Consider the following 57671-nt stretch of genomic DNA (forward strand, 5'->3'; position numbering starts at 1 on the left):
TCATCCGTTACCCGAAGGAAATTCCTGCCGGGACGCGTAACGCCGATATCATCCTCAACACTGACTTTGCCGCCACGTTGGCTGACTATGCCGGAGTGAACGCCCCTTCGTGCAGTGAAGGTCGCAGCTTCCGTGACAACCTGAGAGGCGAGACTCCGCGCGACTGGCGACAGTCCATGTATTATCGCTACTGGACACATCACAAAATACGTCCGGCCCATATGGGGATCCGAAACCATCGTTATAAACTGATGTTCCTCTATGGCGATCCGCTGAATGCTACGGGTTCGGAAAAGACACCGGTCACGCCGTCGTGGGAGTTTTATGACCTGCTCGCCGATCCGCACGAAGACCATAATGTCTATGGTTCCCCAGCCTATGCCGGTGAAATCGAGAAGATGAAACGCGAACTGTTGAAACTCCGCCGCGAGGTTGGTGATACAGATACTGCAACACCTCGGATGAAGGAGATTATGGATAAATATTACTGGTAAGAGACAGGAATGCTGGTAAAATCGGAAGATCATCCATATTTATAGGCATTTTATCTATTTTCTTTTTAGATGAAAAGGCTTTCCTTTGCCCCATATATTGATTCGTAATGATCATGAAGGTGAAAATAATGACACATTTTTGCAATTGCGCCGTTGTTGCGTTATTGTCTCTTGCCGCCTGCGCGGAGGTCCCCGATGGTAAGACCGGAGTTGAATGGAAAGAACCTGCTTCCGGAGTGTGGCAAATATCTGTCGGTAAACCTGAAAAGTTGAATCTGCTGAGTGAACTCGACCTGCATCCGAAGTGGAATGCTATCAATGCGATGCCGAAAGCCGAGCTGCCCGTCAACCGTAATGAGATCCGTTTCGAGGAGGTGGACGGCAAGACCTATATCCGTTTCCCGCTTGACAAGGGGGAAAAGATTTTCGGTCTCGGCCTGAACTTCAAAACGGTCGAACAGCGCGGGCGGATCCTTGAACTGCATGTCGACCATTATGGAGGCAAGGATAACGGACGAACCCATGCGCCGGTTCCTTTCTTCGTCTCCAGCAAAGGCTATGGGGCTTTCATCAACTCTGCCCGTTATATCAAAGCGTATGTCGGAACCGGTGTCCGTAAGGATAGCCAGAATCCGCCAGCGGTGCAGGACCGCAATACCGATCCCGGCTGGAGTGCGCAGCCCTATTCCGATAACCTTGAATTTTTGGTTCCTGCCGAAGGTGTCGAGGTGGTTTTGTTTGCCGGACAGGATATGCAGGATGTTGTACGCCGTTTCAATCTCTTCAACGGAGGAGGTGTGCTACCTCCGAAATGGGGACTGGGTTTCTGGCATCGTGTCCCGACCCTTTTCACCGACCGGCAGGTGCAGGACGAGATAGCCGAGTTCCGGAAACGGGGTTTCCCGCTTACCGTGATCGGCTTGGAACCGGGGTGGATGAGCCGTGCCTATCCTTGTACCTATGAATGGGATGCCACCCGCTTCCCCGAACCCGAAAAGTTTGTGAACGACCTTTTGCAGAAACATATTCGTACAAACCTCTGGTTTAATCCCGGTGTCTCTCCGGAATGTGAAATACGGGATGCCATTGAACCTTACACGGCTTCCCATACGGAATGGAACGGTCTGGTTCCGGATTACCGGATGCCTGAGGCACGCCGGATCATGCTGGATCATTTCAAAAAACACCAGTTGGACTTGGGAATCAGCGGGTATAAGATGGATGAGAATGATGGCTATGACAACTGGCTGTGGCCAGATGTCGCAACTTTTCCTTCCGGTACGCCGGCTGAACAGATGCGACAGCTCTACGGATCCTTGATGCAACGCATGACAACAGATCTGTATCGCGAGAAAAACCTGCGTACCTACGGGCTTGTTCGTGCCGGAAATGCCGGTACTTCCTCCTTCCCGTATGTTATCTATAACGATTATTATAATCATCGTGACTTTATCACGGCGTTGATCAACAGCTCGTTCATCGGTGTGTTGTGGACGCCTGAAGTTCGTGCCTCCAAAACTTCCGAAGAATGGTTGCGTCGCATGCAGACTGTTTGTTTCTCTCCGATCGCCATGCTGGATGCTTGGGCGGACGGGACGAAGCCGTGGTCTTTCCCTGATGTGGAGAAACAGGTAAACGAAATCTCCCTGCTTCGTATGCGGCTGATCCCGTATCTTTATACGGCATTTGCCGATTATGCTTTCGAGGGGACACCTCCCATGCGTGCCATGAACCTCGAACCGGGCTATACTGCCAATGAACAGATCGAGAAGGGCAGGCTCGACGGAACTGAAAATCCGTATGCTATGGCGGTCAAACGCGAAATGAAGGATCAGTTTATGGTCGGTGAAAATCTGCTGATCGCTCCTCTCTTTGCCGGCGAAACCGAACGGAAGGTCATCCTCCCGCAAGGCAGATGGTATGATTTTTATACCGGTAAATTGGCAGGGGAGGGCGAAGTCATTACCGTTTCTCCCGGTCTCGACCGTATTCCTGTTTATGTGAAGGACGGTGGGATCGTTCCGCTTTGTCCGCCTGTAACTGAGCTGGACGGTACGAAACTACCGCTCGAGATCCGCCATTACGGTTCCAAGCCCGGCACTTTCCGCCTGTACGACGATGACGGGGAAACCTATAATTACGAGAAGGGTGAATATACCTATCTTACCATTACGGTCGATGTTTCTCCTGACGGGGGCAAACAGGGAAAAGTCTCTGTCCCGGACGGCCGGCAAGTTTGGTCGTATAACGGAGAATATACGTTCCGCTATATGACGGAGTAGTTATCCTTTCTTCATCTTCCTATATTCCCGTGGCGGCATCCCCATGATCTTGCTGAAAAGGCGCGAAAAATAGTAGGTATCTTCGATGCCTATCTTATAGCAGACCTGATTCACTTTCATGTCTGTGAAGTCTAAGAGCTGGCAAGCCTGCTGTATTTTTAGCTGGTTGAAGTAAGTCAGCGGTGCATAGCCTGTCCGTTGGCTGAACAGGACAGAGAAGTGGGAGGAAGAATAACCCGTGTGGGTGGCGATTTCCTGCAATGTCAGTTTCTTTTCGATGTTTTCCTTCATGAAATGGATGGCGGCCGTTACGATATCGTTCTTTTCAGGTTCGTGGCGGGCGGCGTCCCGGTACTGTTGCAAATAGCGTAATGTTCCGAGGTAGTGGTAAAAGATGGAACAGGCATACAGCAAGTTCTCATGGCTGTAGCCCATTTCCAGTGTTCGAAGTATCTCTTCGAACATGTCAATCCGGTTACTGATGCGGGAGTGCATCCCCGGTTTGATCTCTATCGGGTGTGTACATTGCTTGGCGAAATGGGAGGCCAGCTTTCCTTTAAAATGAATCCAGTAGATTGTCCACGGGTCCTCCTCGTTGGCACCGTAAGCATGCGGTTTTCCTGCCGGCAGGATGAAATATTGGTTGGCAGTCACCTGAAATTCATGCCCTTCCGTTCGGTACCACCCCGATCCCTCTATGCAATAGATGAAAACAAACTGAGTGATCGGTTCCTGCCGCTCCCGAAAATGATGCCACGCTTTCGGGTAATATCCGATATCGGTAATGTGCAAAATGGAGGAAATAGGATCTTCTTCCATCTCATGGATGATTGGTTGTGGAAGGACAAGCGCCCGTTCTCCGCTGAAACCGTCTTTTCTTCTGATCATAATATGTTGATTTAGGAATGATACAAACTTACAATTAAAATCGGAAGATTGTCCATCTATATAAATTTTTTATCTATTTATTCTTCTCGCAAAAGGTATTTACTTTGTACCTGTATCTTAATCATTCATTTACGGCAGATAACTTAATTACTAATTATCATGAAGCAAACGACAACCTATTTACTACTGATTTGCCTCGTTTCGGCAATGGGCGGATTACTGTTCGGTTACGACTGGGTGGTGATCGGAGGAGCCAAGATATTTTATGAACCCTTTTTCAACCTGGAAGGTTCGGCGGCCCTTCGCGGTTGGGCAATGAGCAGTGCGCTTGTCGGGTGCCTCGTGGGAGCTTTGCTTTCGGGTGCTTGGAGCGATCGCTACGGGCGTAAGAAAATGCTGATCGCGGCCTCTTTCCTTTTTGTCGCTTCAGCTATCGGGACCGGAGTGGTCGACAGTTTTTTCTGGTTTGTCGTCTACCGCATTATCGGGGGATTCGGTATCGGTATTGCATCGAATGTCTCTCCGGTTTATATAGCAGAAGTTTCTCCTGCATCCGTCCGTGGCAAGTTTGTTTCACTCAACCAGCTGACGATCGTGTTAGGTATTTTGATGGCCCAGTTGGCGAACTGGCAGATCGGTGAATATTTTACAGCCGGCAGCGAGACGCTGAGTGTGGAAAGTATCGAATGGGCTTGGCGTTGGATGTTTTGGGCCGAGCTAGTTCCGGCAGGATTGTTCTTTGTCCTCTCCTTTGTGATTCCCGAAAGTCCCCGCTGGCTGGCTACGGCCGGACGATCTGACGAGGCCGGTAAGATCCTCGTACGTGTTGGCGGGGCGGAGTATGCCGGACAGACGCTCTCCGAATTGAAACAGTTGAACGAAGACAAGAAAGAAAAGGCCAATTGGGGCGCTCTGTTGCAGCCCGGCGTGAGGATGGTATTGGTGATCGGGATCGTACTGGCTGTTTTTCAGCAATGGTGCGGGATTAATGTGATCTTCAATTATGCGCAGGAAATCTTTTCGGCTGCCGGCTATGCCGTGTCCGATGTCCTGATGAATATCGTGGTGACGGGTGTGACGAACGTGATCTTTACGTTTGTCGCCATCTATACGGTAGATAAATGGGGGCGGCGCACGCTGATGTTTGTCGGTTCGGCCGGGCTGGCGGTGATCTACTTTATTTTAGGAACCTGCTATTTTTTAGGAGTAAACGGCTGGCCGATGTTGCTCTTGGTCGTTTTGGCGATTGCCTGTTATGCGATGTCTCTGGCGCCGGTGGTCTGGGTGGTACTTTCTGAAATCTTCCCCGTCCGTATACGTGGGATGGCAATGGCACTTTCCACCTTCTTCCTTTGGGTGGCTTGTTTCTTGCTTACTTATACCTTCCCGATCCTGAATGAAGCGGTCGGCGCTTCGGGTACGTTCTGGCTGTATGGCGGGATTTGTCTGGCCGGTTTCCTCTTTATACGGGCTAATCTCCCTGAAACCAAGGGTAAGACATTGGAAGAACTGGAAAAAGAATTAACGAAATAAATTAAGAATATGGCAGAAAGTGTAAAAGTTTGGGAGGAAGATATCCTTCTTCCTACATACGGCATCGGAAAACCAGAAAAGAATCCGATGTTCCTGGAAAAACGCGTATACCAGGGAAGCAGCGGGGTCGTGTACCCATATCCTGTAATTGAGAAGATCGAAGATACTTGTGAGGATAAGTCCTATCATGCCGTGTATCTGGAAAATGAATATATAAAGGTGATGATCCTGCCGGAATTGGGTGGACGGGTACAGATGGCGTACGACAAGATCAAGCAGCGTCATTTCATCTATTACAACCATGTGATCAAACCTGCTCTGGTCGGACTGACAGGCCCTTGGATTTCCGGTGGTATCGAGTTCAACTGGCCGCAGCACCACCGTCCGAGTACGTTCCTTCCGGTAGATTACTCGATCGAGAAAAAGCCGGACGGCAGTGTGGTTGTTTGGGTCAGCGAAAGAGAACGTATGTTCCACCAGAAAGGAATGGCTGGGTTCACGTTACGTCCGGGACGTGCTGTTTTGGAAATACAGGGTAAGGTGTACAATCCGACTCCTGTTCCGCAGACTTTTCTTTGGTGGGCGAATCCGGCGGTTGCCGTGAACGAGCAGTATCAGTCTGTCTTCCCCGGTGATGTGAACGCCGTGTTCGATCATGGAAAGCGGGATGTCTCGCGCTACCCGATCGCTACCGGAACCTATTACAAGATGGACTATTCGGCAGGAGTCGATATCTCCCGCTATAAGAATATTCCCGTGCCGACATCCTATATGGCAATCCGTTCCAAATATGATTTTGTCGGCGGCTATGAAAACGATACCCGTGCCGGTGTCCTGCACGTAGCCGACCACCATGTCTCTCCGGGCAAAAAGCAATGGACTTGGGGAAACGGCGATTTCGGGCAGGCTTGGGATCGTAACCTGACGGATGCGGACGGCCCTTATATCGAGTTGATGACGGGAGTCTACACCGATAACCAACCAGATTTCTCCTGGTTGCAACCGTATGAAGAAAAGACTTTCACCCAGTATTTTATGCCATACCGGGAATTGGGAGTGGTGAAGAATGCTTCTTCCGACCTGTTGATGAACATTGAACCGGAAGGCAATGCTTCCCGCTTGAAAATCTTCGCTACTTCGGCACAGAAGGATTTGCATATCATGGTAACGAAAGGGGAGGAACAAGTCCTGGATATCATTTGTGATATTACACCTGAAACAATCCTCGAAGAGTGGGTTCCGGTCGATACTCTGACCGATATCCGTGTTTCTATCTGTAATTCGAAGGGAAAACTCCTTCTATCTTGGGAACCTGAACCCAATGAGATAAAAGAAGTGCCTGAACCGGCAAAAGCCGCTCTTGATCCGAAGGATATCCGGACGACGGAACAGCTTTACCTAACCGGTTTGCATCTTGAACAATATCGTCATGCGACCTATTCCGCAACCGACTATTATGAAGAGGCGCTCAGCCGTGATCCGGATGATGTCCGCAACAATAACGCAATGGGATTGTGGCTGATCCGCAAGGGGCAGTTTGCAAAAGCCGAACCTTATTTGCGTCGTGCTGTCAAGACGTTGACGGAAAAGAACCCGAACCCGTATGACGGCGAGCCTTTGTATAATCTCGGGTTGTCGCTTAAATACCAGGGCAAGACCGATGAGGCCTACGACTGTTTCTATAAAGCCTGTTGGAATGCAGCCTGGCAGGATGCCGGATATTATTCACTGGCCCAGTTGTCCGCTTCGAAAGGTAATTGGGAGGATGCTTTGTATGAAATCGATAAATCCCTGCTCCGTAACTGGCATAATTTGCGCGGTCGCCATTTGAAGGCTATCGTTCTCCGCCATCTCGGACGTGTGGACGAGGCGTTGGCCTTGATCCGGGAATCTCTCGCGATCGACCGTTTCAACTTCGGCTGTAGTTTTGAAGAGTATCTGTTGACAGGCGAGAAGGCTGTCCTGGATGACCTGCTTGTACGGATGCGTTCGGAAGGGCATAACTACGAGGAATTATCGCTCGACTATGCCTCTGCCGGCTGCTTCGAAGAAGCCTTGAAAGTGGTTGAAGCCGCTTTCGAAGGGGTTGTTTCGGAACGCACATTGCTGCATTATTATAAAAGCTGGTTCCTGTTATCCTTAGGTCGTCTGAAAGAGGCTGAAATGGCTATCTGCGTTGCCGAGCATCAACCGGCTGACTGTTGTTTCCCGAATGCCCTCGAAGCGATCACGGCTTTACAGGCGGTAATCCGGTTTGCGGATGTCGCACCCAAAGCTCATTATTATTTAGGTAACCTGTGGTACGACAAGCGGCAGTACCCTGAAGCGATAGCTGAATGGGAGAAGTCGGTCGAACAGGACGATACGTTTCCGACGGTTCTCCGTAATTTGTCACTGGCCTATTTCAACAAACTGAATAAACAGCAGGAAGCAGTGGCTCTGCTCGAAAAGGCGTTTAAATTGGATATACAGGATGCCCGTATTCTGATGGAGCTTGACCAACTGTATAAGCGTCTGAACCGTTCCCATGCCGATCGTCTGGCTTTTTTGGAGAAATATCGGGAGGTTGCCTTTTCCCGAGATGACCTTTATCTGGAATATGTCACCTTATTGAACCAGTCAGGACGTTACGAAGAAGCGATCCGCATGATCGATGCCCGCCGTTTTCATCCCTGGGAAGGGGGAGAGGGGAAAGTCCCGGCACAGTATCAGTTGGCACGCGTCGAGTTGGTAAAAACCTACCTGAAAGCCGGAGAGAATGAAAAAGCATTGGACTTGATTGAAGAATGCTTCATCTATCCCCATAACTTAGGCGAAGGAAAACTCTATGGCGCCCAGGAGAACGATTTCAATTACTATAAAGCTTGCGCTTTACAAGCGTTGGAGCGTGAAACTGAAGCACGTGAACTGTTCCTGGCTGCCAGTATTGGGAATAGTCAACCAGCAGCCGCCATGTACTACAATGACCAGAAACCGGATAAGATCTTCTATCAGGGACTGGCTCTCCGTAAGTTGGGACGTGAAGATGAAGCCCGCGGGCGTTTTAACCGGCTGATCGACTTTGGAGAGAAACATTTGTTCGACACCTTCAAGATGGACTATTTCGCCGTTTCACTTCCCGATCTCCAGATTTGGGAAGACGACATGGACAAGAAGAACCGCATCCATTGCAACTACTTGATGGGATTGGGACATCTCGGACTCGGCAACCTCGACAAGGCAGAACGTTATTTCCATATTGCTGCCGGAATGGATAATAATCACCAGGGAGTACAGATACATTTGCAAATGGTCGGGAACCTAATATAACGAAACAAGTCGATGTACAGAAATATGAATTACTTAAACTGATAGGATTATGAAGCAGGTGAACTTCTTTTTATTTTGGGCTTTGATAAGCCTGGTATTCTTTCTTTCCTGTAAAGAGACTTCTTCCGAACTGTCTTTGGCTGGTGAGTGGCAATTTGCTTTGGATCCGGCAGATGCCGGAATAGGGCAGGAGTGGCAGAATAAAGACTTGAGAGACGTTGTCCGTTTGCCGGGTTCATTACAAGAACAAGGGAAAGGCGAAGATGTCAGCCTGGATACCCGGTGGACCGGACAGGTAGTTGATAGTTCCTGGTATAATGCTCCCGAATATGCCAAATATCGGCAACCGGGTAATATCAAAGTTCCTTTCTGGTTAAATCCGGACAAGCATTATGTAGGTGTAGCCTGGTATCGGAAGAAGGTGAATATCCCCTCCGGTTGGGAGAACCGACCGGTTATCCTCTATTTGGAGCGGACACATTGGGCGACGACACTCTATGTGGACGGTAAGAAAACCGGTGAACAGAATTCCCTTCAGACCCCTAACCGTTTTGTCCTGGATGGCCTGCAAGCTGGAGAGCATACAATTACATTGCGTGTGGATAACCGCCTTTATGTAGATGTCGGAATAAATGCACATAGTGTCTCCGACCATACGCAAAGTAACTGGAACGGCATTATCGGGGATATCAAGCTGTCGGCAAAACCTTCCCGGTATATCGAATCCGTCCAAATCTATCCGGATATAGAGAAAAGGCAGGCTAAATTAAAAATACGGCTGGCGGGAAATGCCGGAAAAGATAACTTGACTCTTTCCTTGCAGGCGGAAACTGCTTCAGGAGATCCGGTCGGTGAATCTGTCCAGGTGGAAATCGATGCAAAGGACTCGGATAGTTATATCGAAGCGACTATGGATATGGGACAAGACTTAAAAACCTGGTCAGAGCATACCCCAAATGTCTACAGGATGAATGTCTTGTTGCAGTCACCGGATGGAGTTGACAGAAAGACTTACGATTTCGGTTTCCGTGAGTTCAAGGCAAACGGTACACGTTTCGAGGTCAACGGGCAGCCCATTTTCCTACGTGGTACGCTCGAATGCTGTATATTTCCGCTGACAGGGTATCCCGCCATGCAAAATGATTATTGGGCGAAGATCTACCGTACTTGTAAAGAATATGGTTTGAATCATGTCCGTTTCCATTCCTGGTGTCCTCCGGAAGCCGCTTTTCATGTGGCCGATAGTATGGGAATTTACCTGCAAGTAGAATGCGGCGGATGGGCGGAAGTCGGTAGTGGCAAACCGCAGGATCAGTGGTTGAAGGAGGAGAGCGACCGCATCCTTGAAGAATACGGCAACCATCCTTCTTTCTGTATGATGGTCTACGGTAATGAACCCGGTGGGGCAGACCAGGTACGCTATCTTTCCGGTCTGGTCGATCATTGGAAGAGGGAAGATCCTCGCCGTGTTTATTCCAGCGCTGCCGGATGGCCGTATGTGGAAAATGCCGACTACTGGAACACCCCCAATCCACGTATACAGGCTTGGGGCGCCGGTATCAACAGTATTATCAACAGGGAAGCTCCCCGGACGGATTATGATTTTGTAGACAAGATCCGAACTAATATGCCGACTGTCAGTCACGAAATCGGGCAGTGGTGCGTCTATCCTAACTTCAAGGAAATAGAGAAATATACAGGTGTACTGAAGGCCAAAAACTTGGAAATATTCAAGGAGACTTTAGCCGAGAAAGGCATGGAAGATATGGGAGAGAAATTCCTCTATGCTTCCGGTCGTCTGCAGACCCTTTGCTATAAGGCTGATATCGAAGCAGCTCTCCGTACATTGGGTTTTGCCGGTTTTCAACTGCTTGACTTGCATGATTTCCCCGGACAGGGAACGGCTTTGGTCGGTGTGCTCGACCCCTTTTGGGACGATAAAGGATATGTAACGGGTGAAGAATACCGCACGTTCTGTAACAGCACTGTTCCGCTGGCCCGCTTTCCGAAAATGGTTTGGTTGAATAATGAAAAACTGGAAGTTCCGTTGGAAATAGCTCACTTCGGCGAGAAACCGCTTCCCGAAACAACGATTCGCTGGACTGTTTCGACTGCAGATAAACAGATATTGAAGGAAGGCTCTTTCACGCGTGAGATCCCCCTTGGTAATTGCATACCTGCCGGAACGGTCCTCTGTGATCTGTCTGGGATCAAGGAGCCTTCCCAACTTCTTGTCTCTGTTCGAGTCGAGAACACGGATATACGGAATCAGTGGAATATCTGGGTCTATCCGGCAGTGAAAAAAACGATCGATAATCTCCCGTATATTACGACACGTCTGGATCGGGCGGCGCAGGATAAACTGAATAAGGGTGAATCTGTCCTACTGTTGACCTATGGGACTGTCCCGCCTGAAAAGGGAGGTGACATAGCTGTCGGATTCTCCAGTATCTTCTGGAATACGGCTTGGACTCGCGGGCAGGCTCCGCATACGCTTGGTGTCTGCTGTGATGCCAAACATCCGGCATTGGCCGCTTTCCCGAATGAGGGAGTGAGTGACTACCAATGGTGGGATCTGATGAACCGTTGCAATGCCATGATTTTAGATGATTATCCGAAGGATTTCCGTCCGATTGTCCATATTGTCGACGACTGGTTTACGAACCGTAAACTCGGAATGCTTTACGAAGCCCATGTCGGAAAAGGCAAATTGTTGGTTTGTGGTGCCGATCTGCAAAACGATTTGGATAAACGTCCGGCGGCGGCCCAGTTTCGGCAAAGCCTTTTGGAATATATGACATCCGAATCGTTCAACCCATCGCAGGAGTTGAAAATAGAAGACGTATTATACACTAAATAAGAGCAAAGAATGAAAAGACTCTCTATGTTATTGATCGGCCTGTTTGCTTGCCTGATGGTTCAGGCGGCACAGACCGACCGGATGGATCTCTCCGGCCTGTGGCGTTTTCAACTGGATCCGATGGGATTCGGCAAGACTCCCGGATCTGAATTGTATTTGAGTAAACTGACGGAAACGATCGAGCTGCCCGGTTCTATGGATGAAGGGGGCAAAGGGATCCGGAATATCGTAGCCCATGTGGATCGTCTGAGCCGCAAGTTTGAATATTGCGGACAGGCATGGTATCAGCGTGAAGTTGTGATACCCAAAGAATGGGAAGAAAGAGAAATCATTCTCTCGTTGGAACGTTGCCATTGGGAAACTGCCGTTTTTGTGGATGGTGAACCGGTTGCGACCGATGAACGCCTTTCCACTCCGAACCGCTTTATCTTGACGAAGCAATTGACCCCCGGCCTGCATACCCTGACACTATGTGTCGATAACCGTCTGAAATACCCGATGGACCAGTGGAACCACGGAACAACCGAATACACGCAAACTAACTGGAACGGTGTTGTCGGCCGGATGGAACTTATTGCCAAACCGTCCAGCTATATCGGGAAGATGAAAATTTATCCCGATATCGAAGCGAAGAAGGTAAATGTACGCCTTGCCCTCCACGTTACAGGAAACAACCCAACAAAGGGAGAACTCACCCTCCGTATCCGGGAGAAGGATGGTAAAGAAGTTTGCCAGACAGTAATTCCCCTATCTCTTTCCGGCAAAGAGAACAAGATCGAACAAGAACTGGCTTTAGGCAAAGACATAAAACTGTGGAACGAGTTTTCCCCCGCTCTGTATGAACTGATTGCTACCCTTACGACGGAGGCTGGTGAGGACACATATACGTCCGTCTTCGGTATGCGTCATGTAGAACAAGGTCGGCATCATATCCGTGTGAACGGTCGCGATATCCATTTGCGTGGTGTCTTGGACTGTTGCGTCTTTCCGCTTACCGGCTATCCGGCTACGGATGTGAAGGAGTGGAAACGTATTATGGGTACGGTTAAAGACCATGGAATGAACCATGTCCGTTTCCACTCCTGGTGTCCACCGGAAGCCGCTTTCGATGCCGCTGACGAATTAGGATTGTATCTGCAAGTCGAACTTCCGATGTGGATCAAGGATGTAGGGCAATACCCGGCCCGTCGTGACTTTTTCGAGCGGGAAATGTATGCAATATTGGATGAATATGGTAATCATCCTTCCTTTATCCTCTATTGTAACGGTAATGAGAACGAAGGAGACTTTGCTGTTCTCGAAGACCTTGTGAAGAAAGGGCAAGCTTATGACAGCCGTCATCTTTATTCGGCTTCCACAGCTCGTACGCATGTGGCTGCCGATCAATATTATACTTCTCATGTGGCAGCCAGTGTCGGTGATACCAACCGGCGTTGGATCACCGTTTACGAAGGCAAACCTTCTACCGACTGGGATCGTTCCGAAGAATCGGCTATTGATGTTCCGGTCATTGCCCACGAAACAGGACAGCGTTGCATGTACCCTGATTTCGAGGAGATGAAGAAGTATACAGGTGTCCTCGAACCTCGTAACTTCAAAGTCTATCAAGACCGTCTCGCTAAGAACGGCATGTTGCATCAGGCGGGTGATTTTTTCCGGGCGACAGGCGCACATACCGTACTTCAGTATAAGGAGGTGAACGAAGCCTTATTGCGAACTTCCACTTCCGGAGGTTTCCAGTTGCTTGGCCTTTCGGATTTTCCCGGACAAGGAAGTGCTTTTGTCGGCATCTTGGATGCTTTTTGGGAAAGCAAAGGACTGGTGACACCGGAGAAATACCGCGAGTCATGTGCCCCGATCGTCCTGTTGGCACGTCTGCCGAAGCGAACCTATACGAATGCGGAGACTTTTACCGTGAAGATGGAAATTTATCATTTCGGCCCCGAAGCGATCCGTAAAGGCCAGCTGACTTGGCAACTTGAAGATGAAAGCGGAGATATTGCGGCAAGTGGTAAGTTGAGTCATAAGGAAATACCGTTCAGTACGGTCGATTCTTTAGGGGTTATCCATATCCCGTTGGACAAGATCACGACCGCCGGACGCTACACCCTGAAAGCGCGTATTGCCGGGAACATCCGTAACGAATGGGATATATGGGTCTATCCTGCTGTCAAGCAGCCTGCATCCGAAGGCTACAAATATGTTCGCCGGTGGAGCGAAGCGAAAGAACTTCTTCAAAAAGGTGAGAACGTCCTATTGATCCCAGATAGCTGTGCTGGACGAAAAACACATTTTGTCGGCCATTTCTGGAATCCGATCATGTTCAACTGGAAACCGATGATTGTCGGAACGTGCATCGAACATAGACATCCGGTTTTCCGTGACTTTCCGACCTCCTACTACGCAGACTGGCAGTGGTGGGATATCCTGAACTATGCGACAGCTGTCGACTTGACCGATATACGTGCATTGACTCCTGTCATCCAGAGTGTCGATAGCTATGAATTCAACCGCAAGCTCGGTGTCTCGTTTGAGGCCTGTGTCGGTAGCGGTAAGCTGTTTGTCCTTGCGGTCGATCCGGTTAAGGATATAGAGAAACGTCCGGCCATGCAACAACTGTTGATGTCGGTTCGCAATTATGTCGCTTCCGACCGTTTTGCCCCGACTGTCACTTTACAGCCCTACGAGCTCGATGCCCTGTTCGACTACGACAAAATCCGGAAGGCGGAAACTCGTTCGAGTGAAGCTGTCAAGCAATTATTAAATCAATAAATCGTATTTTTGTTGAACAAAAAGAATAATATCGATTTGATACAAATGAAAAGGGAATTTTGGATAACCTGCATAAGTGTATGCCTGTTGGCTGCCTGTTGTGAAAAGGAGTCACTGCCCGTCACCCCGACAGGCAGTGACTTGCAGTTTAATCATTTGGCTAAGACTTGGGATGAAGGTATCCCGTTAGGAAACGCCACAGTAGGGGCTTTGGTTTGGCAACGCGATTCGGCTTTGCGACTTTCGCTGGATCGGACGGATCTTTGGGATCTGCGGCCATCGGATAGTATTGCTGGTGAGAATAACCGCTTTGCCTGGGTATGCGAGCAGGTGAAAAAGAAAGATTACCTGCCGGTACAGAAGAAGTTCGACCATCCTTATGATGCTTTTCCCGCCCCCTCCAAGATACCGGGAGCAGCATTGGAATTCCCTTTGAAGATAGGGAAGGTCTCTTCTGTACATCTTTTCTTGAATAATGCTCTCTGTGAAGTGGTTTGGGAGAACGGAACGAAGTTGAAAACGTTTGTGCACGCTTCCGAACCGGTCGGATGGTTCGTCTTTGAGAATCTACCGGACACGGTCTCACCGGAAATTGTAGCACCTCGCTACAGTAACCCGCATGAGATTGCCGGTGACAACTCACATGCCGGTCCGGCTCTGGGGCGTCTCGGATATGAACAGGGAACGATGCAAAAGGAAAATGGCACGACTACGTTTCACCAAGAAGGTTGGGGAGGCTTTTCGTATGACGTGGTTGTCCGGTGGCAACAGAAAGATGGTACGCTCAGTGGCGTATGGAGCCTGACCTCTTCTTTGGTTACCGACCGTGCAGACCGGGAAACGGCAGAGGCAATGGAGCGTGGCGTGGAGGCAGACTATCGTTCGCATATGGACTTTTGGAAAGACTATTGGGCTCAATCGTCAGTCTCGCTACCGGATACGGTTCTGCAAAAACAGTACGACAATGAGATGTATAAGTTTGGTTCTGCCACACGAGAAGACTCTTATCCTATCTCTCTCCAGGCGGTTTGGACTGCGGATAACGGTCTGTTGCCTCCTTGGAAAGGAGATTATCATCACGATCTGAATACGCAATTGAGCTATTGGCCGGCTTATACCGGTAACCATTTGAAGGAGGGGATGGGGTACTTGAATACCCTTTGGAACCAGCGCGATGTGTATAAGAAATATACTCGCCAGTATTTTGAGACAGATGGCATGAATGTACCCGGTGTCTGTACCTTGACCGGCGAACCGATGGGCGGTTGGATACAGTATTCCATGTCACCGACGGTCGGCGCTTGGTTAGCCCAGCATTTCTACCTGCAATGGAAATATTCTGCAGACCGGACGTTCCTCGAAGAACGTGCATATCCATTCCTGAAAGACGTGGTAACCTATCTGGAGCAGATATCTGTCATTGATGCGAACGGAGTGCGCAAGTTACCGCTGAGTTCCAGTCCGGAGATATTCGACAATTCGATTGATGCCTGGTTCAAGGATATGACGAATTTTGACCTTTCGCTGATGCATTTCGCTTTTGATGCCGCTTCCGAGCTGGCTTCCGAATTGTCTCTGGCAGACGAGGCCGCTCATTGGAAGGCTGTCGGTGCCCAGTTGTCTGATCTGAGTCTGGATGAAGATGGAGCTCTCGCTCTTGCGAAAGGCTTTCCTTACGAACAGTCTCATCGCCATTTTTCGCACGCTATGTCCATTCATCCGCTTGGACTTGTTGATTGGAGCCAAGGCGAGAAATCGCAGAAGATCATAAAGGCGACCTTAAAAAAGCTGCAAGATTTCGGACCGGATTACTGGTGCGGCTATTCCTATAGCTGGTTCGGAAACATGAAAGCCCGTGCTTTTGATGGAGAAGGGGCTGCCGAAGCATTACGGACCTTTGCCGAATGTTTCTGCCTTCCGAATACGTTTCACGCGAATGGAGACCAGACAAAGAGCGGAAAATCAAAGTTTACCTATCGTCCGTTTACTCTTGAAGGCAATTTTGCCTTTGCTGCCGGCGTACAGGAGATGTTGTTGCAAAGTCATACCGGCGTTATCCGGATATTCCCGGCAATCCCAGCTGCTTGGCAAGATGTCGCCTTTGACAAGCTGCGTGCGATGGGGGCCTTTCTTGTCTCGGCCGAAAAGGTAGCAGGACAGGTACGGCAAGTCCGGATACTGCCTGAACAGGGTGGAACGTTACGTTTGGCTATCCCTGAAGGATGCAAAGTCGCTTCCGTAACAGGCAATAAAGGGAAGGAACGGGTAGAGGAAGGTATCCTGATTCTGGAAACACAGAAAGGCGAGACAGTAACCGTGGCATTGTTATAAATAAATTGTTATAAATAGCTACGCCGATAACATAGGGACAGATTATTAAGTCCGTGTTATCGGCGTACTGTGTTTTATGTTTATAAGTGCTTATTCGGATATATTGAAATTGTTTGTTTCTACGACTTCACCATTCTGAAGGAAGACTACTTGATAATTCGCCTTATCTGCCCATTTCCCTTTTTTAGGAGTAACGGTGAGGTTGATTTTTTCGTATGGTTGCAGAGGCTTGACCGTATGACAACCCATTAGTACTCCGTCCTGCTTGATCTCGACCCTCGTTTCTCCTGATGCCGATAATCCGAAGTTCTGGACTTCCAGTCCGATCTCGTTCTGACTTTTCCGGTAAACGGGGCGTCGGCAGGACAATAGAGCCGGCTTGTAATCGATATAAGGTAGGCTCGCATACCCGAACAACAGTTTCCCGTTTTTGTCTTTTCCGATCATTTTCGGAGCGAATTCATCCGGTGTGATACCGCTCCCCTTGCCTTCGAATGTCAGGATAAGGTCTTTTCCTGACACTTCGGTTTTGGTCACTTTACATCCTCTGCCGAAGTTCACCTCATTGTAGGAACCGAACCGCAAGGAGGCCAGATCGATGTCTTGAAGCGGATCGAACCCCTCTTCTGCCAAAATTTTGACTTGAATGGTCGGGGTAGATGCCGTTATTGGGGTTTGGTTCAATACCGATAATAGCATTCCCTTGTTCATCGGGATACAAATGTTTTTCGAACTATGGTTGTCATTGCCATGATCGTCCCATTTGACAGTGTCGATTACGGCAAAGTTCATTTGTTCGACACGCCCTTGTTTGTCTTGAAAGACTTTCGGCCGTTCGTATTTGAACCAATGTTCGACATATCCGTCCCGATGGAAAGAGATTCCTGGCATATAGGCTTCCCCTTGTTCCGTAATCCAGTGAATGCCGTCTTTGGAACGTTGGTAGAAGGCGACTCTTCCCAGCCAGTCATTCACAATCAAGTGGTACTGTAAAGAGTCCCGCCAAATGACCGGATCCTCGAACTCTCCTTTTACAGGAGGATAAACTCGTTTATCCGTTATCTGCTCGTAAGGAGCAATACCATCTTGGCTGATCCAGATGCCTCCTCCACGACAAACCATCAGATATGATCCGTCTTGTCTTTTGGCAAAGCTGAGGTTACTTAATCCCTCGATGATTTTCCGGTCGCGAGGATCGAATTTGAACTTCCCATATTGCCAAGGACCGTTGACATTATCTGCTATGTAATACCCATCGATAACATATACGACGATCCGTCCGTCGTTCAGGATGAAAGCCTCCGGATTGTGCCCTTTCCCAATTGTATCCTGAATGGCAAAAGGTCCGTGCAATCGGTCGCCGGTTGCATGATAGACCGTGGAGTTGGGCCATTCCATGTGTCCTTTGGGTGCGCTTTCGGGCCATCCGCACACAAATAGGTGATATTTCCGGTCAGGCGTCTGTATGATATTACCTCCCCAAAACGAGATGTCGGGACGCTCGATACCGTTGTCGATATAGCGGGGGCGTACACTGTCCGCTCCCCATGTGTCTTTGGATAGCGTACCTTCGGGCATTGCTTTGAAGCGATCCATATAGCGTCCACCTGTAATGAGGTGTTTCCATTCTGCCGGACGTTCCCTTTCCGTGATTTGGGCGGTCAGTGACAAGGGAGCCAGACAGGCTGCTGCAAGCAGCAATCGAATTGAATATATTCCTTTCATTATAGCAGGTCTATATTATCCAGTGTGAGTTTTCCTTCCTGTGCTATTACAGTAGGTTCTATACGTACATAACGGGCAGGAATTGTTTCCTTGAAATAGTGGAAACGTTTGGTCGGATCGTTCACTAAATTGCCAAACTCTACACTTTCCACCGTTTTCCACTGTTTCCCATCGTTGCTGGCTTTGACAACGATTTTGGTCACGCCTCCTTTGAAACTCTTGCCGGCCTGCGGAGCATAAGCCAACCCGTTCAGCCCTTTGTCCTTTCCTAAATCAATAATCAGATACAGCGGATTGCCATTTACTTCCGACAACTTCCAGTCTTTCTTAATCAAACCGAGCCGTTCGCTGGCTACAGTGCCTTTTTCGTCATGCAAAACAGCAATCGCTTTCAATTCACAACGATCCAAAACGATCGGTTCTTTATATTCGGTAGAAGTCTCGTTGGGTTCGGTACCATCTGTCGTATAATAAATCTTATATCCTACATTCAGATTTTCAGCAGCATTCTGTCCGTGAGACTTCCATTCGAAATCTTGCAATTTAGGTTTGATAGTCACTTTTCCATCCATGTCCCGACTAAAACTCAACTGGGGTGGACGAGATTTATAATGATGAGCGGAGATATGGCTGATAGCCGGAGTCAGACGGGATTCTAACAAGCGGAAACGAAGTTTATCGGTCGTCACTTCCGGAAAACGAAGAATACGTTTATAACCGATATTGGTCGAAACCGCAATTTCTTTCCATGCTCCGTCGATCCATGCGTCTATCGCATATTTTTCCACACGTTCGCTATGAGTGGCAATGGCTTCCTGGAGCATGATACGGTTAATTGTCACCGGAGAAGGCGTTGTCACTGTGAATTCCTTATCTTTCATCAACAAATAAGTATCTTCTTTTCCATCCAAGACTTCTTTCGGACCTTTGGCTCCTGCCAACAGGTCAGTACCGTATGTCTCATGAATCCGCTTGCCGGTTTCTTTCAACGATTCGACATCTGCGGGCGAAAATCTGCCGTCACGATTAGGAGGTATGTTCAACAGGAAAGTAGAGTTTCCTCCTACTGCTCGTTCGTAAATATCAAACACATCATCGGCGCTTCTTACTTTCTGGTGTGTATCATCGCGGTAGAACCAGCCTTCGCGGATAGAAGTGTTGGTTTCTGCCTGCTGGTAATGCAAATATTGGGCTTGATATAACTGCTCGCGGTCGCCCAACATAGGATCTGTCATGTCAGCAAACTGTGTCATTGTATCCGGATCTGCCTGGTAAGAGATTACGTTCCATTCCGTCGGACGAGTTCCTCCGGCTTCGTTGCCACACCAGCGTACATCTTCACGGCCGAATATCACGGCATCCGGTGCCAACTTATGGATCATTTCTTTCCAGGCCGGATAGTTGTAAGTCTGCCCTCCTTTGCGCTTCGGGTGTGCACCGTCAAACCACACTTCGTGAACCGGACCGTATTCAGTCAATACTTCAAACAGCTGGTTCAGGAAGTATTCATTATAATCGTCTACTTCAAATTCGAACTTTGTCTGATTGGCAAACGGTCTGCCCGGCACTTCTCGTGGAATGGTACGTTTTGTATATTTACTCAAATTTCCATACAAACCGTCAGGACTTTCTATCTGGAATAAATCGGCCGGTGAAAGATACACTCCTAACTTCAATCCGTATTTCTGACAAGAAGCAGACAGGTCTTTTAAAATGTCTCCTTTCCCATTCCGGAAGTTTGACGACATGATGCCATGCTTCGTATAACGACTTTGCCACAAGACAAACCCGTCATGATGTTTCGCTGTAAAAATGACCATTTTCATTCCGGCCGCTTTCATCGCTTCGCACCATTGGTCGGTATCCAACTCTTTCAGATCGAAGATTTTCGGATCTTCCATCCCGTTCCCCCATTCCATCCGGGTAAAAGTGTTCGGTCCGAAATGAATAAAGGCGATAAATTCATTTTGCAAAGCCGCCAACTGATTGGGAGTAGGCACTACATGAGCCGCTTTTTCAATAATGAGTTCTTTACTGTCACCCTCCTCGATTTTAATCGTATTTTGCAAAGGCATACTTGATTCTTGTGTTTGAGAACAGGCAGAAAGAAGCAATGTTCCTAATAAGAAAGAATAGATTTTTTTCATGTGTTTTAATCTGATAATATATTTAGAAACCAAATATACATTTTAATTCTCTAATTCAACCCATTAACCAGCAGAAAAATATGTAAAGGTCACATGGTATTCTCTATTGCTAATCTGCAAAATTAACATAAACATCCTCTATCGTTGATACAAGCGGATAAACGCCTATAGAATCGCCCAATCCGACTTCTTTCGGTGTCGGTGGTATGAAATTGGCCTTAGTTCCTTTTATATCAGCACCTTCTTCTGTCAACGTAACAATTGCATACAGCGGTTTATCATACATCATAGAGTATGCCATCAACGAATATTTCTTGTTGATCTCTTCCGGAAATCTCTTTTCCGTCATAGTCGGCTTCCCTATCCAAACATAGGAAGCACTATTGATTTGCATATAACTGATCCCATTGATCTTTTTCGTGTAATTACTATGATTATGCCCACTGAAAGCAAGCACTACTTTCTTAAACCCCGCACGTTTGTTCTCTTTTTCCAGGATACTCCGTACCTCAGCACCGTTTTTAAGTTCACTGTCAATACTTTGATGAGATAGCAAAACAGTCTTCAGATTTGTTGAGGCCAAATCCTTTTCCAGCCACTCCATTTGTTTTTTGTCCATATACGAATGGTTACTATATGGATACTTCCCGTAGTTCGCATGGTCGTAATGAATAATTTCTTTTCCATCAGAATAATTATTACCATCAAGTACCACAAAATGGAAATTACCCTTGTCAAATGAATAATAACGATTCGGCATACCCATTCCTTCCACATATTCGTCTACGCTATAACGGTCAAGATCGTGGTTCCCTATGGCATGATATTTTTCTCCCTTGAAATTGTTCCATATATCTCTGTACACTTGACTTGCACTGTCAAGCCGACAAAAATCCCCCAGGTCTATGATGAAATCCACATTCTCATCATTGGCAGCTTTGATAAAAGCTTCAACACGTTCCTGTCCACCTGGAACATCCGGCGCATGGAAATCCGATGCGATAGCAAACCTTACCGGAACTTCTTTTTTCTCGCAAGAAGCCATAACTAGCCCTATTGCAGCTACGGCTAAACATAAATACGCTGATTTTAAGTAGGTCATATAAGTATTAATTTGTAGAATATGGATTATTGGAATCTTTTATTTCATCCGGCCAAGGAGTTGGTTTGCCGGTCTCTTTGAATATCGGACGTTGTCCCCCGACCTCGCGCAGATAATTGCCCAACTCTTCAGAAAGTTTTTCTACCCGTTCCGGTTCTTCTGCCGACAAATCCCGTTCTTCGCTAATATCTGTTCGTATGTTAAACAACTCTTTACGACCTGTCTCGTAATAATAAACCAGTTTCCAATCATCTTTGCGGATGGAACAAGTCGCTCCGATTCCGGGACCGGTCGGTCCCCAGTTATTGGGGAAATTCCAATAAAGCGAACGTCCTTCAGATGGATTTTGACCTTTTCCGGTAAGCAATGGAACAAAACTTTTACCATCAATCACCTGAGGCGTTTTCGGCATATCTACATTTGCCATCTCCAACAACGTCGGATAAAAATCTTCTATCATCAAATAGTCATCACAAGAAGTTCCGGCTTTCGTCACTCCCGGCCATGAAACAATCATCGGTTCACGGATTCCGCCTTCATAAGCTGATCCTTTCCCGCTATTCAACGGCCAGTTATGTGTGTTAGGCTTTCCGCTTCTCACACTCGGTTCGACACTCAAACCTCCATTGTCCGACATAAAAATGATAATCGTGTTATCCGAAAGCTTGTTTTGTTGCAAATAATCCATCAAGTCTCCCAAGCTTTTATCCATTCCCTCAACCAAAGTGGCATAAGCGGCATCCCGTTTGTCCAAACCCCGGTCCAGATATTTCTGATAAAAACGCTTATCGGCTTTAACCGGAACATGTACAGCATAGTGTGACATATACAGAAAAAACGGTTTCTTCTTGTCGCGGTTATCCAGATGAGCAATAGCTTCGCGAGTCAAGGCCTCGGTCAGGAATACGTCTGTCCCATGATATTTCTCCAGCCCTGGAACAGCCCAAATATTTTTCTCTTTTCCTGGAAAGTCCCCATAATTATCTTCACCCAAATAAGAACCAGGACCACCGCAGGCATGTCCGGCAATATTTACATCGAATCCCAAATTCAACGGGTTTTCTCCGGGAGTACCGATAGCACCGAAATGAGCCTTTCCGCAATGTATGGTATAATACCCGCCATCTTTCAATGCCTGTGCCAAAGGCAAGGCATGGCAGGTCCGTTCAACACCTGTAGTCGGAGACAATCCGTTTACGTTCCATTGCGGGTAATCCAATACCTTATGTTTGCTGTCGACTTCCTGGTTGCGATGCAATGTCCAGTTTGTTACCCGATGCCGTGCAGCGTTCATTCCGGTAAACAAGCTAATCCGGGTAGGAGAACTTATACTACACGCATAGGCTGATGTAAACTTTACCCCTTGTTGGGCCAACCGCTCCATATTCGGTGTATGAAACATCCTGTTAAAAGGAGTCTCCTGATCCCAAAAGGGAACCGATGTATCTTGCCATCCCATATCATCCACCAAAAACAATACGATATTAGGGTGAGATACTTGCGCTGATAAAAGCCAAGGAAATGCTAATGATATTCCGAAAGCTAATTTTTTTCTTCTATTCACGATGTTGCTATTGTTATAATTGTGTTTCTTTCATACAATACCTTTTTAAGGTATCAAATATAGGAAAAAAGAAACACAGATGACACTGGTTAAGAAAGAGTGTAGAGTTTTTATTTTTCAAGGCATTCATCTATGTTCATTAGTGAGATTATGCGGAAATTGTTTGTATATGTCAAAAAATTGGATGAATTTTGTATATAATAGGCTGTATATGTAACGGGTTAAGATATATATATCATGAAAAAATATTTATTGATTTTAATGGGTGTTTTGAATGTTTACTCTTTTGTTTGTTTTGCTCAGAGCAAATACTACGAACATAGTAATGACTGGTTAAAAAAGAGTGAAGCCTGTAAACCTGCTTTTGTTTATAAAAAGCATTCTCCTTTGCGGATAGTGAAATCAGTAAAAGATGAAAAAGCATATCAAGGATGGAGAATGGAGGATGTTGGCAATGTCGATGTCTTATTTAATGAATCGTTGAAAAAACATTCCGGGATTATCTTAGACTTTGGAGAACATCTTACCGGCACGTTCAATTTTTCCTTGAAAATATTGGGAGAACACATCGCTTCGGATGCTCCTATCCGTTTAAAATTCACGTTTGCGGAAGTGCCAGGTGAATTGAATACACCGTTTGATCCCTATCCGGGGGGATTGTCTCGTGCTTGGTTGCAAGATGAAATCATTACTCTGATGACAGTTCCTATAGAAGCCAGTATTCCCCGAAGGCTCTCTTTCCGTTATCTTAAGATAGATGTGCTTGGAGCCTCTTCTTTTGATTTCGCTTTTGATAAGATGTCGTTTACTGCACAAAGTGCTGTAGAGAAGATTGAAATGGATTTGGCAACGACAACCGATCCCTTGATTAGAAAAATCAATGAAGTAGGATTATATACGCTAAAAGAATGTATGCAAACAGTGTATGAAGATGGGCCTAAAAGGGATCGTCGTCTATGGATCGGCGATCTTTATTTGGAAGCATTGGCCAATGCATATTCATATAAGAAGCATGATTTGACGAAACGTTGCCTATATCTGTTGGCCGCTCTATCTAATGATGAAGGGCTATTGCATGCAACCGTGTTTGAAGAGCCGCACCCTCATCCTCAATACGGTCAATATTGTTTGGATTATGCACTTATCTATAACGTTGCTTTATTGGAATATTTGAAAGTGACAGGTGATAAAGAGACAGCCGAAGATTTATGGCCTGTAGTAGTACGTCAGATTGAAATGGCACTTCGTCAATACTCTCCGGATTGGATTTATGATATGCAAAAACCGCCAATTTATTGGTTGGTATTTGACTGGAAGGATAATTATGACCGTCAGGCTTCTATGCAAGGATTGACTATATGGGCTCTTAATAAGAGCTATGAATTGGCTCGGCTGATAGGAAAAGACAAGGAGGTAAAAGAATGGCCGTTGTTAGCATCCAAAATGAAGAAAGCGGCTCGTCGGCAGTTTTATGATCAAAAACAGGGAGTAATTGTGAGTGGGCCATCAAGACAAGTCTCTTATCTTTCTCAGGCCTGGATGATTTTATCTGAAACATTGAATGCTAAAGAGGGAGCACGTGCAATGAAAAAAACAATGTCAATGTCTGAATCCTGTTATCCGGGGTGTCCTTATGCCTACCATTATATAATGGAAGCATTATTGAAATGTGGCATGAATGATGAAGCCAAAAGTTTGCTCGTGAATTATTGGGGAGGAATGGTGAAGAAAGGTGCGGATACTTTTTGGGAAGTATATGATCCCAATAATGATAAGTTGTCTCCTTATGGATTCTTCCCGATGAATAGTTATTGTCATGCCTGGAGTTGTACACCTGTTTATTTCATTAATAAGTATCCGGAGGTGTTTCAATTTTAATTTTACAGGTGTCCCGAACCGTAGCAGTTGAAGCATCGGCCCGTACCGTTGCAAGAGGTGCATTTCCGCCATATTTTGTCGGCCGAATATCCATAATAGTCCCAATATCCGCCGGCGCCTTTGCAACTGGTGCAGATTCCGGTTCCGTTGCACGACGGACAGTGTGATTTTCTGGTCGATGATTTGTTGCTTTCGGAGCCTGATGAGTTCCCATTCCCAGATGGGACGGTGTAGCCGCCCCTGCTCATTGCGTCTATCGAATGTGCAAAATTTTCGGCTTTTTTGGCTAATTCGGAGGTTTGCTCTTTCGAAATAGCCTGATTAAACTTTACACCATGGGAATTAATTATCGTTCCGTTTTGTTTGGAAATAAGTATTTGGTTACTACCCTTGAATTTTATATATGCAGTCTGGTCGGAGAAATTCAGTAAGCTGTAATAGTACTCTTGTAATACTTCGTAACCATCGCGTTCCTCTTCTTTGATATAGCCGAAGCCTTCCGCCCCTGCCTGTCCGACGGGGATTCCATTATATCCGTAAGTATAAATTGTCTTGCCGTTATCTGAGCAGGAACAACAAGCTGTAAGTGAGGCATAGCCCGGTATTCCATCGGTTCGGGCCATATAAATGGTGTTCCCGAGATCCGGCAGGAAGGATTGTCCTTGCGAGGAAGCGTATGAGTTTGATGTACCCGAAGAATAGTCGACACCGCCGCCGGCGTAAGCGATACGGAAATTTTTATCCCATTTTTCTTTGATGAAATTTCCGGGTATGGCATTGCCTGTTTGAAACGTCTGGATAGGCAAATGACCGTCTTGATATTTGGATCCTACGACAAGGTACTGCCCGTCACCGTATTGGACTATCTGTATAAAGTATTCATTGTCCCGTATCTCTTTGATTTTTGCATAGGCCTCGTCTTCGGAATCTATCAATGACCAAGTCTGGTCGGAGTAGGGAGCATCTTGGGAGGCCACAATGAACCACTTGTCTTTGTCGTAACAGCATGCGGTTGAAATGTATAAGTCGCGGTCCCAATATTTCTGTATCGTAGAGCTAAGTTCAGCTGTAGAACAAGATGACCACATCTGGTCGGTATATGGCGTGTTTTGCGACAGCACGATGAACCATTTACCGTTGCCATAGCAGGCTGATGTTATTTTGTAACCTTTTTCGATACGTTCTGTTATCCATTCGCTTGGCCAATTGGAGCAATAATTGTAAGTCTGCATGGTGAAGCCTGAATGGGTGGCCATAGTGACAAACCAGCCTGAAGCACCGTATGAAGTAGAAGTGATACGGAACCCTTTGTCCCAATATTCTTTAATGTAGTTATCCTGTAATTCTTTGCCATAACCACTGTAGAACCATGTCTGTTCGCCGAAGCCCGTTCCGGTTTCCATGATGATTATATCCTTATTATCGGCGACGGCAACCTGCATAGCCACAATGCAGAGTACGGCGATTACGACCGTTTTGATCAAGCGATTCATATTAGTAATTTTCTCTGTAAGTTGTGTGACCTTTAAAGAACTTATCGCTTACAAAAATACTCCGAATATCGAACATTATTACCTCTATCCCATATAAATTTCCAAAAACAACCATCATACTATCATTCTTGATTTAAAAACCTTGTTTTTCAGGGTCTCATAGCATGATGGTTGCTGTTTTTAACTATCATGTATCTATCATGCATCTATCATGTTTGGGGGATATATGCTTATTTATATTGCAGATGATGTATCATTTGCGTTTGTTGAGGTCAATACAATGCTTGCTGGTATGAAGTTGTTCTGAAACAAGGCAGATAAGCCTCTCTACATCCCCGTCTGGATCTTGTGGACATCCGGGTCTGCATGCCTTCTACACCCGGGTGTCCATGCTCTTTACATCCGGATCTCGAGAGGCTATTCATGTTCGATCTTTGATCTTTGATCTTTTCTTGCTATATTTTATTGGCAAACTTCTATCTGGGATGTTTGAGTAATGCCGTTCTCATTGTAAGTGTCTATGGTAAAATAGTAAGTAACCCCTTTATTAAGACTCCCAATCTCGAGGACTGTCTTTCCCATTACTTGGAAATTGTTATAAAGTTTGTCTTTTGCCACGCCATAACGAACGATATATCCCTGTGTATTAGGTACTTCACTCCAGCTTAAATGGGCTTTACAAGGATCGATGGGATCGCGTTCTATAGTAAAATCTTTGATCGCATGTGGTTTATTGCCTGAGCCGTAACCGAATATCCTTAAATCGCGGATGGACAGGTTGGGGGATACGGTATATTCTTTATTTTGAAATTTGATATACTGAGCTTTGAACGGAACTTCAAATTCGATATAATCATGCGGTGTATCAGTTTTTTTAGCACTGAAGTCCACTACTGGATACCAATCTTTACCATTTATCGATGCATAGATCAGATAACTTTGATAAACACCAGGAACAAAGCCTTGTTGATTGGCTCCGTATTCATCAAAATTTACCTGGATCGCATGGATAGAGGCCAACTGCTGCAAGTCAACCTGTAACCATTCGTCTTCTTTATTGGAGATCGCAACCCAAGCCGTACGGACATCTTCATCAACAGTGTTTCCAGCAGGATACTCTTCCAGTGCAGAAGATACTGTCACCGGTTTCTTATATGACAATAGCATCCAACCAGGTTGATAACTTCCGGTTGTTTGTTCTTTTCCTCCAGGCAGATACATTGGATAATCACCTAAATAGGTGTTTGTATGTAGATAACCATTTTTATCAAAGTCGGCAGGATAAAAAGAAATTCGCCGTTCAAACATGTGCCGGACGGAGATCGAATTGGTTGCAGCTTTCCAATAGTTTCCGTTACTTGTCGTAAACATGCAACCATGTCCGGCACCACCGATGAATCCTGTTGGTTTATAAGAGACCGGACTATTTTCCATATAAGTGAATGGGCCGGTAGGAGAGGTGCTGACATACACACCATCCGCATACGATTTCCATTCGGTTCCGGGAGCGGCATATTGTAAATAATACTTTCCCTGATGGGCCGTCATCCAGGCTCCTTCGATATAAGGGCAGTGGAGAAGTTCGTTCTGTTCACCTGTCCGTTCCCAACCATAATTTTCTTTATTGCTGTTAAAGCAAGCGACTACTTTTGTTTTTGCCTCTAATGTATTTAAATCCAAGACTTGCATATAGATTGGATCGACAGGTGAACAACCATAATACATATATAAATTATCCATTTCTACATAAAAAGCCGGATCCCAAAAAGACCAAATCTCTTTCACTGGCTCCCATTCTCCTTTTTCTGGAGCGGATGAACGGTATAACATGCTTTTCCCATGAGTGGAACCGACATAATACAGATAGTTGTTATGTATAAAAAGTCCTGGTGCATAGTCTTCGATCGGTAGAACCGAATCAGGTATAAAAACATGTTCCCAATTGGAGAAATCGTTAGAATACCAGTAGCCGGAAGACTTGGAAGCAAATAAATAATAGTTGTCTTTGAAAGAGACTACGACTGGATCGGCGGCTTCCCGAATACCTTGACCTCCATCTATTTTCATAAACCTGTAATTAAGATTGACAGGGTTACAGAACGTTTTCGGGAATTGGGCGATTTTTGCTTCGATCTGATGGGAATCCTGGCAACTTATCCCGAGGGGTATAATTAGTAAGATTAGTAATAACTTTTTCATTTTTTTAAATTAATATCCTTCTGCTCTTTGTAAAACAAACGATTCGACTTTATCATTATTGATAAGACGGTACAATGTCCAACTATGCCCGTCTTTATTGGCCTCCAGTCTCCAGTTGTAGGACGGATTTCTGAGAAGTTTCTTTATTTGCCTGGGAAAAGCATTTGCTCTACGAGCATCTTCCCAAATTCGGATGGCTTTGAATATCTCATCCTTCTGTGGACAGCTTTCAACATCTTCCTGATTGATTATTAGAAAATAGGTCGCACCATACCCGACAGAGATAGCCTGTATATGTTCATATTGTTCCACAGTTGAAGTATCTTTTATGGCAAAATTGCCTCCAAATGAAACTGGATAATAATTCGAATAGGTTACGTCACGCAAGTCTTTTCCTTGACTGGTCGTACTTCCCCACTCTCGGGTGTTGAGATCATACAGGTTACGTCCGCCCCCCACATTCCATACACTCTGATAGTGCCAGGAACCTTCCGATAGAGTAGCACCTGAGAAACGGATATAAGGAACATCTAGCTCTTCCGCCCTTTCAAACATTTTTCGGAAAAAACGTTTGGCTGAATAATAGCCATGGCCATTATTGAAAAGAAATTCTTGTCCATCGAAATCATAAAATGTCAAGCCGCTATAGGCTGCTACCTCGGCATAATACTGGGCTATTTTATCTTGAAGAGCCAGATTGGGAATCAATCCATCATAACCATAGTTGATGGTTACCTGCAATTTAGAAATTGTTTCATTTGCCTTATGGAAAGTAGGTTTTGTACCCCAGTATCCTCGGGTTACATTTTGCAGAGTATAAGGAGGTGCGTCAGATACCCCTAAATAATGAATCAGTTCTTTCCCTATTTTTATTATGTTCAAATTCTTGCAATGACCTTCCCAACTGGCGATTTCTTCCAGATATTTGGAGTCATCTACCACTATCACGGTATCTTTCGCCGTGATGCTTTTCTTTAGGGTACGTTTTTGTTGATAACATAAACTGTCGCTTGGAATGGGACTGGCATCTTTTGTGCCGGGTGCCAGTGAGTTGGTAATACAAACTCGTCCCAACATCAACCCCTGTTCTGCTGCTAAATCGGCAAATTCACGATGTGATTTATTGCCAGTGTTAAAACGGAAAGGTTTCTTTGTTTGATACATCCCATCCAGATATCCTGCATTTGCACGGTCAGGGCGTAAAAATCCTTGGTCATAGGCATGGATGGCAGGGAAACCTAGTCGGGTGGTATATGAAATAATGCTATCGTAACGATTCCCACTGGTCATTACATCTGGACTAAAGGCTGCTGGATCCTTGATCCATTTGTCTTTTACTGTCGGATAAGGTAATCCTTCCGAGAGAACGATGTTTTGGATAACATCCAATAATGCCGTACTGTCAGGACTCCCCCATAATGCAATAGAAGAACCTATAAAATCGACATCGGGTATAGGTTCTACATCGATATGGTTTGGAATGTTCGCCGGCATGTTTGGAATCAGGGAATAAAAGACTTGACGTGGTTTCGAACGGTCACGAGATTGATAATTAAGGTAAATACGTCCAAGGCTATCCACTAGTGCCGCATTTCCATACATGATCCGAAAATAGGGTTCTTTATTGGCATAGAAAGCGACATCGCTGATTCCATTTCCTCCTAAGGTAAATATTTGACCTTCATGTAGACTGTCCGGTAATGGGTACAGTTCTTTATCGGGAGTGTGAATGATATACTGGAAAGGGGCAGCGTCACCTTCGATATCAGGTGTACCTCCTAATGTATTGTCATCAAGAGCTAGCATACCGATACTGTAATTCACTGCATCACTAGTATCACGTGCCACTCCGATAATTTCACCTAACAGATTGGTTATATTTGTATAGTAAGTTCCCCATTGGATCGCATCGATACCATTTCTCGGTTCCAAGTTATTTAATGTCAGTTTGAAATATTTACCGCAGGGTTGCAATGTTACTTCTGCTACAGAGCCATTCAGATATTCCAAAGTAAAACAATTGGTCGTTTCATTGAAAGAAGCACTCTGAGGTGTGTAATAGGCTTTTTTTTCACTGTCATATAATGACATCAAAGGAGATGGTTTTTCGGTTGGACTGAACTCGCGGTTAGGCAGTACGGTTATATTCTTCATGCTTATTATATACCCTTTATCATTCACGACAATGCTGAAATAGTCGGTATTGAAATCCCAGCTCTTCCCGGTCGTACAACTGAAAAAAATGAGTATAGAAACGATACACAAAAAAAGAATCTTTTTATATCCTGTCATAAGAGTTTATTATTAATTTGTTTTTAATTTGTAGTTTACAGATTTACCCGCTTTTATTGTCACTTTATCTTTCCATTTTAGAAAAGCGTTCTCACCCAATTGACGGACTGATTCTTCTGCATTTTCCGCAAAGACCGTCACGGTAGCATCATATGCGGTTGGATTCGTGATTTGCAAAACCAGTTGTTTATTGTTTTGTTTTAGGATTTTAGCATCCACATGGTCAAAGACATAGAGAGAACTAATGTCTGTCCGTACGTAAATGCCAGGGATTTCCAATGCCATCATTGCTCCGTTTGTCTCATTCCATCCGGTTTTGCCACCATCACCGCGTGAACCACGGCTGTCGGCATCACAATAAGTCAAACGCTCCGTGATTTTACCATTGGGTTGTATACCTTCTGCATGAGCATGAATTACATCTCGAAGTAATTCGGCATAGGAGGTGTCTCTGGTATAACGGTATAACTTAAACAAGGCATCTCCTGATTGTGTACAAAAACCCGGAGCTCCGTGTTTATTCTGCGTGCTAGCCCAAACTGCACCGGTCAGATTCGCACCGAGTTTTGCTAATGGAGTCTCTTCTGGTAGACGGTAAGGGAAAGAAACAGTCCAAGTGGCACATAGGTTTGCTAAATTTCCGGCTTGTTTTAAATATTGCTCTTTCTCTGTTATTTCATAAAGAGTCATTAAAGAAGTGAGTAGGGCGACTGCTGTTTCTGAGTCTGCATTTTGTAGAATATCTCCACACCCCCCGGAAGTAAAGCCAACTAATGCAAAATTGTCGTAATAGTCTGCTGCAGCCTTGCAAGCTACTTCCAGATAGGTCGGATTATTATAATACCCGGAAGCTAAAGCCAGCCCGGCTATTGTTATAGCGCCACTTGTCGTATTATAGACAGCCACATTGCCGGTTTCCACATCCAGATAATTACCCCATGTCCCTTGTTTTTTCCAAGTATTGACAAAAGCATCTGCCAATAGACGCACATTTGTTTCCCATTCGACATCGATAATATTGGCTTTTCCCTGTTCTTTTAATAACATAAATTGTTTGATCATCCAATAAAGCACATCTCCGTTTTTTCGTGTCAGGCTAATTCCCGGATTGTTAACGGCTGCATCACGGTATAAGACTTTTCCATCCGATCCGAGAACATCATAATAATAACCACTTTTCCCTTTAGCACGTGGCAGCCCGAAATCAAATGTGTTTTTCACTTTTCGAAAATGTTCCTCATCACCTAAAGCTAACATCGGATAGGTATTCATCAGACCGCCAATCCAACCATAGGAAATCCAGTCTGCATTTTCCGGACAGTAATATTCCCACTGGTCACCTATATAATAACGTTCATCGATATTCCGAACCATTCGCGTCAGAACCTCACTCATCGGCATCAGATTACGAGGTGCTTCTCCTCTTATATGCAGCTTACGATCTTTCATAAAGCGAGCTAACAGTTCGGGAACATCTTTACAAGGGAAAGTAATTTCGGTAACTCGGATAATAATCCGGTCGCCTTTTTTTACCTGTATTCCCCGGTCGGGACTTTTGCTGAAACCGATAAATTCCGGCTTACGTTCCCGTACGCCTGGAGCACTGATGACGAAAGAGGCGATACTGCGATCCAGAGTTTCTTCTACGATCAAAGCATGATCCAACAATCGCTTATTCCATTCGATACCTTGGTCGGTTAATAAAATCGTTCCGGACTTCTTTCCTCGTTCAAACATAGTCATGGCCGGTGTTGCCACATTACTGACATTGACGTCCAACCGGGATGGGGCCCCGAACTCTGGAGAAAGCTGTGGAATCGGATTGGAAGTTAGTGCCAGATCTTTCCGGTTATAATCAGTTTTATCAAGGCCGGTTGCGTACGAACGATTTACAATCCGCTGCCTATTGCCGTTATAGACAGAAGAAGGAATCATCACATAGTTATCACTTGTCCAGTGATATCGGTCGAATGCCACAGCCACACCGGTATCACTCATGTCCCGCTTGGCAGTGAAAGAAAAAATATATGTTTTGCCTTCATAGGCATCTATTTGTTCAGTTCGGACTTCCCAGTCCGAACCGGGATTTATTTCTTTGCAATGCTTCAATTCTGCCTCTTTGTAGGAACACTCCAGCAAACGGATATTTTTACTTGTGTTCACCACGCTTGGTAACCAGGAAGCTTGTGCAGTTACTTTTGTACCCCCTTCTGTTAAGAGGCAGAGGACGCATAAGATAACAACACTTTTCATTTCTTTATTTGTCATGATTTAAATACTAAAACAGTAAGTAATTGTTTGTTTTTCGGATTATTCCTGTAGATTATCACTGTATAGTTCAAAAGAACAAACTTTCAGCCCATTCTCCATTTGGTAGAGAGTCCATCCGCGATTATCGGCCTTTGCTTCAAGACGCCAGTTAAGTGTCGGATTCTGTAACATTTTTCGGATATATGTTGGGAAAGCATTTGCTCGGCGAGCTTCCTCCCAAGTTCGAATCACATTGAAGATTGCATATTTTTGTGGACAACTCTCGACATCTTTTTGGCCGATCTTGAATGCATATGTACAACCATACCCGATAGCTGTGGCTTCGATATGCTCATAATCCTCCACTGTCGACTCTGCCGTGATTGGAAAGTTCCCTCCGAATGACGACGGGAAAAAGTTGGCGTAAGTAACATCACGAAGATCTTTACCCTGGCTTGTTGTACTTCCCCATACACGCTTTTTAACATCATAAATATTCAAACCGCCTCCTACATTCCAAATGCTTTGATAATGCCAGGAGCCTTCAGAAAGAGTTGCTCCCGTAAAACGAATGTTGGGTAAACCATATTTTTCCGTCTGAGTAAACATGTTACGGAAGAAACGTTTCACCGAATAGGCTCCGAATCCGGTATGGAAATAGAATTCCTGTCCATCATAATCGAACATCCTCAGTCCGCTGTTCTTGCATATGTCCGCATAATGACGTGCTAACTCATCCTGCAATTCCAAATTGGGAATCAATCCTGAGTACGCTCCTCCCACTGCAGGTTGAAGCTTATCTACGGCATCTCCTTTAACATGTGTGGCGGCCTTGGTTCCCCAGTAACCACGTGTCACTTTCATGAGTCGATACGGTTTCTCTTTTGTGACGCCGAGATAGTGAATCAATTCCTTTCCAATCTTAACCATATTCAATTCCGGGCTATGTCCTTCCCAACATGCTATTTCTTCCAGATGGGTAGGATCGTCGATATAGATCATCGTATCTGTTTCATTTAAATTCTCCATTAAGAAACGACGGTGTAAAATACAGATACTGTCTGAAGGGACCGGGCTGCAATCTTTGGTGCCGGGAGCCATAGAGTTGGAGATGGACGTCCGTCCGAGCATTAAACCATCCTTAGCTAAAAGATCGGCATATTCACGGGTTGACAAATCTTTATCCGTAAAATGATAACGTTTCTTTTCATGGTTCGGACCGTCGATGAAACCTCCATTTCCTCTATCGGCATGCAAGAAAGGCTGATCGTACGTATGAATTACTTTTAATCCCATCTGTTTGGCATATGAAGTTACGCTATCCATAAGTCCACCGTATGTGCATATATCTGGCATGAAGCTGGTAGGATCTTTAACCCACTTACCTTGAAAAGTTGGATAAGGCAATCCTTCATTCTGTACAATATCCTGGATGACCTCCAGCAAAGCCGTACTGTCAGGGCTACCCCATAAGGCGATGGATGAACCAATAAAATCCACTCCGGGAACATCCTGGCGCATCATGTGGTTAGGTTCGTTATTTTGGAAGATGGGATTGCCTTCCGGAGAATAGATCATCTTGCCTTTTCTGCGATCACGAGAGTGATACCGGATATTGATTCGTCCGTTACAATCGACAAAAGCCGTATTCCCATATAAAATGCGGAAATATGGTTCTTTCCGATTGTAGAAAGCCACGTCATTGATGCCATCACCTCCCATTGTAAACTGTTGTCCCTCATGTAGAGTGAGTGGTAGTGGATGATTTACCTGATCTGGGGAATGAACGATATAACCAGAAGGCCCTGTTTCAGAAGTAAAACGCGATTCTCCACCGATCGTGTTATCATCCAATGCCAATGCTCCAATGGCATAACCTACAGCTGCTGATGTGTCACGTGCCACTCCGATTATCTCGCCCAGTAAATTAGTTATATTCGTATAGTAATTACCCCATTGTATACCATCGATTCCATTACGAGGTTCCAATCTTTCCAATTTTAGTTTGAAATATTTGGTTTTCTCTTCTATACTGACTGTGGCCACAGAACCGTTCTCATATTCCAATTGATACTTGCCTTCGCTATACATTGCCTTTTGTGGATAATAATAACGCTTTAGGTCTTCATCATAAAGTGACAACAGAGGAGAAGGTTGGTCTGCCGGACTGAAGTTACGGCTATCACTTGTCAAGTTCCACATTCCGGTAATATACCCCCGGCTATCTATATCGATACCGAAACGATCTGTTTTGAATGAACGAGATCTTTCCACTCCACAAGCTGATAGCAATATGAGTATTACAGCCAGTGAGATAATTTTTTTTGTCATTATCATTTACTGTTTTTGCATTCTGTTAGTAATTTCTTCCTAAAACAATATTAATTGTGACTGAAATGTACCTTCCCTCAAAAGAAGTTGGACAAAAAATTGGGAGAGGGAAACTAAAACGAGTCTCCCTCTCTTGTATTTCTACAGATTTTCAATCAATTAATTATGATTGTTATTTCAATGGATCAAATGTACCGCCCCATTCTACATTTTGCTCAATCTTGGAGTTACGATCAATGACTTCTTTATGGATAGAATAGAACCAATGATCCAAATCAAGGTTGAACATGTATTGTTTATCCATATCAACACATTCTACATATTCGAAGCGGAACAATTTACGAATTTCCGGATCATACATATCCTTGGTCCAATCGAAACTTGCTATATTACTCTGATCTTTTATGACTGGGTATAAGCTGGCACGGTATTTAAGGTTATTCAGGATGTCATATCGTTTCCAACGGCGTAAATCTGCCCAACGTTTGCCTTCATAGGCAAATTCTATGAAACGTTCATTAATATAGGCTTCACGAATATCGCTTTGAGATGTTGCAGTAATCCCATAGTTTCCTGTCCCAGATTCAATACCGGCACGTTTACGAATATCATATAGTACTTGTAGGGCTTCATTGCTTTTGCCTAATTCATTCGCACACTCACCATAGTTCATTAAAACTTCTGCAAAACGAATTTCAATCCAGTCGATGTCTGCATCATATACGGTAGCTTGGGTCAAGTCAGGATCCAACCCCTTTTTCTGATAATAACCAGAAGAATTACCGCCAATGCCTTTATTTAACTGATCTTGTATCAAAGACACATATTTATAACCTGTTGACGCTCCTTCATCTGCCATTAGTTTCCATGCATTCCAATACTTCATATTGTCAGTTAATACATCGTTACATGGATAACTTGTTCCTGGACAGAATATTGTCGCATAGAAACGAGGATCACGATTCATATAGAAGTCAGTCATAAATTGCTCATTGTAAGCAGGATCATTTGCTAAACGATTTACATCCAATTCCAGTTTGGAGCCATCAGCTTTCGGAAATGCCATCAGAAGCGGAAATATTGCTTGGTTATCATTGGCTGCGTCTTTTGTCAACGGCTCAGGGCGAATGTTTTTTTGATCGAGTTTGTGATCAGGGTAAATATATTGATTCACCATAACGACCTCACGATTTTGTTCATCATACCAAATATCTGCAAAATTTCCTTCATATAAACCTTTGCCAGCATTTTGTAAAAAATCTACAGCCGTTTTATTGGCATTATAGGCAATCTCCCAACGGGACTGATCGTTGTTTGGATTAAACAGTGGACTGGCATATTGCAATAATATGCGGCCTTTGAATGCCATAGCACAACCTTTGTCAATACGCCCATAATCTTTTCCTTCCCACGTATCAGGGAGAGAGGCGATTGCTTCATCCAAATCTTTCATGATCTGTTCTACACATTCGGAGGTACTGTTTCGGGTGACAAACAAAGATGCAACATCAGTTACATCTTGAAAATGAAGAATTAACGGGACACCTCCCACAGAAAAGATTTTTCCCCAATAGTCCCATGCTCTCCAGAAAAGAGCCTGGCCTCTTAATGTTTTCTTTTCTTCATCAGTTAAAACCGTCACTGTTTCCAGTTGATCCAAAAAGAAGTTTATACGATCTATGTTCCCATAATCCAACTTTTGTCCACAATTGTCGATTGTGATTTGCCCTCTAACATATTCACTCATATTAGTAGGGCCATTCATACCCTCATCCGTATTGTTGGCATTAACAGGCCATCCCGGTAACATTCTGCCGTAAATATCGGTCAGGAATGAACTGATCATTGTTTTATCTTTCCAGACATTGTCTGGAGTGATCGCGCCTGAATTTTCATAGTCCAAGCTGCAACTGCATAAGATAATGAGTGCTAAACTGTATATAATATTTTTTCGTTTCATACTTAACAAAGCTTTTTAGTTAGAATTTCACATCAACCCCAAAGTTCCAAGACCGTAAAATCGGGAAAGCATTTCCATTTCCTATTTCCGGATCATAATAGTTCTTATTAAAGCTACTTAATACGAATAAATTTGTTCCAGTAATAAATAAACGGACATTATCAAAGACCTTATTATAGAACTGTCTTTGAGGTAAATCATAGCTTACCGTCAGATATTTCAGACGCATAAAACTTGCATCTTTCAGCCAATAGCTGGAATTTGTCTGATACGTTTTCGAGTTGTTGTTGCTGATACGTTTGGGTAATGTCGCATTGGGTGTTTCCGGTGTCCAACTATCGTAATACCATTGGTTCCACATGCGGTTCCATTCTACACCACCGGCCAGATCAGACATCCATTTCTTTTCACCTAATCTTCCAGAGAACATCATGTCAATATTTAGACCTTTCCAGCCACCACCAAGATTCAAACCATAAATGACAGGGAAATTTTTATTTTTTAATATTACACGGTCCCAATCGTTTATTACACCATCGGGAATACCATCAGGTCCACTTATATCTTTAAATACCATCATACCCAATTCAGGAGACAATCCGTTGTGTTTGTAATTAGGGTTGGCTGCATTAAAAGCGTCCAGCTCTTCTTGGGTACGGATGATTTTATCAAATTCCCAACCAGTAATATAAGAAGTCGATTTACCTTCTGCGATATCGATCCATTGTGCGTTTTCTGCATGATCTTTTTTTATCACTTTGTTCCATCCATACGACATCGTCAGGTTTGCAAAATAAGAGAAATCTCGAGTTTGCCCGCGATAACCTAATTGGAAATCGATACCTTGTGCATGGACTTCTCCATAGTTTTCTGCCGGCATGGATAAACTAAATGTCGATGGCAATGTATTAGTACGGCTACCCAAAATGTCATAAGAATTGCGGAACCAGTAGTCAGTTGAGAGATTCCAATGGTTCAAGAAATTCATGTCTACGCCAATATTGTAACTCAATGATTTTTCCCAAGTCAGATTCGGGTTGACCACACTTCCATAAGTTATACCAACCGATTTTACAGGATTTTTACCAAAATAGGCAGAACTGCCTGAGTTATAAGATTCTTGCCACTGCCATCCGCCAACGGAGTCATTACCGGTCAAACCGACAGAACCACGTATTTTTAAAAACTGAATAGTACTTCTATTAAAGAAATCTTCTTCTGAAATAATCCAACCAAGAGATCCAGCCGGGAAGAATCCCCAACGTTGTTCTGGTGCAAAGTTCATCGAACCGTCTTCACGAAAAGAGAAAGTTGCCAAATACTTATCTGCATATGAATAACTGAACTGTCCGATATAAGACAGACGGCCATTTATCCAGTCGGTGTCACCATTCCCCCATGTGTCTGTACGGGAGCTGCTTGCTGCCCAAAACTGATCTGTTGTATATACAGGAAAAGTTTCACGTCCACCTGTGACACCTGCACCACCACCTTCATACCATTCTGTTACGAATACTGCCGATACACGATGTTTTCCTTTGAATACATTTTCGTAATTCAACTGGAAGTTTAATTGTTTGTCATCGCTCCAACTTGATTTACGCTCAATATAATCCTTACCAACCCATGTCGATTTTCTTGTACTGATGATATCATTATCATTTGTAGATATAATACGATTATTCGTGCCACTTTTTTTCATGGTCATCAAATCATAATTGATATAAAACTTCTTATTGACATCATTCGTCCAACTTTTGCTATAGGAAACTTTTGCGCTTAGACCTTTCAAGAATGGCATTTTGTAAGTCGCACTGATAACTGCTTGAGGTTTCAACATCTGTGATTTGTTATAACCTCCTTTTCCATCAACAGCTGCTCCCATATTGGCTATCCAGCCATAATCAATATACTGTCCGTTATCCGTATAAACCGGTTGATCCGGTTGCCAGACTCTCAGTTTGCTGTAATTAGAAGCTGCATTTTCAAAAACCGCATTTCCTGTGAAGTTGTTGTAAATAGCCAAACCTGCAAAGACCTCTAAGTCTTTTGTGATATCGGCAGTAACATTCATACGAATGTTATATTTATCATACGTCAACGGTTTTAAGAAACCCTTTTGTTTCACATAAGAAGCAGCTCCGAAATAACGAACCCGATCACTACCGCCATTTACACTCAAGTTATGTGTTTGGGTTGTCGGATTTCTCCATACTGTTTCCAGCTGGTCATATCCCCAACCTCCATTTATCGTTTTGAAATGGTCAATTTCCTCTTGTGACCAAGCCCAACCCGCAGGATCAGCAGAACCATTGATGCGTGTGTACATTTCACCTGCCTGAACAGCACTTGTCAATTCTGAATTTTTAGTACGGGAATCCGTGCTAAAGCCATATGAATAATTGAATGTCGGTTTTCCCCGATTACCTTTTTTTGTGGTAACAACTATTACACCTCCAGCAGAACGCGAGCCATAAATAGCAGCAGAGGCAGCATCCTTTAATACGGAAACATCCTCGATTTCATTCGGGCTCAAATTATTAAAATCTCCACTGCCACGAACAACCCCATCAATCACATAAGTGACATTCTCTGCGTTCCAAGATGCACCTGTACGAATAGAAATATTAGGTGCTGTTCCAGGAAGAGCACTCGGTGTACTCACATTTACTCCAGCTAATTTACCAACCAAAATGTTTCCGGCGGATGTTGTGGGAAGTGCTTTTACATTTTCTTCCACTTTCATGGATGATACGGCTCCTGTAACCAGCCCCTTTTTTTGTGTCATATAACCGACAACAACTACTTCATCCAGCAATTCTGAATCATTTGCTAATGTAATATTGAATGTTTTTCCCCTTATTACCGGGACTTCTAGATTTTTAAAACCCACATATGATATCAATAATGTCGCATTATCATCTACACTTAAAGAAAAATTGCCGTTGATATCTGAAATTGTACCATTATCCTTGGTACCTTTTTCTAAAATGTTAGCACCAATCACTGGTTCACCATTCGGATCATGGATAGAACCGGTGACGATTTTTTTATTTTGATCGACTGCTGTTGTGATATGAGAGGTCTCTTTCGGTTTATAAATAGAGATTGTTTTATTTTCAATATCATATTTCACTTCCATACCTTCAAAAACGGAAGCCAAGACCTGGTTAAGAGTTTTGTCTGTCGCGTTGACCGTAACAGTTTGTTTGATATTTATATCATTATTACGGACTAAGATCGAATATCCGGTTTGTCGTTCTATATCATCCAGTACTTTACTGATAGGTACATTTTGGTGATGTACTGTAATTTTTATACTTTGTAATACAGTATTTGCATACATGGATGCAGAGATTACACTCATCGCCAAAAATAAGCTCAATTGTTTGATTGAAAAATACTTTATTTTCATACTTTTGTAACGATTTTGTTAGTTAGTAACTAATTAATTCAAAAAATCATCTAATGAATCGGAGAGAAGTGCCAACCATCTCCGATTCTTTTTTTATCCTGTTCTTCCCATAAGTTTTATTTTAAAGTTAAACATTATTATATCACTCACAGTTTCATTTATCTTTTAAGGTGATGACGCCTCCACTCTGTTCAAAACGATACTTCTTGTCCACATCGATAAAGTTAAACACATCCTGAAGCGACATATTCAGATCGATACTTCCTGTAAAATATTCATTCGTCACATTAGGGCTATCCACATGTATTTTGATATTGTATTTCCGTTCTATATCTTTCAATATATCCAGGAAAGATGCATTTACAAAACTCAATCTACCCGTTGTCCACAATGCTGATTTGTAGGATTCGACAGTTTCGCTGTATAAGTTTCCGGTGTTGCGGTTATAAATAGCTTTTTCATCCGGTTTCAAACGAACATACTTATTGTTGGCAAAGACATCAACCCCTCCATTGATCAGGGTAACTTCTGTCGATTGATCTTCCTGATAGCAACGGAGATTAAATTCAGTGCCTGTAACTTTTACTGTTATATCTCCGGCATATACCTGAAATATTTTTTCTTTATCTTTTGCCACATCAAAATATCCTTCTCCAACTAAATATACATTTCGCTCTTTTTTCCCATAAGATAATGGATACTTTAACATGGAACCGGAGTTAAGGACCACTACGGAGCCATCAGGTAAAAGAACTTTTGTTTGTGAACCCAAAGGAACCGTTGTCTCATTATATAACAGGTCATCTGATTCATCTAACTCATTATATGTAAAAATCGAACCAACGGATACGGTTATCATTAATAAAAGGATGGCTGCAATGTTTCGAGCATAAATGAACCATTTACTGTGGAGAGTTCTTTCGGTAGTCAAATGCAATTTTTCTTTTAGAAGAATATAACCGGCCTTTTTCTGAGATTCAAAAGTCGGGATATGGAGCAAAACATACAGCTTGACCATTTCATGGTATTGTTTTCGGTATAAATCAGATTCTTCTATTAAAGCAAACAAAGAGGTTTTTTCTTCATCTGTTATTGAACCTGATATATATTTATCCATTAATTCTTCAAATAGTATATTTTTATCTTGCATATTGCTATATTTTCTGTCTGTTTATAATTAATACACATCCCAAGTGAAAAACATTTAGATGAGATTGCTTTTTTTTATATTCAGGAATAAATATTTAGTAAATAAGAAAGAGGAGAAGATGTTTAAGGGCTTGTTTCAAGCGATCAGTCGCATTTTTGAGCTGTACACGTACTGTGCTAACAGTCAGTTCCATTTCTTCAGCAATTACGTCGATGGTTTTTCCTGCATAAAAATATTCTTCAAAAACTTTCTTGCATTTTAGAGGTAATTGGTCCACAGCCGAGCGTATTTCATCTTCTGTCTGTCGCATTTCTACATACTGTAACGGGAGGGGAGTCGATTGAATATAAGATTCTAAATAAGCCAGCAACTGATCTTTGTGAATATCCAACAAGTTCTGTTGGTTTCTCTGTGAACGAATATAATTGAGGCATCCATTCTGTACGGAACGGACTAAATAATAATGGATTGGATATACTAAGGTTTCTTTTTTTAACCAGACGTTTATGAAAACATCATCAACAATTTCAGAACAAAGTTGTTTGTCCAATAAGTAATATAGGGCGATTGCATTCAGGTAACTATAATAATGACTATATAACTTAGCAAAAGCCTTTTCAGAACCATTTCTGATTTGTTTTATGATCTCTTCATTTATATGGTTTATATTCATGACTATCCATTCAGTAATTGTATTAATGATATTAATTTTTGAGTTCTTTTGGGTATTCTAATCTCTTTTTAACGTGGCAAATATAATATTTATCCTCTTATTTTGAATAATATCTCGATGAATAATTGGATAATCCAATGAATTACAGATAATTAAATAGGATTGTATTGTGTGAAAGGCTCAATCAAAAGTCTATGTCTGGGTGATGATGCCAGAACTATATATTGTTGGTCATGAAGATGATAGGAATAAGAATGAAATTCGACCGTATGGTGGCCGGCAGAAAGTTATTGCCTGATCAATGGTAACCAGGAAAAATCGCCCGGAAATAAATGCCGGGCGATTTTTGAGCGGATACGTTTATATATGGCTGTATTGATGACAAGAGTTGATTTGCCAAATACAGTCAGGAGTCGGTTGTCTTGTTGTATGTTGTTTTATAAGACATCAACTGTCCTTTCCAGAGCCATCCCATGCGAGCCTTTTATCAGCACATGATATCCTTTCAGGGGATTTTTGCGCAGGGCTTCGATCAGTTGTTCTGTTGTGGGATATGTGACGAAGTCTTTTCCGGCGGCTTTTTGGAAGTGTTCGCCGCATAGGAATACTTTGTCGTAGTTGCCTTCCTTGATGAGGGCAATGACTTCGGCATGGAGTTCGTCGCTCGTTGGGCCTAATTCGCGCATGTCACCTAAGATAAGGGCTTTGGGCGAGACAGGCATTGTGGCAAAATTATCCAGGGCGACTTTCATGCTGCTCGGATTTGCGTTGTAGGCATCGATGATCAATTCGTTGTTCTCAGTCTTTTTCAGCTGTGAACGATTGTTGGTCGGTTCGTAAGCGGCAATGGCACGGCTGATACGTTCTGCCGGAATCTTGAAGAAACGGCCGACGGCAACGGCTGCCAAGGCATTGTCCAGGTTGTAGCTGCCGATCAGGTGGGTTTCCACCGTGTGGATCTTGCCCTGTTGTTTCCATTCGAAAGTCAGGTAAGGATTGCTGCTGACTACACATCCCCAGGCAAAAGCCGTTTCGTCGGAGCCGTATGTGACCTGCTCGATTCCCTTGGCGATATCTTTCAGGAACTTGTTGTCCTGATTGATGAAAATCTTGCCTTTCGTGTGGCGTATATAGTCGTATAGTTCGCCTTTTGTTTTGATCACGCCCTCGAAAGAACCGAAACCTTCCAGATGGGCGCGTCCGACGTTGGTGATAATTCCGTAGTTCGGGTGTACGATATCGACCAGCTCTTTGATATCGCCCGGATGGCTGGCTCCCATTTCGATCACGGCCATTTCGTGGTCGTGCGTCAGGCGGAGCAAGGTGAGGGGAACGCCGATATGGTTGTTCAGATTGCCTTCGGTGTAGAGGAGGTTGTATTTGGTTGACAGGACGGAGGCCAACAGCTCTTTTGTCGTTGTCTTGCCGTTTGTCCCGGTGATACCGATAATCGGGCAGCCGATCACTTTACGGTGGCGGTGCGCCAATTGTTGTAAGGTTGTCAGTGTGTTGTCCACAAGGATCGTACGTCCTTCGATAAAATAATCCGGATTATCGATTACGGCATATACGCAACCGGAAGCCAATGCTTTTTCTGCATATTGGTTACCATCGAATTTATCCCCTTTCAATGCAAAAAAGATAGAACCGCGGGGACAATTACGGCTGTCGGTCGTTATTTTCGGATTGTGTATAAACAATTCATATAGTTCAGGTATAGTCATTGTCTTTTTCCTTTATAATTTCTATGCGAGTTATTTCGCGCAAATGTAGTGATTTAATGTATTTACCTTTATCTTTGCCGGAAAGAAAAAATAAAGATGTTACATAAAACGCTCAATATTAGAGGAACACTTACCTCGCTCGATACTCCGCTGGTGATGGGTATTCTGAATGTCACTCCCGATTCTTTTTATGCCGACAGCCGGAAACAGACAGAGGCTGCTATTGAAGAACGCATACAGGCTATTTTATCCGAGGGAGGGCAGATCATCGACCTCGGAGGTTATTCTTCCCGTCCCGATGCCGCCGAAGTCTCACCGGAAGAGGAGATGAGACGTCTGGCTTTTGCCTTGAAGATACTGAATGCGCATTATCCGGATGCGACTTTGTCTGTCGATACGTTCCGGGCAGACGTGGCCCGTCGTTGCGTCGAAGAATATGGGGTGGCGATAATCAACGATATTTCGGGAGGAGAGCTGGATGCCGATATGTTCGGGACGGTCGCCCGTTTGCATGTGCCTTATATCATGATGCATATGCGCGGAACTCCCCAAACGATGCAGCAACATACCGATTATGCGGATATGATGGAGGAGATCATGCTCTATTTCGCCGGAAAAGTCCGCCAGCTCCGTTTGTTGGGTGTGAACGATATCATACTGGATCCCGGCTTCGGTTTCAGTAAGACGGTGGATCAGAATTATACGTTAATGGGACATCTGAGTGAGTTTAAGGAATTCGGTTTGCCCCTGCTTGTCGGTATCTCCCGCAAGAGCATGATTTATAAATATCTCGGTGGAACACCTGCCGACAGCCTGAACGGAACCACAGTTTTGAATACCATTGCCCTGCTGAACGGTGCAGATATTTTACGTGTCCATGATGTCAAGGCTGCCGTAGAAGCAGTCAAACTCGTTTCGAAAACTTTCAACTTTCAACTTTCAACTTTCAACTGTTAATATTATGTGGATGAATTTCGGAATAAAAGACCTGATTGATGTCTTATTGGTGGCCTTCTTCTTGTACCAGACATATAAGCTGATGAAGAATTCCGGTACGCTGGCCATTTTTAGTGGAGTCGTTTCGTTTATAATTGTCTGGATCCTGGTCTCCCAAGTGTTGGAGATGCGCCTGATGGGAGCGATACTCGACAAGTTCATCAGTGTCGGCTTCCTTGTGTTGGTGATTTTGTTTCAGGATGAGATACGCCGTTTTTTAGTGGCGCTCGGTTCGCACAGAGGATGGAAGTTTCTGGGAAAGATATTTTCGAAAAAGAACCACGACAAGGAGAACGAGGGCAAGTTCATTGCCCCGGTTGTCCTGGCCTGCATGAATATGGCAAAGAAAAAGACAGGAGCGCTGATCTGTATCCAGCAAGATGTCGATTTGACCGTTTATGAGCATACCGGTGAGATGTTCAACGCCGATGTCAATGCCCGTCTGATCGAGAATATCTTTTTCAAAAACAGCCCTCTGCATGATGGAGCCATGATTATCGCGGACAATCGCATCAAGGCTGCCGGCTGCATTCTTCCGGTTGCCCAGAACGCCAATCTGCCGAAAGATATGGGATTGCGCCATCGTTCCGGCTTGGGGATGTCGCTCGAAACAGATGCGTTGGTAATCATTGTTTCGGAAGAACGCGGGAAAATATCGGTTGCCCATAATGGTAAAATAGAAGTGAACGTTACGGCAGAGGATTTGCAACAAATTCTGTCAGGAGAGAAAGAGGTAATAAATTATTGTTAAATGTTCTGAAACTGACAGGTCCGCATGTAAATCTTTCCTTGATTTTGCAAACTCTATATTGCATTTTGCCTACTTTTGTACCCGATAATCGTGATATCTAACTAACAATATAATAAAAAGATCTTCCGCTATGGACTTAATGCAAGAGATTATTGCACGCGCTAAAGCAAACAAACAGCGTATCGTTCTTCCTGAAGGAACAGAAGAAAGAACATTGAAAGCTGCCGACCGTTTAGTGGCCGACGAAGTTGCAGACATTATCCTGATTGGTAATCCTGCTGAAATCAACAGCCTGGCTGCCCAGTACGGGTTGAACCACATTGGACAAACTACTATTATCGATCCTAAGAATCACGAAAAGAAAGCCGCTTACGCAGACCTGCTTTTCCAGTTGCGCCAGAAAAAGGGTATGACACCCGAAAAGGCTGCTGTTTTAGTAGAAGATCCTTTGTTTCTTGCCTGCCTGATGATTAAATCCGGTGATGCCGACGGTGAAATCGCCGGTGCACAGAACACGACCGGTAACGTGTTGCGTCCCGCTTTGCAGATTATCAAGACTGCTCCGGGCATGAGCTGCGTCTCTGGTGCGTTCCTGATGTTCACAAAGACTCCCCAGTATGGTAAAGACGGAATTCTGGTATTTGCCGACTGTGCCGTAATGCCGAATCCGACTGCACCCGAACTGGCAAGCATCGCGATCGCTACGGCTGCAACGGCTCGTGATATCGTAGGCATGGAACCACGTGTCGGCATGTTGAGTTTCTCCACGAAAGGAAGTGCCTCTCACGAGATGGTCGACAAGGTTGTCGAAGCTACCCGTCTGGCAAAAGAAATGGCTCCCGATCTGAAGATTGACGGAGAATTGCAGGCTGACGCCGCTTTGGTTGAAAAAGTCGCTTCATTGAAAGCTCCGGGCAGCGATGTGGCCGGACAGGCAAATGTTTTGGTATTCCCGACTCTGGAAGTAGGAAATATCGCTTATAAGCTGGTTCAGCGTTTAGGAGGTGCAGAAGCTGTAGGTCCTATCCTGCAGGGTATGGCTGCTCCGGTTAACGACTTGTCTCGCGGTTGTTCCGTTGACGATGTCTACAAAATGGTTGCGATTGCATGTAACCAGTCGATCGGCTTAAAAGCAAATAAGTAATTCATAAATCATTAAATCATGAAAGTATTGGTATTAAACTGCGGTAGCAGTTCGATTAAATATAAATTGTTCGATATGACATCCGGCAAAGTGATGGCACAGGGTGGTATCGAAAAGATCAGTCTGCCGGGTGCATTCCTGAAGCTGACAGACAAGGACGGTAAGAAAGTTATCCTGGAAAAAGACATCCCCGGCCACAAAGAAGGTATCGAATTCATCCTGAGCATCCTGACCGACAAGACATACGGTTGCATCAAGGATTATAACGAAATCGACGCTGTCGGCCACCGCGTGGTACACGGAGGTGAAAAGTTTGCATCCAGCGTGAAGATCGACCGGGATGTGATCAACAAGGTGATCGAATGTTCTGATCTGGCTCCGCTGCATAACCCGGCTAACCTGAAGGGTATCGATGCGATGGAAGCGTTGATTCCGGGTATTCCCCAGGTGGCTGTGTTCGACACGGCTTTCCACCAGACAATGCCGGCTAAGGCTTATATGTACGGTTTGCCGTATGAGATGTATACGAAATACGGTGTGCGCCGCTACGGTTTCCACGGAACGAGCCACCGCTATGTTTCCCGTCGCGCTTGTGAAATCTTGGGTGTTCCTTACGAAGAACAGAAGATCATTACAGCCCACGTAGGTAACGGCGGTTCTATCGCTGCCGTAGATCATGGCAAATGTGTCGATACTTCTATGGGCCTGACTCCGGTCGAAGGCTTGCTGATGGGTACCCGTTGCGGTGACGTAGACGCCGGAGCTCTTTCCTTTATCATGGAGAAAGAAGGACTGGACGGCCACGGCTTGTCTGACTTGATCAACAAGAAGAGCGGGGTTGCCGGTTTGGTAGGCGGTTCGTCCGACATGCGTGATCTGGAAGTTGCCGTAGAGGCAGGCAATGAACGTGCGAAGATGGTTTTGGATGTTTATAACTACCGCATCAAGAAATATATCGGTGCTTACGCTGCTGCCATGGGCGGTTGCGATATTCTGGTATGGACCGGAGGTGTCGGTGAAAACCAGTGGACAACACGTCGTGTCGTTTGTGAAGACATGGAATACATGGGCATGAAGATCGACGTTAAGAAGAACGAAGGTATGCGTGGAGAAGAAATGGTCATCAGCACACCGGACAGCAAGGTAACGATCATCGTGGTTCCGACAGACGAAGAATATATGATCGCTTCCGATACGATGGATATATTAGGTAAATAATAGTAATAATTATTCTAATCCTCACAGCTTACAAAACATTAGGATTAGTGTTTAGACTGCCCCGACACCGGTTGGGGCGGTCTTTTTTTATTCTGTCTCGAACTGCTCCATATACAGTGTTTCCCCGTCCCAGACGATGTAGGAGAAATATTGCATCCAGTCGCCCGCGATCAGGAGCCGTGCGGTACGTGAAAGCATCAGGTCGAGCATGATATGGCGGTGCCCGAAGATAAAGAAGTTGATATCCGGGTGTGTCTTGAGGTAATCTTTTGCGAATTGGACCATATATTCATGGTCCTCTCCCTGGTATTCGGCTGCATCCCTTTTATGTTCTTTCAGCCCGCTTTTGCGGCTGCTGAGCGACCATCCGAGAGCGAATCCGAACGTCCACCGGGGATGGATGCCGGCATACAGCCATTGGCAGAATTTATTGCGGAAAAGGGCGCGGAGGAAACGGAACGCCTTGCTGCGATAGTCCACCTCGTCGCCGTGCCCGAGGAAAAACCGTTTGCCTAAAAGGTCTGTGGTGAGCACGTCCCGGTGTATGACCGCACCGATCTCCTGCGGCAGGTAGTCGAACATCCAGATGTCGTGGTTGCCGATAAAGATATGGATTTCCACCCTATTGTCGGATAGTTCCGCCAGTTTGCCGAGGAAGCGGACGAAACCTTTCGGCACGACATATTTATACTCATACCAATAGTCGAACATATCCCCCAGGAAATAAATCGCCATCGCTTCGTCCTTGATGCTGTCCAGCCAGCGTACCAGCCTCTTCTCGACGGCGAGCGGGTCTTTATGGAAACGGGCGCCCAGGTGGGCGTCCGACGCAAAATATATTTTCTTTCGAGGGGAATTCATGTTTCTATAAAAAACCTAATTCAAGTTTGGCTTCTTCGGACATCATCTCCTTGTCCCATTCCGGCTCGAACACGAGGTTTACTTCCACGTTGTTCACGCCTTCGATTGATTCCACTTTCATGCGGACGTCTTCCAGGATGAAATCTGCGGCGGGGCAATTGGGGGCGGTGAGGGTCATATCGATACGAACATTCTTCTCATCGTCCACCTCTATATTATAGATCAAACCCAGATCGTAGACGTTGACCGGGATTTCCGGGTCGTATACGGTTTTAAGCATGGCGACAATCGCTTCTTCTGTTTGGAGGAATTCGTTGTTCATCTTTCTTTAATTTGAATGCAAACGTACAAATTAATTGACAATTGACAATTGATAATTGACAATTAATAACAGAACAACCGACAGGTTACTCTTGTTCAGAGCTTCCCTTCGTCCGAATAGCTGTAATAGTTGCCGTCGGACAGGACAATGTGGTCTAACAGCTGTACTTCGATCAGGCGGGCGGCGTCTCGGAGGCGTTGTGTCAGTAGGTCGTCCTGCCGGCTGGGATGAGAACAGCCCGAAGGATGGTTGTGGCAGACGATGATGCCTGCCGCAAGAGCATTGATCGCCGCTTTCAGGATGATGCGGAGGTCGGCGGATGTTTCGTTTGTCCCGCCTTGGCTTATCTTGAGCTTTTCGATTACCAAGGACGAACGGTTCGTAAGGGCGATCCATAATTCTTCGTGAGGAAGATCGCAGAGCAGGGGATGGAAGAGCTGGTAAGCGTCTTTGCTGGCCCGGATTGCCGGCCGTTGAATCGGATCGCTGCCAGCGCGCCGTTTTCCCAGTTCGAGGGCTGCATTGATTATGGTCGCTTTGACTTGACCGATACCTTTGAACTTCGACTTCAGCTCTTTGACGGATAATTTGCCTAAGGCATTCAGGTTGTTGTCGACCGAACCTAAAATACGTTGTGATAATTGGACTGCGGTTTCCTGGCTGTTGCCGGAACCGATCAGGATGGCAAGCAGTTCGGCATCGCTAAGGGAAGCAATACCTTTTAATAGCATTTTTTCGCGCGGGCGGTCTTCTTCTGCCCATTCTTTTATTTTCATAGCAAGAAAGGTTTGGATGATTTTAGATTTATGATTTATGATTTATCTTGTCTACGCGTATAAATCATAAATCATAAATCATAAATTTTACCGGATACGTCCTACATAAGAACCGTCCTGTGTATTGATTTCGATAACTTCACCTTCTTCAATGAACAACGGGACGCGTACTTCGGCTCCTGATTCCACTGTTGCAGGTTTCAGCGTGTTGGTTGCTGTATCACCTTTGATACCCGGTTCCGTATAAGTTACTTTCAACTGTACTTTTACAGGCATATCTGCAAACAGGACTGTTTCGGTTGATGCGTCTGAAACAACGTCTACTATCTGGCCTTCGATCATGAAGTCTACACCGTTGATCAGGTCTTTGTCGATGATGACATCGTCGAAAGTTTCCTGGTTCATGAAGTGATAGTGTTCGCCTTCCTGATAAGTATATTGATACGGGCGACGTTCTACGCGTACGTCTTCCAACTTTTCACCGATATTGAAACGACGTTCGATCAGACCGCCTTTTACAACGTCTTTCAAAGTTGTACGCATAATCGTGTTACCTTTTCCCGGTTTTACGTGAAGAAAATCGACGCAGAAATAGAGTTTACCGTCCAGACGGATACATGTTCCTTTCTTGATGTCCTGTGAATTAATCATACTAATGTGCTTTATATTATATTGTTAATTTATCTCGCGATGGATTTTGGGTGCAAAAGTAGTGTTTTCCTCTTAAAGTAGCAATAAACTTTTGCATTTTTTATTTGGAAATAGGTTGCAAATCAGTTTGATATCCCGGCTCATGTCCGGGATGGGAGGGAAGTTAGAAAAGTGAAATAATAAAGCTGATAACCGGAACGAGGATTGCCGTCATGATTCCCATCAAGCCGATGGCCAGTCCACTCAAAGCTCCTTCCACCGCACCGATCTGGATCGCGACGGAAGTGCCTACCCCATGCGAAGAAGCACCCAACGCCAATCCTTTGGCTATACGGCTTTCGATGCCTAACACTTTCATTACGAACGGCCCGACGATACTGCCGAATATTCCGACCGCAACTACTATGACGGCCGTCAGGGAAGGAATGCCGCCGGACTTCTCGGCAATGCCCATCGCAATCGGCGTCGTGACCGACTTCGGTTCGAGCGTGGCGACCAACGCAGCGTCTGCCCCCATCAACTCGCCGATTGCTATGACGCTGATGATCCCGACAATCGCCCCGACAAAGACAGATGTCAGGATAGAAACCACATTTCCCTTCAGGTATTGGATCTGTTCATACAGCACATACCCCAGCGCCACGACCGACGGCCCCAGAAGGAAATGAATCAGGTGGCTGCCTTTCTGGAACGATTCGTATTCGATATCCATCGCTTTCAAAACAAGGATAATGACGAAGATGGAGGTGATAAGCGGGTGCAGCAGGCAGATACGTGTCTTTTTGTACAGAGCCAAAGACGCCAGATAAGTACCGACCACCAAAGTCAGCGAGAATACTTCCGATTGTGCCAGGTTATTCATTTCTGTCCGTCTCCTTTCCTAATTTTTGCTGGACGAGTGCCACGCTGGCAATTACGAGTATGGTACTGACCACGGAGGCTGTTACGATCACAACCCAATACTGTGAGATGATGCCGAGCGAATTCATCAACCCCACACCTGCCGGCAAGAAAAAAAGCCCCATGTTTTCGGTCAGAAGCGTGGAGAGCTTCTTCACTTTGTTCGGCTTGACGACCTTGAATGCCAGTGCCAGAAATAACAACACCATTCCGATTACGCTACCCGGGATGAACCCGTCGATAAAGTAGCTGATAAACTCCCCTGTAAAGTAGAAGAAGAGAATGTAAAATGCTTCTATTAGCATATTCTTGCTGTTTTTTAGATAACCGCTGCAAAGATAATACCTTTGTTGAAATTATGTTCTACAACATATATTTTTAAATTCGATTTTAACAAATTCTGAGTAATTCTCGGTTGTGCATGGAACAGGACGGAGGGGCGTGTCCAGACCGGATTGGCCGGCTGTCCAACGGTTCGGTGCTTTCGCATTGCCCGCGTAACGGCTTGCCTGAGAACAGTGGGCATATTTGACCGATACATGAAAATTATTCCTATATTTGTTGCCATAAGTTATCTTGTAGATTGAAAAACTGAATGGGAAAATGGTCGATGAACTGCTTTTTGAGCAATTATTTCGGATGTATTATGCGGACCTGTGTCGCTATGCATCCCGTTATTTGCCGGATAAACAATTAGTAGAAGACATTGTCCAAAACTTTTTTATTGCCGTTTGGGAAAAAGAAAACCTGACAGTCAACAAGGAGAACTTTCTACCCTATGCTTATCGTTCCGTTTATAACCGTTGCTTGAACTATTATAAAGCCGAATTATCGAAAGAGAGTTTTTTAGCCTCGCTCCTGGAAGAGTGGGACGGACAAATAGAGGAAGATGATGATTTCCCCTATAAACAAGAAGTGCGTGAAGCTCTTCGGAAGTTGCCGCCTAAATGCAGGCAGATATTCCTTCTTAAATGCATAAAGGGTTTGAAATATAAGGAAATTGCCGATATATGCGGAATATCGGTCAATACAGTCAAATATCATTTGGGAGAGGCTTTCCGGATCATGCGGGAAGAACTGAATGGCCTATCGGGATGTATTCTGCTTTTTATGATGACGAAGGCTCTTGACATTGTCGTGTGAATATTCGACGTTGCCGGGAATATGTCCGACATTGCCGAAAACAGATTACATGCAGGCAAAATTTTGAATACCCCCGCAAAAAAAGTTTATTTTTTCCTACCCATTTCCCAATCCTCTGTTGTCATATAATAAAAAGCACTGCAAATGAAGTCAGAAACGATATATGAGATCATGCTGTCTGTCTTGGCGGGAGAAGCGACCGGAGACGAGCATCGCCTGTTGAATGAATGGCTTGCTCGTTCGGAGGCCAACAAGCGGGAGTTTGAGCAAATGAGTAAATTATATCGTAGCTTCGAGGTTGTCGGAAAACAAGATGATTCGGAGTTTGACGTCGGATTGGCTTGGATGAAGGTTCGCAGCCAGACGGTGGACAAGAAGAGGAAGAAGAAACAGTTCGACTTGAAGCGTTGGTTGTCTTACGCGGCTTTGGTCGCTGTCCTGTTTACGGTCGGGTTTTATTTTATGGACAGGCCGGCTGAGCGGGAGTGGATTGCCGGGTCGGATGTATTGGAAAACATAAATCAACCGACTTTATTGTTGGATAACGGAGAACAGATTCCGTTGAAGCAAGATAGTTTCTCGATTCAGCAGGGGAATACGAAGATTCGGAATAATCTGGTCGGCCAGCTTTCGTATGAGTCGGACAAGAAGCCGTCTTCGGGTGAAGAAAAGCAGTCTTGGAACCATTTGATGATACCGAAAGGCAATGCTTACGAGCTGGAATTGGCGGATGGAACGCACGTCTGGTTGAATGCGGAATCGGAATTATCTTATCCGACCCGCTTTACAGGAGAAACGCGTGAGGTCCGGTTGAGAGGTGAGGCGTTTTTTGATGTGGCTAAAAATCCGGACTGTCCGTTTGTGGTCAGGACGGACGATGTCGCTGTCCGGGTTTTGGGAACCTCTTTCAATGTCTCGGCCTATCGGTCCGAACAAACGGCCAGTGTCACCTTGGTGGGCGGTTCTGTGGCTGTAAAAGCGAATAAAGGCGAAGAATTCCGGATAGTTCCTTCCGAACAGTTTTGTTATGACAAGAACAGCCGCAAATCCGGAATACAGGTCGTAGATACCGAACTGTATACTTCTTGGACAAAAGGAGAGTATGTTTTCAAGAATGCTACATTAGATGAAATATTTAATAAATTATTGCATTGGTATGATTTTTCCGTCCGGTATCAAAACGAACAGTTGAAGAATAAGCATTTTTCTTTGGTCGTAGATCGGAGAATCAGCCTGGAGCAATTGCTGGAGTTGATCAGTTTTACTTCAGACGTGCAATTGGAACAAAATCAAGGGAATATTATTATTGTTAAACAAAAAGGAGGGGAGGTGCGATGATCCGAATATCATGAAAAAACACGTAAGGAGGCAGTATGTACCAGATACTGCCTCCCGTAACAGATTTGCTAAAAAAATTTTATAACTCAGTTTAAACCTGTAATGTACAAATTTATGGAAAAAAGCAGACATGGGGCTTTAGTGTATGCACAAAAAGTCTTAAAGCGCTCATTATTTTTATTTTTACTCATCAATTTATTAAGTGTCTCGCCGGCAGTTTCAGCTTCAACAAGCCTTTTAGAGCAAGAGTACACATTGAATTTATCTTTTAAGAACGCTCGTTTAGAGCAAGTTCTGGATGCTATTATGAAACAGTCGGGCGTGAAAATAGCCTACAGCAGTGATGAACTTCAGAAGGACCGGGTGGTTTCAGTGGATATCCGGACAACGGATATATTGACAGCACTGCGCACTGTGTTGGGAGACGGTTATTCTTTTAAACAAATCGAAGACTATATTGCGATAGGAAAGAAAACAGTTTCCGATTCATCGGAAACCGTCAGCAATGTTGCTGACGATCGGAATTGGATTATCCAAGGACAGGTTTTGGAAAACTCCGAACCGCCTTTTCCACTCCCCGGAGTGAATATTTTGGTCAAAGGTACTTCTTTGGGAACGGTCAGTGATGGCAATGGATATTTTAACATAAAGGCAAAAAGAGGGGATGTGCTGGTTTTCCGATATGTCGGATTTAAGGATTATGAATATGTCGTGTCACGTGCGATCAGCAACTTGACGGTTTCTTTGAGTTCAGACGCAGAACTGTTGGATGAAATCGTGGTGACCGGTATTTCGGAGGAAAAGAAGTTGAACTCGATTTCTTCAATTTCCTCTTTGGATGTTTCTAAAAACATGTCTTCGAAGCCGATTACTTCTCTTTCCCAGTCTTTGCAAGGCGGCATCACAGGTTTGAATGTAACGCAAGGATCCGGTTTGCCGGGTGCCGATGCTGCCACGATTAAGATCCGTGGTATTTCTTCGTTGGAAACCAATAACGACCCGTTGGTGTTGGTCGATGGCATTCCGATGGACATGAATCAATTGGATCCGAATACGATTGAGAGTGTCACGGTTTTGAAAGATGCTGCCGCAGCTGCCATCTATGGTGCTCGTGCTGCTAACGGCGTTATCGTAGTAAAGACGAAACGAGGTATGCCGGGCAAGGTAAACGTTTCTTATAATGGTTATGTGGGTTTGCAGCAGGCCACTTATTTGCCTAAATTTATCGATGGCGCCGGTTATATGGAGATGGTGAATGCAGCCAATTTGAATATCGGTGGAAATGCGGTTTATTCCCAGGAAGCGATTGACGCAACCCGCAATCATACGGATCCGATCAACTATCCGGATACGGATTGGGCGGATTGGTTGTTTAAGAACGGTTCTGTGCAGAGCCATTCCGTAGCCGTTTCCGGCGGTAGCAACTTGGCACGTTTTGCTTTGACGGTTAATTATCTGAAAAACAATGGTCTGGTAGAGAACACAAACTCCGATCGGTTGAATATCCGGGCTAATACGTCTGTCAACTTGTTGGACAACCTGTCGGTCAACATGGACTTCAATTCCTATCGTACTAATCGGGAAAAACCGTTGTTCGACAGCGGGGGCGATATTTTTACCTATATCTATCGTACACCGCCGACGACAGTGATCCACTATCCGAAGAAAGAGGGGAGCGATATTGTGTATTATGGAAATAGGCCGGAACAACGAAATCCGGCAGCTATTATCGAACGCGGCGGTATCCGTACGAACTTGGAAGATAATATCAGCATTAACATTGCACCGCGTTGGGAGATTATTCCGAAATTGATTGTCCGCGGACAATATTCGTATCGTATCAGCAGCAGTGCACAGCGTGACGAACGTGAAGCCTATAACTTCTTCGATTATAACTCCGGCGCTTTTCTGCAAACCTGGGGCGCATCCTACAGTGCTTCGAAAGACCGTTCCAGCTATTACTATTTGGGAGGGACGGCCGAATATACTTTTGAACGGCAGAAGCATCGCCTGTTTGCCATCGCCGGCTACAACCAGGAGTTGACCAATACCGGAGATTGGGATCGCTATTCAATGGTTTCTGTCTTTGCAAAAGCAAACTATACGTTCAATTCCCGTTATTTGCTGGAAGCGACCGTACGTCGTGACGGTTCTTCCCGTTTTGGAAAAGGAAATAAATTCGGTGTGTTTCCGTCGGTCGGTGGCGGTTGGAACCTACATGAAGAGTCGTTTATGAAGTCGTTGAAAAGCAAAGTGAACGAATTTAAGGTGAGAGCATCTTACGGTTTGCTGGGAAATGAAAACATCGGACTGTACAAATATCAATCGTTGATTAATGCCAGTAACGGAAATGAAACGGTTTTCGGAAATCCGGATATTACGTGGGAAACAGTCCACATGCTGAACATTGGTGCCGATATCCGTTTGTTTAAAGATTTGGCGATTACGTTCGATTATTATAACAAGTTGACTACGGATATGATCATCACGCCGCCGACTTCCTATATCGGAGGTATGTCTTCAGCCCCGTTGAACTCCGGTAAAGTTCGCAACAGAGGTTGGGAATTGGATATGGTCTATGGAAAAAGTCTGACAAAAGATTTCGGATTCGATGTACATCTCGGTTTGTCTCAAAACAAAAATAAAATTGAAGATCTTTTTGGTGCGCCTTATGATAACGGAGACCGCATTCACCAAGTGGGATATGCTTTAAATAGCTATTATGTGTATCCGACAGCCGGTTTGCTGCAAGAGAGCGATTTCACGACAGACGAATCGGGAAATATGGTTCCTAAAGAGGGCGTGGTTATTTTTGACGGTCAGAAACCGGGTGATATTCATTATGTCGATCAGAATGGTGACGGACGTATCACGACTGACGACCGGGTGATTCGAGGAGATGCACAGCCGAAACTGAACTATTTTGCCAATGTTACGTTGGATTATAAGAAGTGGACGTTGGAAGTTCTGTTCCAAGGCGTGCAAGGCGTTGACGCTTATTATTCGGAACCCTATTCTTTCGGCTTGAACGTGGGAGGAGACGGTCAGACACCATTGGCTGTTCAGCGTGATTATTGGACACCGGCCAACACGACGGCCCGCTATCCGCGCATGGCTCCTAATTCTTCGTATGGCAGCAACCATCATACGTCTGATTTCTGGCATTTTGATGCAAGTTATTGTCGTGTGAAATATATAC

At 44.7% G+C, this 57671-nt stretch carries 36 protein-coding genes (2 of these 36 only partly in view); 15 read left to right on the forward strand and 21 right to left on the reverse strand.

Going from position 1 to position 57671, the window contains the following annotated elements; translation table 11 throughout:
• Together BQ9893_RS16895 and BQ9893_RS16900 are read left to right on the forward strand one after the other, a co-directional pair.
• Positions 1-494, forward strand: partial view of a sulfatase family protein gene (locus tag BQ9893_RS16895; RefSeq protein ID WP_075967009.1) — the final stretch only. It extends 1081 nt beyond the left edge of the window; 494 of the gene's 1575 nt are visible here — the last part of the coding sequence; its start codon lies off the left edge, out of view; the stop codon is at positions 492-494.
• Positions 495-607: 113 nt separating this feature from the next.
• Positions 608-2776 carry a glycoside hydrolase family 31 protein gene (locus BQ9893_RS16900; RefSeq protein ID WP_075967430.1) on the forward strand — a complete coding sequence of 723 codons (2169 nt, stop codon included), beginning with the start codon at positions 608-610 and terminating at the stop codon, positions 2774-2776.
• On the opposite strand, the gene BQ9893_RS16905 is transcribed toward BQ9893_RS16900, so the two are convergent.
• Positions 2777-3664 carry an AraC family transcriptional regulator gene (locus BQ9893_RS16905; RefSeq protein ID WP_075967010.1) on the reverse strand — a complete coding sequence of 296 codons (888 nt, stop codon included), beginning with the start codon at positions 3662-3664 and terminating at the stop codon, positions 2777-2779.
• Between the two features lie 159 nt (positions 3665-3823).
• Here BQ9893_RS16905 and BQ9893_RS16910 point away from each other — a divergent pair, with 159 nt between their 5' ends.
• From BQ9893_RS16910 to BQ9893_RS16930, 5 genes are read left to right on the forward strand one after another with little or no spacing between them, the layout of a single operon-like run.
• Positions 3824-5197 carry a sugar porter family MFS transporter gene (locus BQ9893_RS16910; RefSeq protein WP_075967011.1) on the forward strand — a complete coding sequence of 458 codons (1374 nt, stop codon included), beginning with the start codon at positions 3824-3826 and terminating at the stop codon, positions 5195-5197.
• A gap of 9 nt (positions 5198-5206) precedes the next feature.
• On the forward strand, positions 5207-8506 hold the full coding sequence (locus tag BQ9893_RS16915) for a DUF5107 domain-containing protein (protein ID WP_075967012.1): 3300 nt from the start codon (positions 5207-5209) through the stop codon (positions 8504-8506).
• A gap of 49 nt (positions 8507-8555) precedes the next feature.
• Positions 8556-11366: a sugar-binding domain-containing protein gene (locus BQ9893_RS16920; protein ID WP_075967013.1), complete on the forward strand. Its 2811-nt coding sequence runs from the start codon at positions 8556-8558 to the stop codon at positions 11364-11366.
• A gap of 9 nt (positions 11367-11375) precedes the next feature.
• Positions 11376-14138 carry a glycoside hydrolase family 2 protein gene (locus BQ9893_RS16925; RefSeq protein ID WP_075967014.1) on the forward strand — a complete coding sequence of 921 codons (2763 nt, stop codon included), beginning with the start codon at positions 11376-11378 and terminating at the stop codon, positions 14136-14138.
• A gap of 45 nt (positions 14139-14183) precedes the next feature.
• Entirely contained in the window at positions 14184-16469 is a 2286-nt protein-coding gene (locus BQ9893_RS16930) for a glycosyl hydrolase family 95 catalytic domain-containing protein (RefSeq protein ID WP_075967431.1), read from the forward strand.
• Between the two features lie 90 nt (positions 16470-16559).
• Here the strand turns inward: BQ9893_RS16930 and BQ9893_RS16935 are convergent, their stop codons facing one another.
• The 4 genes from BQ9893_RS16935 to BQ9893_RS16950 form a co-directional block, all read right to left on the reverse strand.
• Positions 16560-18194, reverse strand: a complete 1635-nt coding sequence (locus BQ9893_RS16935) for a CARDB domain-containing protein (RefSeq protein WP_075967015.1) — start codon at positions 18192-18194, stop codon at positions 16560-16562.
• Positions 18194-20341 (reverse strand): alpha-L-fucosidase, encoded by a 2148-nt coding sequence (locus tag BQ9893_RS16940; protein WP_075967016.1) that lies wholly within the window; start codon positions 20339-20341, stop codon positions 18194-18196. The genes BQ9893_RS16935 and BQ9893_RS16940 overlap by 1 nt, the downstream gene beginning before the upstream one ends.
• A 109-nt stretch (positions 20342-20450) precedes the next feature.
• Entirely contained in the window at positions 20451-21443 is a 993-nt protein-coding gene (locus BQ9893_RS16945; RefSeq protein WP_244155167.1) for a metallophosphoesterase family protein, read from the reverse strand.
• Between the two features lie 7 nt (positions 21444-21450).
• Positions 21451-22977, reverse strand: a complete 1527-nt coding sequence (locus BQ9893_RS16950) for a sulfatase (RefSeq protein WP_244155211.1) — start codon at positions 22975-22977, stop codon at positions 21451-21453.
• 267 nt (positions 22978-23244) lie between these two features.
• On the opposite strand from BQ9893_RS16950, the gene BQ9893_RS16955 reads away from it, so the two are divergent.
• The gene (locus tag BQ9893_RS16955) at positions 23245-24885 is read left to right on the forward strand and encodes an alpha-L-rhamnosidase-related protein (protein WP_075967019.1); all 1641 of its coding nucleotides are present in this window, start codon (positions 23245-23247) and stop codon (positions 24883-24885) included.
• Between the two features lie 2 nt (positions 24886-24887).
• Here BQ9893_RS16955 and BQ9893_RS16960 read toward each other — a convergent pair whose 3' ends face one another.
• The 10 genes from BQ9893_RS16960 to BQ9893_RS17005 all read right to left on the reverse strand — a co-directional run bounded on the left by BQ9893_RS16960 (position 24888) and on the right by BQ9893_RS17005 (position 44372).
• The gene (locus BQ9893_RS16960; protein ID WP_075967020.1) at positions 24888-26378 is read right to left on the reverse strand and encodes a DUF7477 domain-containing protein; all 1491 of its coding nucleotides are present in this window, start codon (positions 26376-26378) and stop codon (positions 24888-24890) included.
• Between the two features lie 462 nt (positions 26379-26840).
• Positions 26841-28445 carry a family 43 glycosylhydrolase gene (locus tag BQ9893_RS16965; RefSeq protein ID WP_244155168.1) on the reverse strand — a complete coding sequence of 535 codons (1605 nt, stop codon included), beginning with the start codon at positions 28443-28445 and terminating at the stop codon, positions 26841-26843.
• A 141-nt stretch (positions 28446-28586) separates the two neighbouring features.
• Positions 28587-30869, reverse strand: a complete 2283-nt coding sequence (locus tag BQ9893_RS16970) for a hypothetical protein (protein WP_075967022.1) — start codon at positions 30867-30869, stop codon at positions 28587-28589.
• 12 nt (positions 30870-30881) lie between these two features.
• Entirely contained in the window at positions 30882-33137 is a 2256-nt protein-coding gene (locus tag BQ9893_RS16975) for a hypothetical protein (protein ID WP_075967023.1), read from the reverse strand.
• Between the two features lie 42 nt (positions 33138-33179).
• Positions 33180-35450 carry a hypothetical protein gene (locus tag BQ9893_RS16980; protein WP_244155169.1) on the reverse strand — a complete coding sequence of 757 codons (2271 nt, stop codon included), beginning with the start codon at positions 35448-35450 and terminating at the stop codon, positions 33180-33182.
• A gap of 172 nt (positions 35451-35622) precedes the next feature.
• Positions 35623-37410, reverse strand: a complete 1788-nt coding sequence (locus BQ9893_RS16985) for a RagB/SusD family nutrient uptake outer membrane protein (protein WP_075967025.1) — start codon at positions 37408-37410, stop codon at positions 35623-35625.
• 19 nt (positions 37411-37429) lie between these two features.
• Complete coding sequence (locus tag BQ9893_RS16990; RefSeq protein WP_075967026.1) at positions 37430-40825, reverse strand: TonB-dependent receptor; 3396 nt, start codon at positions 40823-40825, stop codon at positions 37430-37432.
• 154 nt (positions 40826-40979) lie between these two features.
• The gene (locus BQ9893_RS16995; protein ID WP_075967027.1) at positions 40980-41975 is read right to left on the reverse strand and encodes a FecR family protein; all 996 of its coding nucleotides are present in this window, start codon (positions 41973-41975) and stop codon (positions 40980-40982) included.
• Between the two features lie 94 nt (positions 41976-42069).
• Positions 42070-42648, reverse strand: a complete 579-nt coding sequence (locus BQ9893_RS17000; protein WP_075967028.1) for an RNA polymerase sigma-70 factor — start codon at positions 42646-42648, stop codon at positions 42070-42072.
• Between the two features lie 437 nt (positions 42649-43085).
• Positions 43086-44372, reverse strand: a complete 1287-nt coding sequence (locus BQ9893_RS17005; protein WP_075967029.1) for a UDP-N-acetylmuramoyl-tripeptide--D-alanyl-D-alanine ligase — start codon at positions 44370-44372, stop codon at positions 43086-43088.
• Between the two features lie 96 nt (positions 44373-44468).
• On the opposite strand from BQ9893_RS17005, the gene folP reads away from it, so the two are divergent.
• The 4 genes from folP (at position 44469) to BQ9893_RS17025 (ending at position 48481) form a co-directional block, all read left to right on the forward strand.
• The gene (gene folP / locus BQ9893_RS17010; RefSeq protein WP_075967030.1) at positions 44469-45329 is read left to right on the forward strand and encodes a dihydropteroate synthase; all 861 of its coding nucleotides are present in this window, start codon (positions 44469-44471) and stop codon (positions 45327-45329) included.
• 4 nt (positions 45330-45333) lie between these two features.
• Positions 45334-46119, forward strand: coding sequence for a diadenylate cyclase CdaA (gene cdaA, locus BQ9893_RS17015; RefSeq protein WP_075967031.1), 786 nt, complete (start codon positions 45334-45336; stop codon positions 46117-46119).
• A 130-nt stretch (positions 46120-46249) separates the two neighbouring features.
• Positions 46250-47263, forward strand: a complete 1014-nt coding sequence (gene pta, locus BQ9893_RS17020; protein ID WP_075967032.1) for a phosphate acetyltransferase — start codon at positions 46250-46252, stop codon at positions 47261-47263.
• An 18-nt stretch (positions 47264-47281) separates the two neighbouring features.
• A complete protein-coding gene (locus BQ9893_RS17025; protein ID WP_075967033.1) occupies positions 47282-48481 on the forward strand; it encodes an acetate/propionate family kinase in 1200 nt (399 codons plus the stop codon).
• Between the two features lie 87 nt (positions 48482-48568).
• Here BQ9893_RS17025 and BQ9893_RS17030 read toward each other — a convergent pair whose 3' ends face one another.
• The 6 genes from BQ9893_RS17030 to BQ9893_RS17055 form a co-directional block, all read right to left on the reverse strand.
• Positions 48569-49342 carry a UDP-2,3-diacylglucosamine diphosphatase gene (locus tag BQ9893_RS17030; protein WP_075967034.1) on the reverse strand — a complete coding sequence of 258 codons (774 nt, stop codon included), beginning with the start codon at positions 49340-49342 and terminating at the stop codon, positions 48569-48571.
• 4 nt (positions 49343-49346) lie between these two features.
• Positions 49347-49664, reverse strand: coding sequence for an SUF system Fe-S cluster assembly protein (locus tag BQ9893_RS17035; RefSeq protein WP_075967035.1), 318 nt, complete (start codon positions 49662-49664; stop codon positions 49347-49349).
• Positions 49665-49759: 95 nt separating this feature from the next.
• Positions 49760-50440, reverse strand: coding sequence for a RadC family protein (gene radC, locus BQ9893_RS17040; protein WP_075967036.1), 681 nt, complete (start codon positions 50438-50440; stop codon positions 49760-49762).
• An 87-nt stretch (positions 50441-50527) separates the two neighbouring features.
• Positions 50528-51091 (reverse strand): elongation factor P, encoded by a 564-nt coding sequence (efp, locus tag BQ9893_RS17045; protein ID WP_075967037.1) that lies wholly within the window; start codon positions 51089-51091, stop codon positions 50528-50530.
• 163 nt (positions 51092-51254) lie between these two features.
• Positions 51255-51953, reverse strand: coding sequence for an LrgB family protein (locus tag BQ9893_RS17050; RefSeq protein WP_075967038.1), 699 nt, complete (start codon positions 51951-51953; stop codon positions 51255-51257).
• Entirely contained in the window at positions 51946-52296 is a 351-nt protein-coding gene (locus tag BQ9893_RS17055) for a CidA/LrgA family protein (protein ID WP_075967039.1), read from the reverse strand. Before BQ9893_RS17055 ends, BQ9893_RS17050 begins: the two co-directional genes overlap by 8 nt.
• Before the next feature lie 298 nt (positions 52297-52594).
• Between BQ9893_RS17055 and BQ9893_RS17060 the strand changes: the two genes are divergently transcribed.
• The 3 genes from BQ9893_RS17060 to BQ9893_RS17070 all read left to right on the forward strand — a co-directional run.
• Complete coding sequence (locus tag BQ9893_RS17060; RefSeq protein ID WP_075967040.1) at positions 52595-53134, forward strand: RNA polymerase sigma-70 factor; 540 nt, start codon at positions 52595-52597, stop codon at positions 53132-53134.
• Between the two features lie 144 nt (positions 53135-53278).
• Positions 53279-54472, forward strand: coding sequence for a FecR family protein (locus tag BQ9893_RS17065; protein ID WP_075967041.1), 1194 nt, complete (start codon positions 53279-53281; stop codon positions 54470-54472).
• Between the two features lie 306 nt (positions 54473-54778).
• Positions 54779-57671 carry the 5' portion of a TonB-dependent receptor gene (locus BQ9893_RS17070; RefSeq protein WP_244155170.1) on the forward strand. The gene runs 188 nt beyond the window's last position, so 2893 of the gene's 3081 nt are visible here — the first part of the coding sequence; its start codon is at positions 54779-54781; its stop codon lies beyond the right edge, outside the window.

Origin of the sequence: Parabacteroides massiliensis, assembly GCF_900155425.1 — a bacterium.
In the GTDB taxonomy this organism is placed as follows: domain Bacteria; phylum Bacteroidota; class Bacteroidia; order Bacteroidales; family Tannerellaceae; genus Parabacteroides; species Parabacteroides massiliensis.

Excerpts from the sequence above, each read along its gene's own strand:
- BQ9893_RS16985 (WP_075967025.1), bottom strand. The coding sequence starts at position 37,410 with ATGAAACGAAAAAATATTATATACAGTTTAGCACTCATTATCTTATGC.
- pta (WP_075967032.1), top strand. The coding sequence starts at position 46,250 with ATGGACTTAATGCAAGAGATTATTGCACGCGCTAAAGCAAACAAACAG.
- BQ9893_RS16990 (WP_075967026.1), bottom strand. The coding sequence starts at position 40,825 with ATGAAAATAAAGTATTTTTCAATCAAACAATTGAGCTTATTTTTGGCG.
- BQ9893_RS16915 (WP_075967012.1), top strand. The coding sequence starts at position 5,207 with ATGGCAGAAAGTGTAAAAGTTTGGGAGGAAGATATCCTTCTTCCTACA.
- BQ9893_RS16940 (WP_075967016.1), bottom strand. The coding sequence starts at position 20,341 with ATGAAAAAAATCTATTCTTTCTTATTAGGAACATTGCTTCTTTCTGCC.
- BQ9893_RS16970 (WP_075967022.1), bottom strand. The coding sequence starts at position 30,869 with ATGACAGGATATAAAAAGATTCTTTTTTTGTGTATCGTTTCTATACTC.
- BQ9893_RS16975 (WP_075967023.1), bottom strand. The coding sequence starts at position 33,137 with ATGACAAATAAAGAAATGAAAAGTGTTGTTATCTTATGCGTCCTCTGC.
- cdaA (WP_075967031.1), top strand. The coding sequence starts at position 45,334 with ATGTGGATGAATTTCGGAATAAAAGACCTGATTGATGTCTTATTGGTG.
- BQ9893_RS16930 (WP_075967431.1), top strand. The coding sequence starts at position 14,184 with ATGAAAAGGGAATTTTGGATAACCTGCATAAGTGTATGCCTGTTGGCT.
- BQ9893_RS17060 (WP_075967040.1), top strand. The coding sequence starts at position 52,595 with ATGGTCGATGAACTGCTTTTTGAGCAATTATTTCGGATGTATTATGCG.
- BQ9893_RS17035 (WP_075967035.1), bottom strand. The coding sequence starts at position 49,664 with ATGAACAACGAATTCCTCCAAACAGAAGAAGCGATTGTCGCCATGCTT.
- BQ9893_RS16965 (WP_244155168.1), bottom strand. The coding sequence starts at position 28,445 with ATGAAAATAGATGGAGGTCAAGGTATTCGGGAAGCCGCCGATCCAGTC.
- BQ9893_RS17005 (WP_075967029.1), bottom strand. The coding sequence starts at position 44,372 with ATGACTATACCTGAACTATATGAATTGTTTATACACAATCCGAAAATA.
- BQ9893_RS17065 (WP_075967041.1), top strand. The coding sequence starts at position 53,279 with ATGAAGTCAGAAACGATATATGAGATCATGCTGTCTGTCTTGGCGGGA.
- BQ9893_RS16935 (WP_075967015.1), bottom strand. The coding sequence starts at position 18,194 with ATGAAAGGAATATATTCAATTCGATTGCTGCTTGCAGCAGCCTGTCTG.
- BQ9893_RS16980 (WP_244155169.1), bottom strand. The coding sequence starts at position 35,450 with ATGACAAAAAAAATTATCTCACTGGCTGTAATACTCATATTGCTATCA.
- BQ9893_RS16945 (WP_244155167.1), bottom strand. The coding sequence starts at position 21,443 with ATGACCTACTTAAAATCAGCGTATTTATGTTTAGCCGTAGCTGCAATA.
- BQ9893_RS17025 (WP_075967033.1), top strand. The coding sequence starts at position 47,282 with ATGAAAGTATTGGTATTAAACTGCGGTAGCAGTTCGATTAAATATAAA.
- BQ9893_RS16960 (WP_075967020.1), bottom strand. The coding sequence starts at position 26,378 with ATGAATCGCTTGATCAAAACGGTCGTAATCGCCGTACTCTGCATTGTG.
- BQ9893_RS16995 (WP_075967027.1), bottom strand. The coding sequence starts at position 41,975 with ATGCAAGATAAAAATATACTATTTGAAGAATTAATGGATAAATATATA.
- BQ9893_RS17000 (WP_075967028.1), bottom strand. The coding sequence starts at position 42,648 with ATGAATATAAACCATATAAATGAAGAGATCATAAAACAAATCAGAAAT.
- radC (WP_075967036.1), bottom strand. The coding sequence starts at position 50,440 with ATGAAAATAAAAGAATGGGCAGAAGAAGACCGCCCGCGCGAAAAAATG.
- BQ9893_RS16900 (WP_075967430.1), top strand. The coding sequence starts at position 608 with ATGAAGGTGAAAATAATGACACATTTTTGCAATTGCGCCGTTGTTGCG.
- BQ9893_RS17055 (WP_075967039.1), bottom strand. The coding sequence starts at position 52,296 with ATGCTAATAGAAGCATTTTACATTCTCTTCTTCTACTTTACAGGGGAG.
- BQ9893_RS16925 (WP_075967014.1), top strand. The coding sequence starts at position 11,376 with ATGAAAAGACTCTCTATGTTATTGATCGGCCTGTTTGCTTGCCTGATG.
- BQ9893_RS17030 (WP_075967034.1), bottom strand. The coding sequence starts at position 49,342 with ATGAATTCCCCTCGAAAGAAAATATATTTTGCGTCGGACGCCCACCTG.
- BQ9893_RS16920 (WP_075967013.1), top strand. The coding sequence starts at position 8,556 with ATGAAGCAGGTGAACTTCTTTTTATTTTGGGCTTTGATAAGCCTGGTA.
- folP (WP_075967030.1), top strand. The coding sequence starts at position 44,469 with ATGTTACATAAAACGCTCAATATTAGAGGAACACTTACCTCGCTCGAT.
- BQ9893_RS16955 (WP_075967019.1), top strand. The coding sequence starts at position 23,245 with ATGAAAAAATATTTATTGATTTTAATGGGTGTTTTGAATGTTTACTCT.
- BQ9893_RS17050 (WP_075967038.1), bottom strand. The coding sequence starts at position 51,953 with ATGAATAACCTGGCACAATCGGAAGTATTCTCGCTGACTTTGGTGGTC.
- BQ9893_RS16905 (WP_075967010.1), bottom strand. The coding sequence starts at position 3,664 with ATGATCAGAAGAAAAGACGGTTTCAGCGGAGAACGGGCGCTTGTCCTT.
- BQ9893_RS16910 (WP_075967011.1), top strand. The coding sequence starts at position 3,824 with ATGAAGCAAACGACAACCTATTTACTACTGATTTGCCTCGTTTCGGCA.
- efp (WP_075967037.1), bottom strand. The coding sequence starts at position 51,091 with ATGATTAATTCACAGGACATCAAGAAAGGAACATGTATCCGTCTGGAC.